This is a genomic window from Streptomyces sp. NRRL S-31, assembly GCF_000718775.1.
In the GTDB taxonomy this organism is placed as follows: domain Bacteria; phylum Actinomycetota; class Actinomycetes; order Streptomycetales; family Streptomycetaceae; genus Streptomyces.
This window is the reverse complement of sequence record NZ_JOCB01000077.1, coordinates 1-57,507: the sequence shown is the minus strand read 5'-3', so window position 1 is coordinate 57,507 and position 57,507 is coordinate 1. Positions and strand designations below refer to the sequence as shown.

The following is a 57,507-nucleotide window of genomic DNA, read 5'->3' as shown; positions in this document are numbered from 1 at the left end:
CATGCTGGGCTTCTCGGTGAACGCGACCACCCTGCTGGCGTCCGTGGTGAGCACGCCGAAGTCGATGTGCACCTTGCGGGCATAGGTGGCGATGGTGAGCGGGGCGCCCGACGCGGTGTGCCGGCGCAGCACGTCGGCGTAGTCGAGGTCGGTGAGGATGTCGCCGTTCATCACCAGGAACCTCTCGGGCAGCCGGTCCCGCAGGCCCAGCAGCGGTCCCATGGTGCCGAGCGGGCTGTCCTCGGTGGCGTAGTCGATGCTCATGCCCCACTGGGAGCCGTCGCCGACGTAGGCGCGGATGATCTCGCCGAGGTGGCCTATCGCGAGGGTGCAGCGGGTGAAGCCCGCGGTCGACAGCTGGCGCAGCACGATCTCCAGGATGGCGTGCTGGTCGCCGATCGGCACGAGCGGCTTGGGCAGCGCGGTGGTGTAGGGCCGCAGCCGGACGCCCTTGCCTCCCGCCAGGATCACTGCGTGCATGGGGCTCCTCCTTCGTTGGGTGGGGGCCGTGCCGGACGGGTCAGATGTTGTAGATGCCGGTCTTGTAGCGGGCCAGGTTGGCCGGGTCGCGGAAGAACTCCGCGGTGTGGGCGAGGCCCTGTTCGAGGGTGTGGGCGGGCCGCCAGCCGGTGGCCGCGGTGAGCCGGCCCGCGTCGGCGACGAGCCGCATCACCTCGGAGTCGGCGGGCCGGATGCGCGCGGCGTCCTCCCGGACGTCGAGGGCGGTGTCCATCACCTTGCCGATCAGCGCGACGAGGTCGCCAACGGAGATCTCGCCGCCCGTGCCGGCGTTGAAGGTGCGGCCGACCACCCGCTCGGCGGGGGCGGAGCCGACGGCGAGGAACGCCCGCGCGGTGTCCCTGACGAAGGTGAAGTCCCGGGTGGGCCTGAGGTCGCCGAGGGTGATGGTGCGCTCCCCCGCCGCGACCTGGCCGATCACGGTCGGGATGACCGCGCGCATCGACTGGCGCGGCCCGAAGGTGTTGAACGGCCGCAGGGTGACCACCGGGGTGCCGAAGCTGGCGTGGTAGCTGTCGGCGAGCCGGTCGCCGCCGGCCTTCGAGGCGGCGTACGGGGACTGGGTGTTGATCGGGTGGTCCTCGGTGATGGGCACGGTCCGCGCGGTGCCGTAGGTCTCGCTGGTGGAGGTGTGCACCAGCCGGGGCGTGCCGAGCGCGCGGACCGCCTCCAGGACGTTGAGGGTGCCGGTGACGTTGGTCTCCACGTAACTGTGCGGTGCCTGGTAGGAGTACGGGATCGCGATCAGGGCGGCCAGGTGGTAGGCGACGTCGGCGCCGTCGAGCAGGCCGCGGACCGAGCCGGGGTCGCGGACGTCGCCGAGGACGATCTCCACGTGCTCCAGGACGTCGGGGGCGAGGGTCTCCAGCCAGCCGTAGGAGGAGAAGGAGTTGTACTGGGCCATGGCTCTGACCCGGTGTCCGGAGGCGACCAGGGCCTCGGTGAGGTGGGAGCCGATGAAGCCGTCGGCTCCGGTGACGGCGGCGAGCGGTACGGAGGTCAACTCGGCGGTCCTTCCGGTGGGTCGGTGGTTTCGGGTGGTGCGGGGACGGCGTCAGACGTGCCGGGCGGGCCGGCCGAGCAGCAGCAGCGCGTACGCCACGAGGCCCAGGACGGCGACGCCGCAACACAGCGGCAGGGCGGCCGGGCCGGGCGGCAGGCCGAGCGCTCCCGCGCCGGCCGCCGCGGCGGCGGCCAGACAGATGACGGCCGGCGGCCATGCGGTGCCGAACGCCTGGAGCAGCAGCGCGGTCCACAGGGTGGCCGCGAGGAGCAGCAGGGTGGCCGGTGCGGCGCCGGTGAGGCAGGCGGCGGGCAGCAGCGGCAGCAGGTAGGCGCACAGGCAGCCGCCGAGGACCGCGGCGGAGCGGAGCAGGAAACCGGCGGGCGTGGCGGTGGCGCGCAGCGCGGCCACCGACAGGCCCCGGTAGCGGTACAGCAGCCATTCGGCGGGGCCCATGCTGAGCGTCAGCGCGATCACCGCGTACGGTGCGCGCCGCCCTTCCAGCAGCACCAGCACCCCGGCGGCCAGTCCGAACAGCCCGTACGGCAGGGACCACAGCGGCCGGGGCCGGCTGCCGCCGGACGCGGCCGGGACGGCGAGGGCCCCGCGCAGCGCATGGCCGGTGGCGGCGAGGGTGGCCAGCAGGGCGAGCAGCGGCAGCCCGGTGCGCAGCGGGGTGCCGGGTTCCCACCAGGGCAGGACGGCGGCGCCCGCGACGAGCGGGGTGAGCGCGGCGAGCAGCAGCCGTTCCCGGGCCAGCACCAGCAGGACGCCGGCCGCCGCCAGGTACAGCGACTGCGCCGCCGCCGCGAGGAGCACCGCCCGGCCGCCGGCGAGCGGGGCCGCGGCGGCCGTGGCCAGGGCCGCGCCCAGCGGGGCGCCGGTCAGCAGGGTGCGGGCGGCCTCCCGGCGGCCGGTCGCCATTCGCAGGTGGGCGCGGTGGCCGAGCGCCTGGCCCCACGCCCAGGAGACCAGTCCGGCGACGATGGGCGCGGCGGCGTGCCGGCCGGGGTGCCAGACGGGCGCGGTGAGCAGGTAGGCGAGGCCCGGCAGGGCGAACAGCACCCCGCGCAGCAGACAGCGGACGGTGTCCGGGCGCCAGGGGTCGGCCGCCGGTGCGGGCTCCGGGAAGGTCCGGGGCACCTGTTCGTAGAGCGCGGTGGCGAGGGAGAACAGGTTGGGGTGGCCGTAGCGCTGCTTGATCTGCTCGGCGGTCAGCCCTTCGGCCTCCAGCAGCGCGGCCACCTCGTAGGGGTGGACGGCGGGGCCGATCCGGTCGGCGAGGGCGGCGGCCAGCCGGCTCACCGCCTCGGGGTCGGGCAGGGAGCCGGGCAGCCGGAGCGCGAGGGTGCGGTCGTCCCCGCGGGCGGGCGTCCCGGCGAGCCGCAGTGCGAGGGTGTCCTGTTCGGCGCCGCCCGGTTCCAGCGCCATGGGCCCGCTCATCCGGCCAGGCTCCCGGCGGCGATCCGCGGCCGGTGCTCCCGGGTGGCCGCCGGTGTGAGCGGGCTAGCGTGGTACGGGAGTTCGAGGTAGATGGCGCGGAAGGTGTCGATGGTCTGGCGCAGGGTGAACCGTTCGATGACGCGCAGCCGGGCCGCCTCCCCCATGGCCCGGCGCCGCCCGGCGTCGCCGAGCAGTTCCAGGGCCGCCGCCGCCATCCGGGCCGGGTCGCGCGGCGGGACGACCAGGCCGGTGTCGCCGACGGCCTCCCGGACGCCGCCCACGTCGGTGGAGACGGTGGCCCGGCCGCAGGACATGGCTTCGATGAGGGTGAACGGGAACCCCTCGCTGATGCTGGAGAGCATCACGACGTTCCCGGCGGCGTAGGCGTCCTTGATGTCGTCGACCCGGCCCTCGAAGGTGACGGCGCCGGCGTGGCCCAGGTCGGCGGCGAGGGCCTCGCAGCGTTCCCGGTAGGCCTCCCCGCCGCGCGGTGTGCCGCCGAAGAGCCGCAGCCGGGCCTCGGGTATGTCCGCGCGGACCAGGGCGAAGGCGCGGATCAGGGTCTCCAGGTCCTTGATGGGGTCGACGCGGCCGGCCCAGCTGAGCGTGGGCGCGTCCGGTTCGGGTCCGGCGGGCGGGAAGGCGGCCGGGTCCACGCCGTTGTAGACGGTGCGGATGGACCGCGGGTCGGCGCCGCCCTGTTCCTCCCACAGCCGGTTGTAGCGGTTGCCGGGGGTGATCAGGGCGGCCCGGCGGTAGCTCTCCTCGGCCAGCAGCCGGAAGAAGCCGAGGACGACGGCCTTCACCGGCCAGCGGTAGGGGGCGGTGCGATAGCCGAGGTAACGTTCCCTCAGGTAGACGCCATGCTCGGTGAGCAGCAGCGGGACCTCGTAGCGCTCCAGTCCGGCGAGGCCGGGCAGTACGGCCACCCCGCCGCTGACCGCGTGGGCCACGCCGTGCCGGGGCGGGGGTGCGGCGAGCGGGCGCAGGGCGTGTTCCAGCAGGGCGGTGGCGGTGACCGCGTCGTGCAGGGTGGGCCGGGCCTCGCGGACGGGCAGGCCGCGGCGGTTCCACACCCCGGCGAGGATGGTGACGGCCCGGTCGCCGCGCAGGAACGGGCTCAGCGCGCCGTCGGCGGCGGCCCGGGCCAGCGTGTACAGCGCGGCCGGGAACTCGTCCTCGGCACGTGGGTCGAGCGTCGCGGTCAGGAGGCGTTCGTAGGCGCCGGCGAGCCGGCCCAGGGCCCGGCCCCGGGGCGGGCGGCCCTCGGGCGGGGCTCCCCACATGGGCACGGAGAGCACGTCGCGGACGTGGCCGGGCAGGTCCCAGACGACGGGTTCGCGTCCGGTGCCGGTGACGGCGATGACGTCGAAGTCGAGGTCGGGCATGCCCTGGACGAGTTGGTCGCACCAGACGCTCACGCCGCCATGGCTGTGCGGGTAGGTGCCTTCGGTGAGCAGGGTGACGTGCGCGGCGCCGGGGCGGCGCACGCCGTGCTGAACGTGCATCGATGGGGCTCCACGGCCGAGGTGTGGGGTGGTCGTGCGGGTCCGGGTCCGGGCCGCCGGTCGGGCGGCGGGGACCCGGGGCCGTCCGGCCGGCTCCCGTGCGCGGGGTGCGCGGGAGCAGCCGGACCGGCCCCGGTCGGTGCGCCGGTCAGCTGTCCGGGGTGTACGGAACCCGTTCGGTCACGCCCGCCGGGACCCTGGTGCGCGGGGCCGGGGAGGGTGCGGCGGCGGTGCCGTCCGCGCTCGCGGCGTGCGCGGTGGCGGTGGACGGCAGGGTGAAGGTGAGCGCGCTGCCCGAGGAGGCGGTCCAGCCGGAGACCGCGCCCGCGTACGCGGTGCCGAAGGCGGCGCCGCCGAGGGTGGTGCCGGTGGGCAGGGTCGCCGGGACGGCGGTGCCGTTCGGCCCCTGCACGGTGACCGTGCCGCCGACGCGGTAGGCGGTGACCTGGCCGGCGTTGACGGCGGTCTTCCAGGCGGCGCGGCGCTGGAGTTCGGCGCCGATGGCCTTCATCCGCAGGTTGACCACCGGGGTGTTGTCCGCGAACAGGGCGTCGTAGCCGTCCAGTACGCCGCTCAGGACCGGGTAGGCGATGCGGTCCTCGGCCAGGTTGGACTGGTGGATGAAGTGCGGCTTGGGGTCGTTGGACAGGACGTGTCCGAGGGCGATGCGGGTCTCCAGCGGCACGATGTAGTCGCCGAACCCGGTGCCGGTGTCCAGCGGGGCCGGCAGGCAGGTGGTCGTGGCCGGGTTGTCCTCGCAGATGCCGCTGCCGCCCTGGGCCCGGCTGGTGTAGAGCCAGTTGTACTCGTCGACCTGCTCGGCCGCCCGGCCCGCGTTGTAGAAGACGTTCATCGGGTAGCGGGAGACCGTGGTGGCCGGGCCGACCTGGCGCTGCTGGGGGTCGCGGGAGTTGTCGGAGGCGAGCCACTTGACGCCGTCGTCGGCGAGGGCGAGGGCGAGGTTGGGGTTGTCCTGCGGCTGCTGCGGCAGGATCTTCAGCCCGGAGTGCTCGCCGGTGACCAGTTCGTCGGTCTCCAGCGGGAGTCCGGCGGCCTGGCCCCAGACCCGGTTGGTGGCGATCTCGTAGCCGATCGTGGCGCGGCTGACCCACCTGGTGCCGCCGCCCGGGTTGGTGGCGCAGGTCCACGGCACGACGGTGACGTTCTGCTCGCAGCCGAGGAAGGCGTGCGTGTAGGTGTGGTTGACCCAGCGGAACCGGCCACGGTCGGCGATCAGCTTGTCGGCGAGCTGGTCGACGCCGTCGTTGTCCTCGCGCTGGTCGACGCTGCCGGCCCCGTTGTAGACCAGGTCGAGGGTGAGGCCGTGGCTGTTCTGCCAGGCGGTGGCGTAGTCGACGTCCGCCGGGGTCATCCGGATCGGGTGGGGCGTGCCCGCGCCGCCCGCGCAGTCGACGTCGCCGGGCGTGCAGTTGAGCTGGGTGTCCCAGCGGTCGTCGGCGGCGAACACGTCGTCCACGTGGACGGCGAAGTAGTTGCGGGAGGCGCCGAGGTGCACCCCGCCGGTCATCCACTCCACGATGCCGCGAGCCAGCAGCCGGAACTGCTGCTGGTACTGGTTGTAGACGAAGGTGACGACCAGTTCGCGCCGCCCGTCGTGCCGGTACTCGCCGACCAGGGAGCCCTGCCGGGTGGTGCCCGGGACGGTCGCCTGCACGTACGGGGTGAAGTCGGCCCCGGCGGCGGGCGCCGACAGGTAGGCGTAACTCTCGTCGGCGGTGGGCGAGTTGTCCTCGAACGGCACCGCGCCGTCGAGGTAGCCGAAGGGCCCGGCCCGGCCGGCCGCGGTGACCTGGGCCCGGACGCCGTCGACGCTGCCCGAGTAGCCGCCCGAGGTGGGGACTTGCAGGCCGACCTGGGGCCGGGCGTAGGTGTAGGCGTCCACCTGCGGGATCGCGTACGTCTGCTCGTAGGCGGCGAGCGCGCTCATCTCGGCGCTGCCGGCCGCGAACGGGTTGTCGTTGGGCAGGACGACGGCCTGGAACCTGGCGCGCGGCCGGCCGTCGACGGTGTCGGCGAGGAAGCCGGCGTCGATGGTGGGCCGGTCGGCGCGCGTGAGGTCGACCTTCGTGTACGGCGTTCCGGCGGTGTCGAGTTCGGCGGCGATGGCGTCGGTGGCCGGACCACCGTCGCTCACCACCAGGACTCTGAGATCGATGCGCGGCGCGGTGGCGTCCGCCTGTGCCGGGCCGGCCGGCAGGCCGAGCGCGGCGATCAGCGCGCCCACCGTCAGCGCGGCGGTGCGTATGGTCCGCTTCATGCGGTGAAGTCCCCTCCCCGGGCAGGGGTGAGCACGGCTCTCATGGAGCGGACGCACCCCCTTGCGCGACGCCGGCGTCCCCCTCAGAAGCCGGTCGTCACGCATCACATGGTGATGTGTCTGTGTAGCTTTTGTGGTCGAGTTACGAAACCTGACGGAAAAGTGCGGCTGTCCATCGCCGTCCCGAGGCAACCCGACAGGCCGTTTTGCCGTCGTTGCCACGTGGGGGTCGCGGCGGCGGGACGGCTCCGGGCAGGCCGGACCGGCCGTCCCGCGACGCACCGGCGGACCGAGGCGGTCCACCGGGCGACGTGTCGTGGTCCGTTCCGCCGGGGCGCGCCCGCGACCCGAGGCCGATTCCGGCCGCCCGGGCCGCGGGACCGGGGGTGCGTCAGGCGCAGAGCACCCGGGTGTCGGGCGTGTAGACGGGGCCGCCGTTGGTGTTGGTGCTGTCGCTGAACTCGGCGTAGTAGTACGAGTAGAAGCCGATGTTGCCGTTGCAGCCGGAGTCGGCGGCGATCTGGAGCGTCAGCGTGACGGTGCGGCTCTGACCGGGCGGGATGGTGGAACCGTAGTTGCCGCCGAGGTTGTTCGGACCGGTTCCGGAGCAGGGGGTGCTGCCGCTCGCCGTGGCCAGGCTGCACCCGGTGAAGCTGTACTTCAGGTCCGGGCGCTGGGTGGTCAGCCAGGTCGGGTCGATGGTCTGGTAGACGAACCAGATGTCGTACGTCCGGTTGTTGGTGATCGTCATCGACAGCTTCACCGTGCCGCCGGGGGTGGTGGTGGCGGAGTCGGTGGCGAAGGTCAGGGCGGCCGGCGCGGGGTCGGCGCTCGCGCTCGGGGCGAGGCCGAAGACGGCCAGGAGGAAGGCGAGGACGGCGGTGAGACCGAGGCGTCTCGGCAGAGGTGATCGCATGACCCGGGAGGCTAGGCAGGCGTCCGGCGCGGCGTCTGTACCCGTGCGTGGGGCCGGACCCGGAACGGCTGAAAGTGATCACCTTGTGAAGAACCTGCGGGGATGTCGTGACGATGAGCAACACCTCGTGTACGCGCACGCCGGGGGTGCTTGACAGGAGGGGGTGGCGGGGCGGGGCGGACCGGTGGCGCCCGGGACGGTATTGGCGCGGACGAGACGTCCGTTCCGCCGCGGAAGGGGGAACCCCGGTTGTGACGGGGACCATTCCCGGCCAAAGAGCGCTTTCCGGCCGCATACGGAGCCGTGCGGCGGGTCATCGGGCGGTGCGACGGGTCCGTCGAGACGGGCGACGGGGCATCGGGGCGGGCGACGCCCGGGGACCTTGCGACGATCCCTCGGAGGGGGCGGCCGGAGCAGCGCCCGAACCAGGGGACAGCGGGCGCCGGGCGCGGGGCGCGGACGCGGGACACCGGGCGCAGAACGCGGGCGCCGGGCGCGGAGCACCGGGCGCGGGACGCGGGCGCCGGGCCCGGCCGACTCTCCGTCACCGGGCGGGGGCCGGCCCCCGCCCGCCGGGCGGACGTTCCCGGCGGTGCGGGGGCAGATGGACGGCCGATGCCGCGGCGGGCGGGGTCAGCGGGCGTGGGCTCGCTCGAAGACGGCGAAGGCGGCCTCCTGCTGCCATTCGAGTCGGGCCTTGGCGCTCTGCGCGAGCAGATGCCGGCAGGCGGCGCCGCGCGCCGGCAGGCCGGGGCGCTCGGCACGGCAGGCCGGCACCGTGCGGTAGCCGGCCGCGGTCGGATTGCCCTGCCACAGGCTCGCGCCGGGCAGGAAGCCGTACTCCAGCGAGGCGCGGGCCAGGTCCTTCAGCTCGGGGTAGCGCAGGCCGTAGGTGGCGGCGGCGTACTGGTACTCGTGGGCGATGTCGATCCGGGACACCCCCGGGTCGTCGGTGGCGAGGACGACCGGGACGCCGTAGCGGCGGTAGGTGGTGAACGGATGGTCCGCGCCCTTGACGCCGAGGATCTGGGCGTTGCTGGAGAAGGGCACCTCGACGGCCACCTCGCGCTCGGCCATGGTGCGGGCGGTGCGCTGCCAGTCGTCCTCGTGGACGAGGTCGACGCCGTGTCCGACGCGCTCGGCGCGGGCGACGCCGACGGCCTCCCGGATGTGGGACTTCAGGTCCTCCGGCTTGACCAGCCCGGGCCACAGCTCGCCCGCGTGCAGGGTGACATGGGCCTTCGGGTACTGCGTGCGCAGATAGCCGACCATGCGCATCTGGAGGGAGTAGTCGCGCAGGGCGATGTCCGCGTCCTCGGGCTGGACGAGGTTGACCGCGACGAACCGCGGGTCGGCCTCGGCCAGCCGCATGCCGAGGGCGAGCTGGGTGAAGACGCGCTCCGGGGCGCTCCCCCGGGACGCCTGGGAGATCCAGCGGACGAGGAGGCCGCAGGCGGGCCGGGCCCGCGGGGTGCCGCAGCGTTCGGCGTCACGGAACTCGGCGTCACCCGCGTCGGCCTCCGCGCGGGCCTCGGCGACCAGCCGGTCCAGCCCGCCGCCGGCGACCAGCCTGCGGTGCAGGGCGGCGAGGTCGTCGTCCCAGCCCACCTCGGCGGCGAGCTTCTTCGCGCCGTCGGAGGCCGGGGTGACCATCGTCTCCAGGTAGAACTGGTTGTCACGGACGGCGGTGTCGGCGACATCGGCGAGCAGCTTGCCCCGGTGCCGCCAGGTGACCTCGCCGAACTTGCCGAAGGTGTCGAAGAAGTGGTCGTGCCCGTTCCGGCCGGGCGGGAAGTCCTGCATGGACCAGGCGCGGATCAGCGCCTGCCGGAAGGCGGGGTCGGTGCGCGCGTCGGCGGCGGGGCGGGTGCCGGCACCGCAGGGCGGGACGACGGCGGTCAGCGTCGCGGTGTCGACGCACAGCCCGTCCCGGGCGGCCAGTTCGATCAGGTACTCCGTGGACACCGCGCCGGAGAGGTGGTTGTGCAGGTCCCCGCCCTTGGGCAGCGCCCGGAAGAAGTCGCGCAGGGCCGCGGGCCGGTCGCGCAGGGAACGCAGTTGGGCGTCCGTGCGCGCCTCCGCCGCCGTGACCTGCCTGGGCGGCGGCGCCGCGGGCCGGGCCTCCGGGCGCGCCGGCTGGGCGGCGGCGGGCAGGGCGGACAGCAGGGAGAGGACACTGAGGGTGCCGAGCACGGCCGGAACGACCCGGCGGCTCCTGGCACTTCGTCGTTGCGGAGTCACAGGGGCATGATCACGGAAGGACCGCGGCGCCGGGCCCCGATCCGGCGGACGGCGCCCGGAGTACACCCGACCGGGTGAATCCCGGGTGATCAGCGTGTCGGGCCGCCCGGGCATGTACGTCACCCGCGCGGGTATGCGGGCTGCGAATTCACCGGTCGGTGACCCTCCAGGGAGGCGGAACGCATGCTCATGGCACACCCCGCGGTATTGCAGGACCTCATCACGCAGTACGAGGCCCCGACCCTGCTCGGGGCGGAGGAGAGCACCCCCCAGGCCCGGCAGCGGCTCGTGGACGTCTCCTACACCCTGTGCGTCGCCACCGGCACCCGGGACGTCGACATGGCCCTGATCGCCGCCCGCCACCGCCTCTCCGGGGCCCGGCCGGAGGACGACTCCCTGCTCCAGGCGGCCGCCCCGGCGGAGCGGGTGTCCGGCGTGTGAACCGCCCGCCCCGGCGGGCCCGTTCCCCGCGCCCTCCCTCTCCCTGAACTCGTCGTCGCCCCCTGAACTCGTCGTCTCACCCCGGACTCGTCACCTTGCCGAACCGGTCGCCTCCCGCTTCTGGTCGGCGCGACCCGCCGGACGGTATACAGGGCCCTTCGAGAGCACGGGGGCCGCTGTCCGGAGCCGCCCCGCGCGCCGCGGCGGTCTTCAGGGGGAGGATCCATGGCGAACGACACGCGTCCCGCGGGCGGCGCGCGCGGCCGGCGGCGGGCCGCCGTACTCGGGGCGGTGCTGGCCGGCACCGCCCTCGTCGCCGCCGGCCCGGTACCGGCCGCGGCACACCCCGCCGCGCACGGCCGCGGGACCGCCTACGTGGCGCTCGGCGACTCCTACACCTCGGGCCCCGGCATACCGCGGCAGGTGGACCCCGGCTGCGCGCGTTCGGACCACAACTACCCGTCAATGCTGGCCGCCGAGCGGCAGGCAGCCGCCTTCACGGACGTGAGCTGCGGCGGGGCCACGACCGCCGAGATGTGGCAGGCGCAGGGCGGCAACCCGCCCCAGCTCGACGCCCTGGACCGGCACACGGACCTGGTGACCCTCCAGATCGGCGGCAACGACGTGGGGTTCGGCTCCGTCATCGCCACCTGCGCCCGCCTCGCCGCCGAGGACCCGGCGGGCAACCCCTGCGAGCGCTCGTACCGCTCCGCCGGACACGACGCGCTGGCCCTCGCCGTCGTACGGACCGCGCCGAAGGCCGACCGGGTGCTGCGCGCGGTGCGCGCCCGGGCGCCGCACGCCCGGGTGCTCGTGGTCGGCTACCCGGACCTGCTGCCCGACGACGGCGGCGGCTGCTTCCCGCAGGTGCCGTTCGCCCGGCGGGACTTCCCCTATCTGCGGGACACCGAGAAGCGGCTGAACCTGATGCTGCGGCTGGTGGCCGGCGTGAACGGGGCCGAGTACGTCGACACCTACGGCCCCACCGTCGGCCACGACATGTGCGAGGCGCCCGCCGACCGCTGGATCGAGCCGCTGCGGCCTGAGGCGCCCGCCGCCCCGGCCCATCCCAACGCCCGGGGCGAGGAGTCCATGGCGCGGGCCGTGCCGGCCCGGCTGGACCGGGGGCACGGGCGGCGCCGAACCGGCGGGGCGGCCCGTGGCGCGGGCCGCCCCGCGCTCCGGTCAGCCGCCGAGCGCGCCCAGCACCACGGCCTGGGCCTCCTCCTGCACCCGGGCCAGGTGGTCGGCGCCGAGGAAGGACTCGGCGTACACCTTGTAGACGTCCTCGGTGCCGGAGGGCCGGGCGGCGAACCAGGCGTTCTCGGTGGTGACCTTGATGCCGCCGATCGAGGCGCCGTTGCCGGGCGCCTCGGTGAGGACCGCCGTGACCGCCTCCCCGGCCAGCGTGTCCGCGGTCACCTGGGCCGGTGACAACTTGGCGAGCAGCGCCTTCTGTTCGCGGGTGGCGGGCGCGTCGGTGCGGGCGTAGGCGGGGGCGCCGAAGCGGGCGGTCAGGTCGGTGTAGTGCTTCGAGGGGGTCTTGCCGGTGACGGCGGTGATCTCGGAGGCGAGCAGGGCCAGCAGGATGCCGTCCTTGTCGGTGGTCCACACCGAGCCGTCCCGGCGCAGGAAGGAGGCGCCGGCCGACTCCTCGCCGCCGAACCCGATCTCGCCGGCGGCCAGTCCGTCCACGAACCACTTGAACCCGACCGGCACCTCGACCAGCCGGCGGCCGAGGTCGGCGGCGACCCGGTCGATCATGGTGGAGGAGACGAGGGTCTTGCCGATGCCCGCGGCGTCCGGCCACTGCTCGCGGTGGCGGTAGAGGTAGGAGATGGCGACGGCGAGGTAGTGGTTGGGGTTCATCAGGCCCGCGTCCGGGGTGACGATGCCGTGCCGGTCGGCGTCGGCGTCGTTGCCGGTGGCGATGCGGAAGCGGTCGCGCTGCTCGATGAGGGAGGCCATCGCGTACGGCGAGGAGCAGTCCATGCGGATCTGGCCGTCCCAGTCCAGCGTCATGAACCGCCAGGTGGGGTCGGTGTGCGGGTTGACCACCGTCAGGTCGATGCCGTGCTGTTCGGCGATCCGGCCCCAGTAGGCGACGGAGGCGCCGCCCAGCGGGTCGGCGCCGATGCGCAGGCCGGCCGAGCGGATCGCGTCCAGGTCCAGCACGCCGGGCAGGTCGGTGACGTAGGTGCCGAGGAAGTCGTACCGCCGGGTGGTGTCCGCGGCCAGCGCGCGGGCGTAGGGCAGCCGGCGCACGTCCTTCAGGCCGCCCGTGATGATCTGGTTGGCGCGGTCCTGGATCCACGAGGTGGCGTCGGAGGCGGCGGGGCCGCCGCTCGGCGGGTTGTACTTGAAGCCGCCGTCGGCGGGCGGGTTGTGCGACGGGGTGACCACCACGCCGTCGGCGAGGCCGGAGGCACGGCCCCGGTTGTGCGTCAGGATGGCGTGCGAGACGGCGGGCGTGGGCGTGTAGCCGTCCGCGCTGTCGACGAGCACGGTCACCCCGTTGGCGGCGAAGACCTCCAGGGCGGTGGCCTTCGCCGGTTCGGACAGGGCGTGGGTGTCGGCGCCGAGGAAGAGCGGGCCGTCCGTGCCCCGGGCGGCGCGGTACTCGCAGATGGCCTGGCTGGTGGCGGCGATGTGGTCCTCGTTGAAGGCGGTCGCCAGGGACGAACCCCGGTGCCCCGAGGTGCCGAACGCCACCCGCTGGGCCGGGTCGGCCGGGTCGGGGTGCAGCGTGTAGTACGCCGTGACCAGCCGGGCGACGTCGACGAGGTCCTCGGGACCGGCCGGCCGGCCGGCGCGCTCGTGCGGCATGAGTTCCGTTCCTCCGCGGTGATGGGGTCGATCGCTCACCGCTCATCTTTCCTCGTCGGGGCGGCACCATGCGAGTGCGCCCCACCGTGCCGGGGCGCACCGCGCGGCGGCGGGTCAGCCGAGGTGGTAGCCGTCCCCGTACACCTTCCAGTCGAGCGGGGTGTTCAGGTCGAGGTTGCCGTTCCTCAGGAAGACCCGCTGCTCGGTGTCGACGCGGCTGGTGTCGCTGTGCGCCTCCTCCTGCCGCATGGCCCACACCCGGGCGTCCAGGAAGGCGTTCAGGTACGTCGTCTCGTTGCCGCCCTGGGCCGGGGGCTTGGCGCTGCCCAGGGCGCGCCTGCGGATGTTGCGGAAGCTGGTGGGGTCGTCGCCATCGCCGTGCATGACGAGGGCGTCGTAGTAGACGAACTGGCCGAGGGCGCGCAGCCCGTCGGTCTTGCCCTGGGCGACCGCGGGGTTGAAGTAGACGCGGTCGCGTTCGTCGTTCTGGGCCTGCTGGAACGCGGTGTCCTGGGCGGCCCGGCGCCAGTCCGCGGGGTAGTCGGGGTCGAGTCCGCTGTGCGAGGCGGTGCCGTTCACCCTGCGCAGGGCGGGCAGGTATTTCGCGAGGACGTTGCCGGGCTTGCGGTCGGCGTAGAGCTGGACGAGGTCGAGCATGTCGCCCGTGCCGGAGCAGAAGCCGATGATGCCGGCGGTGTAGCCGCGGCCGTCGCGGATGTCCTCGATGTACTTGTACTGGGCCTTCCAGTCGAGCGAGGAGTTCTCCGCGCTCGACACCAGCTTCATGGCGATCTCCTTCTTCGCGGGGTCGTCCAGGCCCGGCGCGGCGGCCGAGGCGGTGCCGGGCCGCGCCACGCCGAGCAGGGCGCCGGAGGCGACGGCGCCCAGCGCGGCCACGACGGTGCGGCGGGAGAGGCGGGCGAGGGGCGGCGTTGAGCGTTCTGCGTGCACCACGGGAACTCCAGGGGAGAGTGGGGGTGGTGAGTTGGCCCGTACCGGTACTGGTAGGAAAGTTTCCTATCAAACACTGGGAAGGCCGGTAACCCGGTGCGTGAGAAGTTCGTACGTTCGCACGACACCGCCTCCGTGCCGCGACTCCCCCGGACCCCGCCCCCGGCGGCTCAGCCGTGCCGCGCCCCGGCGCGCTCCCGCTCCTCGGTGTAGGCGTACAGCTCCTTGGACGTGGTGATGAGCGCGCGCCGCTCCTCCCGCGAACCCACCATCGGCTGCGAACCCTTGAGCGGCACCTGGGCGCTCTCCGGCAGGAACGCCACCGTGAGCAGGCCGACGGCGCCGGCCAGCATCAGGTAGTAGGCGGGCATCAGGTCGTCGCCGCCGAGGCCGACCAGTGCGGCGGTGACCAGCGGGGTGGTGCCGCCGAACGCGGCGACCGCGACGTTGAAGCCGATGCCCATGGCCGCGTAGCGCACCGCCGTCGGGAACAGCGCGGGCAGGGTGGCCGCGCTGGGCGCGGCGAAGCAGGCCAGCAGGGTGGACAGGATCAGCACACCGAGGATCGGCGGCCAGGTGCCGTCCGCCTTGATCAGCAGGAACGACGGGACGGCGAGCACGATCAGCGCCGCGGCGCCGACGGCGTAGAGCGGGCGCCGGCCCATCCGGTCGCTGAGCCGGCCGAGGAAGGTGATCAGCACGACGATCCACACCATGCCGACGAGGACCAGGAGGTCCGCGGAGCCGCTGGAGCGGTGCAGCGTCTCGGTCTGGTAGGTGGGCAGGTAGCCGGTCACCATGTAGTTGGTGACGTTGTAGAGAAGCACCAGGCCCATGCAGACCAGCAGGGGCCGCCAGTGGTTCCGGACGATGTCCCTGAACTCGCTGCCCGCCGACTCCTGCGCCAGGGCCTTCTCGTGGTCGTCGAGCTGCTGCCGGAAGGCCGGGGACTCCTCCAGCCTCAGCCGCATGTAGAGGCCGATCACGCCGAGCGGTCCGGCGATCAGGAACGGCACACGCCAGCCCCAGGAGAGCATCTGGCCGTCGGACAGGACCAGGTTCAGCGCGGTGACCAGGGCGGAACCGAGGGCGTAGCCGGTGAAGGTGCCGAAGTCGAGCCAGCTGGAGAGGAAGCCGCGCCGGCGGTCCGGCGAGTACTCCGCGACGAAGGTGGTGGCGCCGCCGTACTCGCCGCCGGTGGAGAAGCCCTGGACCATGCGGGCCAGCAGGAGCAGCACGGGCGCGGCGATGCCGATGGTGGCGTACCCGGGGATGACGCCGATGGCGAAGGTGCCCACCGCCATCATGATCATGGTGGTGGCGAGCACCTTCTGCCGTCCGATCCGGTCGCCGAGCGGCCCGAAGACCAGCCCGCCCAGGGGCCGGACGACGAAGGCGGCGGCGAAGGTCGCGAACGAGGAGATGACCTGGGCGGCCGGGGAGGCGCCCGGGAAGAACACCTTGCCGATGGTGGCGGCGAGGTAGCTGTAGACCCCGAAGTCGAACCACTCCATGCAGTTGCCGAGCGCGGAGGCGCCGACGGCGCGCCGGAGCAGCGGGGGTTCGACGACCTGGACGTCGTCCGTGCGGAAGGCGCCCCGGTTGCGGCGGAGCCTGCGGGTCAGTTCCTCGCGCACCTGGCGCGGCAGCCGCGCCACGGCCGCCGGGACCCGTGGCCCGCCGTGGCCGCGGCGCTCACCACCCGATGCCGCTCCCCCGCCGGACCTCGCGTCCCCGCCGGACACCGTGCCGTTCACGGGTACCTCCTCCCTCTTCGTCGCCTTGATCACCGCCTGCCCTTCCCGCGGATTCAGAAACGGAGCCACTCGATCCGCTCCGGGGTGCATGTGACCCACATCACAGACACAAGGGAAAAGTAGGACATAATGGAGGTCGACCGGGACAGCGTTGTCAGATTCCCCTCGCCCACCCCCGCGACGTCGAAGGAGCCGCTCACCGTATGGCGTACGGAGCCCACCGCAGCCCTCTTCTGCCGCCCCGCCCCGATCTCGGCCTCGCCCGCGGCTGCGAGTCGTGCCTCGGCTGGGGAACCGTCGTGACCCGCGACGGGGAGCACGAACTGTGCCACGCGTGCCAGCCCGGCCCCGGCGACGGCGAGGGCTCCGCCACCCCCCGCCCCTAGCGCCCCCCTGCCCCACCGCGAGGCCCCCTGCCAGGACCGATCATGGCACGGTTAAGCTTCAGGTAATGGTTTCATCAAGGAACCTTCAAACCCGGCAGGGGGGCAGCCATGAGCACCGCACGCACCAGCAGGACACCGTTGCCGGGCATCGGCGTCCGGTACGACCTGACGACCCGCGAGAGCGGCCACCTCTCGGTGGTGGCCCACCGGGACGGCACACGCACTCTCAGCGCCTACCGGCGCGACGATCCCGATGACTGCGGACTGTCGGTCCGCCTCACCGGACAGGAGGCGGAGGCCCTGGTGGACGCCCTGAAGCCGACCCACCACAGCCCCACCCTGCTGTCCACCACGGAGCTGGGCCTGGTGGCCGAGCGGATCGAGCTGTCCGGCACCTCGCACTGGAACGGGCGGCTGCTCGGCGACACCCGGATGCGCACCGAGACCGGCGTGTCGATCGTGGCCGTGCTGCGCCGCGCCGAGGCGATCCCCTCCCCCGGCCCCGGCTTCCGGCTGGCCGGCGGGGACACGCTGATCGTCATCGGCACCCGCGAGGGCGTCGACGCCGCCGCCGCGATACTCGGTCGGGAGTGATCCGCGTGCACTCCTCCGCGGTCTTCCTGATCGAGTTCGGCGCGATCATCCTGGGCCTGGGACTGCTGGGCCGGCTCGCCGCCCGCCTGCGGTTCTCGCCCATCCCGCTCTATCTGCTGGCCGGCCTGGCCTTCGGCGAGGGCGGGCTGCTGCCGCTCGGCGCGAGCGAGGAGTTCGTGGCCATCGGCGCCGAGATCGGCGTGGTCCTGCTGCTGCTCCTGCTGGGCCTGGAGTACACGGCCGGCGACCTCGTCTCCAACCTGAAGACCCAGTACCCGGCCGGTCTGGTGGACGCGGCCCTCAACGCGCTGCCCGGCGCGGCGATGGCCCTGCTGCTCGGCTGGGGCCCGATCGCCGCCTTCGTCCTGGCCGGTATCACCTGGATCTCCTCCTCCGGCGTCATCGCCAAGGTCCTCGGCGACCTGGGCCGGATCGGCAACCGGGAGACGCCGGTCATCCTCAGCATCCTGGTGCTGGAGGACCTGTCCATGGCGGTCTACCTGCCCGTCGTGACGGCCCTGCTGGCCGGGACCGGGTTCGCGGCGGGCAGCCTGACGCTGGCCATCGCGCTCGGGGTGGCCGGCCTGGTGCTGGTGGTGGCGGTGCGCTACGGCCGGCACATCTCCCGGTTCGTCTCCACCGACGACCCGGAGAAGCTGCTGCTGGTGGTGCTCGGACTGACCCTGCTGGTGGCCGGGGTCGCCCAACAGTTGCAGGTCTCGGCGGCGGTCGGCGCGTTCCTGGTGGGCATCGCCCTGTCCGGGGAGGTCGCCGAGGGCGCGCACAACCTCCTGGCGCCGCTGCGGGACCTGTTCGCGGCGGTGTTCTTCGTCTTCTTCGGCCTGCACACCGACCCGGCGAGCATCCCGCCCGTGCTGCTGCCCGCGCTCGCCCTGGCCGTCGTCACCACCCTCACGAAGATCGCCACCGGATACTGGGCGGCGCGCCGGGCCGGGATATCGGCCAAGGGCCGGTGGCGGGCCGGCGGCACCCTGGTGGCCCGCGGCGAGTTCTCCATCGTCATCGCCGGGCTCGCCGTCACCTCCGGCATCGACTCCGACCTCGGCCCGCTGGCCACCGCCTACGTGCTGATCCTGGTCGTCCTCGGACCGCTGACCGCCCGCTACACCGAGCCGCTCGCCCGCCGGCTGACCGGCCGCCGCCGGCCCGCCGCACCGGCCGGGCCCGGACCGGAGGCGGTCCCCGCGGAGGAACAGGCGCCGGCCACCCGCTCGTGACGCGGGGGCGGGGGCCCGGGGGCCGACCGCACGGACGTACGGTGGAGGCATGCCCCCTCCCCTCCCGGGACCGCTGGACCACCTGGCGCCGCTACTCGACCACTACGGCTACCTGGCGGTGGGAGCCGTCGTCCTCGTGGAGGACTTCGGTGTCCCCGCGCCCGGCGAGACGATCCTGCTCGCGGCCGGGGTGTACGCGGGCGCGGGGCGGCTGAACATCGTCGCCGTGGCCGTCATCGCGTTCGCCGCGGCCGTGGCCGGGGACAACATCGGCTATCTGATCGGACGGTCCGGCGGGCGGGCCTTCGTGCACCGCTGGGGCCGGTACGTCCTGCTGACGCCGAAGCGGTTCGAGGCCGCCGAGGCGTTCTTCACCCGGCACGGCGGCAAAATCGTGACGGTGGCCCGGTTCGTGGAGGGCCTGCGCCAGGCCAACGGGATCATCGCGGGCACGACCGGTATGCGCTGGCGCCGCTTCCTCGCCTTCAACGCCCTGGGCGCGGCCCTGTGGGTCGGCCTCTGGACCACCCTGGCCTATCTGACGGGCAGCCACATCACCGCGGTCTACGACGAGATCCGGCGCTACGAACCGTACGTCCTGACCGCCGCCGCCCTGGTGGTCGCGGGGTTCGCCGTACGGCACCTGGTGCGGCGGCGCCGCGAGCGCTGAGGCCCCCGGCCCCCGGCTCAGCCGCCCGACGACCCGTGGGCGTGCAGGTACTCCAGCGCGTCCTGCACCACGGTGCGCCGGTACCACGAGCGCCACGCGGCCAGATCCCGGGCCAGGGCGTCGAGGGCGGCCGTCTGGCCCTCGGTGAGCCAGACGCCCGGGTCCGCCCGGTGCACGCACACCACTCCGCCGCACCCCCCGGCCGCCGTGACCATCGGGGTGGCGTACAGGGCGCGGCTGCCCGCCGCGAGGACCGCCCGGCCGACGGGGTGGCCGGCCAGGGCCGGATCGGCCGCCACGTCGGGCACCGTCACCGGCCGTCCAGCCGCCTGCGCCCGCGCGCAGACCGCGGGCGGTCCGGCGACCAGGGCGAGACAGTCGCGGTAGGCCGCGTCCAGGCCGTGGTGGGCCTCCAGGACGAGCGCCTCGTCCTGGCCGGCGTCGGTCAGGTGGATCTCGGCCGCGTCGGCGTCCGCGAGCGTCACCGCGGCGTACACGGCGGCCGTCAGCATCTGCCGCCGGTCGCGCGGGTTCACCGCCTCGACGTCCTGCGGGCCGACGGGGGGCGGCGGGGTGTGCAGGCGTCCCGGGAACCACTCCCGTGCGGTGCGCGGCGGCGGAGCGGTCACCACCGCCGAGGCCAGGACCCGCAGCGGCACGTTGTGGTGCTGCGAGCCCGCGCGCAGCAGCGCGAAGGCGGCGGCGGGGTCCGGCAGGCCGTACCGGGCCATCAGGATGCCCTGGGCGATGCCGATGATCCCGCTGGTACGGGCCTTGGCCCGCAGTCCGAGGACCTCCCCGGACGTCTCCCCGACCGTGTCCCGCGCCTCCCCTGCCACCGGTGGCTCCGGGCTCTCGGGGGTCCGCGGACGCTCCGGTGCGGCCGGTGCCGGTGCGGGGCCGCCCGCACACACCGTGGCCAGCGCGCCCTCCAGGGTGGGGTAGAGCCGGATGCCCGGCAGGTGCGTCGTGGTCAGCACACCGCGGACCTGCGGCGTGGCGCCCGTGACCAGGACGGGGCCGGCGGTGCGGTGCCGGGTGTGGGCGTCCAGCGTGTCGACCGCCGTACTGCTCAGCCGGCGCACCCCGGACATGTCCAGGACCAGCCGCTGGCCGCGTTCGTCGGCCCGCCGCAGCCGCGGCCCCAGCTCGCGCCCGAGTTCGCCGGCGCCGCGCACGTCGATGCTGCCCGACAGCCGGAGCACCACCGCCTGCTCGGCCACGGGCTGCACGGTCACCCTGGCACCTCGTTCCACGCTCCCACCTTGTTCCCCGGCACCGGCGGAACGCAAGCAGCGGCATCGGCGGGTTGGCGGGCGGAGGCAAGGTCGGCATATTCGCATCCGCACCGGCTGCGGCGGCTTTCCGGGAATTCCGTGATCAGTTCCGGCTCGTTCTTCGACGCGGTCCGATACGGAATTCTGGTTTGGGCGGCGCCGGAATGGCTATCCGAAGGTCGACCACTGAACGCGTCTACGTTGGGATGTGACACGCGATGGCCGGCAACCAGAAGGCGAAGGCCAAGAAGGAGCAGGTCAAGGGCAAGGCCAAGGAGGCCGCCGGCCGCACCGTCGGCAACGAGCGCATGGAGGCGGAGGGCCGGATGGAGGGTGCGCGCGGCGACGCCCGGGAGGCCAAGGAGAAGGCCAAGGACACCTTCAAGCACTGAGGCCGGTGCCGATTCGGCTGCGTGCACGGGCCCGGGAAATCCGCTTGCGTGGATTTCCCGGGCCCGTTCCGTGTGCGCCGCGTCCCGGTGTCCGCCCGGCCGGCACCGGCGTCCGGCCCCCTCCCCCGGCAGGAGGTCGTGCGCATCCGGAGGATTCCGCCCGGACGTCCCCTTGACCGGCGGTCCAGCGGGTAGCCGGGCAGGGACGGCATGACCCCCCTGTGCACAGGAAGGGACCCTGACCCCGGAGGAAAAGGGCAACGAGGTATGGACATCCCGCTCAGGACCCACGCGACGACGCAGGACCACCATCCGGGACCCCTGCGCTACAGCCGCACCTGGGACACCGGCGTATCCGGCATCGCCGAGGCGAGAGACGCCGTCGCCGCCCTGCTCGCCCGGGTGCGGCCGGCCCCCGGGCGGCGCCCGGTGCAGGATGCCCAGCTCGTCGTGAGCGAACTCGTCACCAACACGGCCAAGCACGCGCCCGGCCCGTGCGCGCTGCGCCTGGAGCTGCCGCCCGGCGCGGACGCGCTGCGCATCACCGTCACCGACACCTCGGCGGACCCGCCGCGGCGGCGGCCCGCCGACCCCCGGCGGGTCGGCGGTCACGGCCTGCACCTCGTGGCGGTGCTCGCCGGCGAACTGGAGGTGACCCGGCTGTCCCACGGCAAACGGGTCACCGCGACCGTGCCGCTCGCCTCGTGAGGCGGGCGGGCGGCCGGCCCGGCGGACGGCGGCGAAGCCGCCGGCCGGGCCGTCGGGCCGGGGCGCTCAGCCGACCCTGATGCCCACGATGCAGGTGTCGTCGTCGGTGTCCGACCTGCTGTAGGTGAGCAGCCGGTCCAGTTGCTTGTCCAGGGTGCCGGACGCCGCCCGTGCCGTGTCCAGCAGATGGGTGAGCGACTCCTCCACCGACCGGTCGCGGCGCTCGATCAGACCGTCGGTGTACATCAGCAGGGTGTCGCCCGCGGCCAGTTGCACCTCCGTCTCCTCGTATCGCGCCTCCGGCACGGCGCCCAGCAGCAGCCCCTTCACCGGGGGCAGCGCGTCGGCGTCCGACTCCCGCACCAGCACCGGCGGCAGGTGGCCCGCCCGCGCCCAGCGCAGGATGCGCCGCTCGCCGTCGTACAGGCCGCACACGGCGGTCGCGGTGACGGCGCCGGTCAGGTGGTGGGCGACGATGTTCAGCCAGGACAGCAGCTGGGCCGGGCCGGCTCCGGTCACCGCGAGTCCGCGCAGCGCGTTGCGCAGGACGACCATGCTGGTCGCGGCCTCGATGCCGTGTCCGGCGACGTCCCCGACGCACAGCAGCACCAGCCCGGAGGGGAGTACGACGGCGTCGTACCAGTCGCCGCCGACCAGGTTCTCGGTCTCGGCCGGCCGGTAGCGCACCGCCACCTGGAGGCCGGGCACCCGCAGCGGGGCCTGCGCCGGGGGCATGATGGCGTGCTGGAGCTGGAGGGCCAGCCGGTTGCGCTCCAGTGCCTGCTGCTCGGTGTGCGCCAGTTGGTCGCGGGTGGCGGCGAGCGCGACCTCGGTCCAGTGCTGGGCGGAGATGTCCTGGTAGGCGCCGCGCACGCCGAACAGCTGGTCGTCGGTGTCGAGGACGGGCTCGGCGACCACTCGGATGTGCCGGGTCACCCCGTCCGGGCGCAGCAGCCGGAACGCGGCGGAGGCGGGCCTGCGGTGGTGCACCAGGGTGCGCAGGAAGCGGCCGAGGACGACGGCGTCGTCGGGGTGGGCGTGCGCCGGCAGGTCCTGGAGGGCGACCGGGGGGCTGGTGGCGGGGCGGCCGTAGAGGCCGAACAGCTGGCCGTTCCAGGTGATCTCGCCGGTGAGCAGGTTCTCCTCGAAGCCGCCGATCCGGCCGAGCCGCTGGGCGTGCTGGAGCAGACTGGCCAGCCGGGCCGCCTCGTCCTCGATGCGCCAGATCAGCAGCACGCTCGTGCCGTGCCGGCTGATGCTGATGTCGGCGACGGCGGACAGCGGCACCTGGTCGACCAGGGCGGTCAGCCGCATCCGGCTGGCCCGGAACGGCTCGCCGGTGGCGTACACCCGTTCCACGCGCTGGAACAGCTCGCTGCCGCCCGCTGCCATCGGGTACGCCTCCAGCAGCAGGGCGCCGCCCACGACGGCCCGCGGCCGGCCCGCGGGGTCGAGGAAGCGGCTGTTGACGTGCTGGATGCGGAAGTCGACCAGCCGTCCGGCGTCGTCCAGGTGCGGCACGAGCACCAGGGCCGGGTCGTGCAGTCCGTCGGCCAGGTCCATCAGTTCGACCACGTCGGGCAGGAGCGCGGGTTCCGGGTCGGCGCCGGAGGGCGGCGCGGAGGTCTCCAGGGTGTGCGCGCACAGCTCGGCGAGGGCCTCCACCTGCCGGACGACCGGGCGCGGCAGCGGGCCCTCCGGTTTGGGCCAGGCGATCTCCAGCACGCCGTGGATGCGGCCGCCCGTCCCGGACGGTACGGCGATCCGGGCGCCGTCGGCGTACTCGCGCCGGCCGATGGTGGGCAGCCCGGACTCGGCGAGCGAGGGCAGCCACTGCCCGTCGGGTTCGGTCAGGCCGCGCCGGGCCACCGTCACCACGTCGGGCGGGACGTAGCGCCAGCGGGCCGCCTCGCCCGGCGGGAAACCGGCGCTGCCCGCGAGGGTCAGCGAGCCGTCCGGGCCGGCCGACCAGATGGCCACGGCGACCGCGCCCAGCGGGCGCAGCGCGTGGTCGAGCAGCGAGTCGGCCATCGCCTGGGCGTCGTGCGCGGCGAGGACGCCGCTCTCGGCGGCGCGCAGCCGCACGGCGGCGGACTCCGCGACCGGCCCGGCCGGGTCCGCGGCCACGGACAGGAACGCCTCGGTGACCTCCGCAACCCGGTCCCGGGCCGCCTGGTTGATGACGTCCACCGCGAACTCCAGCGGTGTCAGCTGGGCCTGCTCGGTCAGCTCGGCGAGCTGGCGGGCGGCCTGGGCGGGGCCGCAGCCGAGGCGTTCGACCAGGATGCCCTTGGCCAGCTCGACCAGTGCCCGGCCCTCCGCCTCGGCCTGCGCGGCCCGCACCTCCCGGCGCAGCCGCTCCACGGTGGCCGCGAGCCGGCCCACCGAGGAGGTGGGGGACGCCTGCGGCACCACCGCGTCCGCGGCGGGCGGTGGGGCGGACGCGCCGGCCGGCGCGTCCGCTTCATGGGTGTTCACCGGGTCCGCGCTCCTGGGGCCGAGGACGGTCGGACGGGCCGTGCCGAGCTCACGCGGGGAGCCAGCGTCGGACACAGGAGATGAGGTCATGGGTGTCCACCGGTTTCGTGACGTAGTCGCTGGCCCCGGACGCGATGCTCTTCTCCCGGTCGCCCTGCATGGCCTTGGCGGTCACGGCGATGACCGGCAGGCCGGCGTACCGGGGCATCTTGCGGATCTCTGCCGTGGCCGTGTAGCCGTCCATCTCGGGCATCATCACGTCCATCAGGACGAGTTCGACGTCCGGGTTGTTCATCAGCGTCTCGATGCCCTTGCGGCCGTTCTCGGCGTGCAGGACGCGGAAGCCGTGCAGTTCGAGGATGCCGCTGAGCGCGAACAGGTTCCGGGCGTCGTCGTCGACGACGAGGACGGTACGGCCGCGGGTCTCCTCGTCGATCGGATGGGGCGCGGTGCGCGGGAGTTCGTCCCCGCGGACCAGGGTGAGCACCTCGCCGGGCTCCTCGGCCGACAGGTGCAGCGCGATCCGCTCGCGCAGCTCGTCCAGGCTGTACAGGTACTCCAGTGAACCGCCCGCGGTGTCCTCGGTGAGCGGCTCGGTGCGCTGCGAGGCGTGCACCAGGACCGGGACGCTGGTCAGCGCCGAGTCGCCGCGCAGGGCCTGGAGGAAGCGCGCCGACTCCCCGTCGGGCATGCCGAGTTCCACGACCACGCAGTGGCAGGGTTCGGCGGCCAGGGCGCCGGCCGCCTCCTGGGCGCCGACCGCGGTGATGATGTCGACGGGGGTGCCGCCGCCGTCGGCGCGCGCGTGGTCCAGGTCCCGGACCACGCTCTCGGCGACCAGGGTCAGCAGCCCGCGCGGGCGTTCCTCCACGACGAGCAGGCGGCGCGGGCGCTCCCGCCGGGCGGTGGCCGGGGGCAGTTCCTGTGGCAGGCCGTGCCCGGGCAGGCCCTGCGTCCGGTCCTGTTCGGCCTTCGGGGCGGGGCGGCCCCCGCGCACGTGGTCCTCGAAGTCCGGCCGGGCGACGGGCAGGTAGAGGGTGAAGGTGCTGCCCTTGCCGGGAGTGCTGTCCACGGTGACGGCGCCGCCGAGCAGGTGGGCGATCTCCCGGGTGATGGACAGGCCGAGCCCGGTACCGCCGTACTTGCGGCTCGTGGTGCCGTCCGCCTGCTGGAACGCGCCGAAGATGGTCTCCAGTTGCTGCTCGGGGATGCCGATGCCGGTGTCCTTCACCCGGAACGCGACGATCGCTCCGCCGCGCACGACACCCGCGGGCACGTCGTCGTCGGCGGCGGGCTCCACCCGCAGCTCGACGCCGCCCTGCTCGGTGAACTTCACCGCGTTGGAGAGCAGGTTGCGCAGGATCTGGCGGAGCCGGGAGTCGTCGGTGAGCAGGTCGGCGGGGGCGCCGGGCGCCGTGGCGACGGTGAACTCCAGGCTCTTCTGCGAGGTCATGGGCCGGAAGGTGGCCTCGACGTACTCGATCAGCTGCCGCAGCGGCACCCGTTCCGGCGTCACGTCCATCTTGCCGGCCTCGACCTTGGACAGGTCCAGGATGTCGTTGATCAGCTGGAGCAGGTCGGAGCCGGCCGAGTGGATGATGCCCGCGTACTCGACCTGCTTCGGGGTGAGGTTGCGGGAGGGGTTCTGCGCGAGCAACTGGGCGAGGATGAGCAGGCTGTTGAGCGGCGTGCGCAGCTCGTGGCTCATGTTGGCGAGGAACTCGGACTTGTACTTGGAGGCGAGCGAGAGCTGCTGGGCCCGCGCCTCCAGTTCCTGCCGGGCCTGTTCGATCTGGAGGTTCTTCGCCTCGATGTCCCGGTTCTGGTCGGCCAGCAGCGACGCCTTCTCCTCCAGTTCCGCGTTGGACTGCTGGAGTTCCTCCTGGCGGGCCTGCAACTCGGCGGAGCGGGACTGGAGTTCGCTGGTCAGCCGCTGCGACTCCTGAAGCAGTTCGTCGGTGCGCGCGTTGGCGACGATGGTGTTGACGTTGACCCCGATGGTGTCCACCAGCTGCTGGAGGAAGTCCCGCTGGACGGGGGTGAACGGGGTGACGGAGGCCAGCTCGATGACGCCGAGGACCTGCTCCTCGAAGACGATGGGGAGCAGCAGCAGCGCGGTCGGTTCGATCCGTCCGAGCCCGGAGGAGATGGTGACGTATCCGGCCGGAAGCTGCTCCACGGCGATGGTGCGGCGGCTGCGCGCGGCCTGTCCGACCAGGGAGCGGCCGAACGGGATGCGGACGGGCCGGGTGTCCTCCTCGGGCCGGCCGTAGGAGCCGACGAGCCGCAGTTCGGGCCCCTTGTCGGCCTCGTCGGCGAGGTAGAAGGCGCCGTACTGGGCGGACACCTGCGGCACCAGCTCGTCCATGATGAGCTCGGCGACGACGGGCAGGTCGCGGTGGCCCTGCATCAGGCCGGAGATCCGGGCCAGGTTGGTCTTGAGCCAGTCCTGTTCCTGGTTGGCCAGCGTGGTCTCGCGCAGGGACTCCACCATGGAGTTGATGTTGTCCTTGAGGTCGGCGACCTCGCCGGAGGCGTCGACGGTGATGGACCGGGTCAGGTCGCCCTCGGCGACGGCGCTGGCGACGTCGGCGATGGCGCGGACCTGCCGGGTGAGGTTCCCGGCGAGTTCGTTGACGTTCTCGGTGAGCCGCTTCCAGGTGCCGGAGACGCCCTCGACCTCGGCCTGGCCGCCGAGCCGTCCCTCGGTGCCGACCTCGCGGGCGACCCGGGTGACCTCGTCGGCGAAGGCGGAGAGCTGGTCGACCATCGTGTTGATGGTCGTCTTCAGTTCAAGGATCTCGCCGCGGGCGTCGACGTCGATCTTCTTCGACAGGTCGCCCTTGGCCACGGCCGTCGTCACCAGCGCGATGTTGCGGACCTGGCCGGTGAGGTTGTTGGCCATGGAGTTGACGTTGTCGGTGAGGTCCTTCCAGGTGCCGGCCACGTTGGGTACGTGCGCCTGGCCGCCGAGCCGGCCCTCGGTGCCCACCTCGCGGGCCACCCGGGTGACCTCGTCGGCGAACGCGGACAGGGTGTCGACCATGGTGTTGATGACGTCGGCGAGGGCGGCGACCTCGCCCTTGGCCTCGACGGTGATCTTCTGCGAGAGGTCGCCCTTGGCGACGGCGGTGGCCACCTGGGCGATGGAGCGGACCTGGCCGGTGAGGTTGGAGGCCATCACGTTGACGTTGTCGGTGAGGTCCTTCCAGGTGCCTGCGACCCCGCGGACCTGCGCCTGCCCGCCGAGCCGGCCCTCGGTGCCCACCTCGCGGGCCACCCGGGTGACCTCGTCGGCGAACGCGGAGAGCTGGTCCACCATCGTGTTGATGGTGTTCTTCAGCTCCAGGATCTCGCCGCGCGCGTCCACCGTGATCTTCTGCGACAGATCACCCTGCGCCACCGCGGTGGCCACCTGGGCGACGTTGCGCACCTGGGCCGTCAGGTTCCCGGCCATGAAGTTCACCGAGTCCGTCAGGTCCCGCCAGGTGCCCTTGACACCCTTGACGTCCGCCTGCCCGCCGAGCCGGCCCTCGGTGCCCACCTCGCGGGCCACCCGGGTGACCTCGTCGGCGAACGCGGACAGCTGATCGACCATCGTGTTGATGGTGCTCTTCAGCTCCAGGATCTCGCCGCGCGCGTCCACCGTGATCTTCTGCGACAGATCACCCTGCGCCACCGCGGTCGTCACCTGGGCGACGTTGCGCACCTGGGCCGTCAGGTTCCCGGCCATGAAGTTCACCGAGTCCGTCAGGTCCCGCCAGACACCGGCGACCCCGGGCACCTGCGCCTGACCCCCCAGCCGGCCCTCGGTACCGACCTCCCGCGCGACCCGGGTGACCTCGTCGGCGAACGCGGACAGCTGGTCCACCATCGTGTTGACGGTTTCCTTCAGCTGGAGGATCTCGCCGCGCGCGGGCACGTCGATCTTCTGCGACAGGTCGCCCTTGGCCACGGCGGTGGCGACCTGCGCGATGTCGCGGACCTGGGTGGTGAGGTTGCCCGCCATCGCGTTGACCGAGTCGGTCAGGTCGGCCCAGGTGCCGGAGACCCCCGGCACCTGCGCCTGTCCGCCGAGGGTGCCCTCCGTGCCCACCTCGCGGGCCACCCGGGTGACCTCGGAGGTGAACACGGACAACTGGTCGACCATGCCGTTGAAGACGGTGGCGATGTCGCCCATGAGTCCGGTGGAGTCGTCCGGCAGCCGGGTGCCGAAATCCCCGTCCCGCACCGCGGTGAGTCCCGCGAGCAGTCTTCTCAGTTCGTGGTCACCCGGGACAGCCTCGGTCGCCCCGGTAGCCTTGCCGGCCATGCGCACCCTCGATCCACTCCCCAAGAGCCCTTCGCCGGGCTCGGAACCGCGTCCGGGAGCGGACTGCCACCCGGCCGTTGGTGTGTGCATTTCCGCAGTTCACGGATTTGCATGATGAGAAAAATACGCCGCAGGTTAACCCACTTTCGCGGGCCCGGACAAAGCGACCGGTCGCTCTCCGCGGACCTTGGAATTCCCGCGTTCCGGCAGGTGTGAGGGCGCGTCAGCCGGGTACCCGCACGAGTTTGGCCAAGGGCGCGGAAGGGCGGCCGGGCGGGAGGTCCCGGCGCCGTCGGCCGCGCCCACGCCGACCGCCCAGTCCGGCGGGATTTCGCCGTCCACCACGAATTCCGGCAGCACCGGTCCGCGCCCGGCCGGCACGTCGGCCCAGACGGAGGCGACGTGCCGGGGCCGGTCGCAGCGGACGGCGGGCAGCCCGGCCAGGCCCGCCCACTCGGCGTACGGCAGGGCGGGGACCTCGGCGGAGGGCGGGATCAGCGGGTCGCCGGCGGCGACCCGGACGCTGCCAGGTGAGCCGGTTCGGATCGCCGTTGCCGAAGACGCAGAAGACCAGCAGGTGCGGCCCGGCCAGCCGGTCCGGACGGCGGCGGACGGTGATCAGTTCCGGCGTGCCGTCCGCCGGGCCGTTCCTGGCGGGCGGAGTGCGGGGAGTCGTGCCAGGCTCGAGGGAGCACCGAGAGTGACGGACCCGGCACCGGGTGGAAGGCGAGCGCGCAGTGGCGGTCTCACGGGAGCGGCGGCCGGCCCGGGGCAAGGGGCGCGGCGAGCGGTGGGGCACGGCGCTGGACCAGCGGTCGCCGGTGGCCTCGGCCGGCAAGGAGTTCCTGCGCAAGGCGTTCCCGGACCACTGGTCGTTCCTGCCGGGCGTGGCGCTGTACAGCCTGCTGGTGCTGACCGGCGTCTTCCTGACCTTCCTCTTCCACCCCGGCATGACCGAACGGCCGTACACCGGCCCGTACCTGCCGCCGCGGGGCACGATCACCACCGCGGCGTACGCGTCGGTGCTGCACATCGGCTTCGACGTACGCGGCGGGCTCTTGATGCGGCAGGTCCACCACTGGGCGGCGCTGGTGTTCGTCGCCGCGATCGGAGCGCACCTGCTGCGGATCCTCCTCACCGGGGCGTTCCGGCGGCCCGGTGAGGACCTTCGGGCCGTACCGGACGGACCACGTCTCCCTGGACGCCCAGCCCGACTGGTACGTGGGCTATCCGGAGGGCGCCCTGCGGCTGATGCCGGGCTGGGAGACCGACGTCGCCGGCCACACGATCGCCTGGGACGTGCCGCTGCCGGGCGCCGTGCTGCCCGCCGCGCTCTTCGCCGTCCTGTACGGCTGTCCGTTCCTGGAGCGGTGGCTCACCGGGCCGCGGCCCGAACGGCACCTGTGCGACCGGCCGCGCGACCGGCCCACCCGCACCGCGCTGGGGGCGGCGGCGGTCTCGGCGTACGGCGTGCTGCTGCTGGCGGGCGGCCAGGACGTGCTCGCCCACCGGTTCAGCCTGGACGTGAACCTGCTGACGCGGACACTGCGCACGGCGCTGTTCGTGGTGCCGTTCCTGACGTACCACGCCACCAGACGGGGGTGCCTCGGCCTCCAGGCGGCCGATCGCCGCCGGCTGCTGGACGGGGAGACCACCGGGGTGGTATAGCGCACGGCGAACGGGGGGGTACGAGGAGGCGCACACGCTGCTCTCCCGCGAGCGGGCGTACCGCGTCCTCGTCCGCGACACGCCCCGGCCGCGCGCCGAGGGCACGGAGGCATGGCGCTGGTTCCGCCGGCACCGGCCGCGCAACGCCCTCAGCCGCCGGTACTTGGGCGATCGCGTGGAGATGCCGGCCACGGACCGGGAGAAACGGCGGGTGGAGGCCGTGCGGGCCGCGCCCGGCGAGGTACCCGAGGGGACGGACGAGTCATGAGCGAGGAGGTACGGCATGAGCGAGGGTGCTGAGCGCCACGGGAACCTGCTGTACGGGCCGCAGCCGGACGTCGCCGGCGCGGCCGGCTATCCGGACGCGCCGCCGCGGATGGGTTTCTTCACCGACACCTCCGTGTGCATCGGCTGCAAGGCGTGCGAGGTGGCCTGCAAGGAGTGGAACGCGATCCCCGAGGACGGCCTCGTGCTGACCGGCATGTCCTACGACAACACCCAGGGCCTCGGCGCCGACACCTGGCGGCACGTGGCCTTCATCGAGCAGCGCAAGCCGTTCGGCGGGCAGGAGCCCGGGGTCGCGCACGACGACGTCGACGTGTTCGCCGCCGCCTCGCGGCTCGGCACGGACGCCGCGTCCCCCGGCCCGGGTGCCACCGCTCCCCCGCCGGGCGGGGCTCCCCCGGGCGCCCCCGCCGGGGAGATCTCCCCCGTCTCGCCCGACGGCCGCACCGAGCTGCGCTGGCTCATGGCCTCCGACGTGTGCAAGCACTGCACGCACGCGGCGTGCCTGGACGTGTGCCCCACCGGTTCGCTGTTCCGCACGGAGTTCGGCACGGTCGTGGTCCAGGAGGACATCTGCAACGGCTGCGGCTACTGCGTGCCGGCCTGCCCGTACGGCGTGATCGACCAGCGCCGGGACGACGGCCGGGTGTGGAAGTGCACGCTCTGCTACGACCGGCTGGGCGTGGGCATGGAGCCCGCGTGCGCCAAGTCCTGCCCGACGGACTCCATCCAGTTCGGCCCGCTGGACGAGCTGCGGGAGCGGGCCCGGACGAGGGTCGCCCAGCTGCACGCGGCCGGCGTGGACGACGCGCGCCTGTACGGCGAGAGCCCGGACGACGGGGTCGGCGGCGACGGCGCGTTCTTCCTGCTGCTGGACGAGCCGGAGGTCTACGGCCTGCCGCCGGACCCGGTGGTCACCACCCGGGACCTGCCCGACATGTGGCGGCACGCCGCGCTGGCCGCCGTCTCGCTGGCAGCCCTCGCCCTCGGGAGTTTCGCCAGGAGGACGCGATGAGCGGGTCCGACGTCACCCGGGACGGCGTCCGCCGCGCGCGCTCCGACCGGGACGCGGTGACGGGTGCGCACGCCGGGCGCCGCCGGCGCCGCCGCGGACGGGGCGAGCAGCCGATGGTGCCCGAGGCCACGTTCTCCTCGTACTACGGCAGACCCGTCCTGAACAAGCCGACGTGGAAGCCCCTGGACATCGCCGGGTACCTGTACCTGGGCGGTCTGGCCGGCGCGTCCTCGCTGCTGGCGGCCGGGGCCGGGGCGACCGGGCGGCCGGGGCTGGGCCGGCCGGCGAAGCTGGGGGCGGCCGGGGCCGTCTCGCTGTCGCTGGCGGCGCTCGTGCACGACCTGGGGCGGCCCGGGCGTTTCCTCCACATGCTGCGGGTGTTCAAGCCGACCTCGCCGATGAGCGTGGGCTCGTGGCTGCTGAGCGGTTACGCGCCGCTGGCCCTGACCGCGGCGGCCACCGACGTGACGGGCCGTCTACGGAGGGCGGGCTCGGCCGCCACGGCGGGCGCCGCCGTCCTCGGCCCGGCCGTCGCCACGTACACGGCCGTGCTGCTCTCGGACACGGCGGTGCCGTCCTGGCACGACGGCTACCGGCAGCTGCCGTACGTCTTCGCGGGGTCCGCGGCCACCGCCGCCTCCGGGCTCGCGCTGGTCGCGGCGCCCACCGCGCAGGCCGGGCCCGCCCGCCGGCTGGCGGTGCTCGGGACGGCGCTCGAACTGGGCGCCTTCCAGGTCATGAAGCGGCGCATGGGCCTGGTCGCCGAGCCCTTCGAACAGGGCCGGGCCCATCGGCTGCTGCGCGCCTCGGAGGCGCTGACGGCGGGCGGGGCGGCGCTGGCGGCGCTCTCCGGCCGGTTCCGGGACCGGCGTCCGGCCGTGGCGGCGGGGGCGGCCCTCCTGGCCGGCTCGGCGGCCCTGCGGTTCGGGGTCTTCCACGCCGGTGTGGCCTCCGCGGAGGACCCCAAGTACACGATCCTGCCGCAGCGGGAGCGTCTGACGCGCCGCCGGACCGATTGATCTCCGCGCCGCAGCAGCCGGACGACCGCCGGGACCTCGTCCGCTCCGCCCGCAGACACACCGCAGCGGCGCGGCGGCGGTTTGACCGGCGGAGGCGGGGGTACTCCGGTCGGCCTGCGGCGGCGCGAAGGAGGCGGGGCCGGATGCCCAGCAGGAGCGAGGTGCTGCGGCTGCTCGACGCGGGGCTCGACTACGCGGAGGCCGGGCGGCGGCTGGGCGTGCCCGCGGGACAGGCGTTCCTGATCGCGACCGGTCTGCCGGCCGACGGCGGGGGCGCGCTGACCGCCGAGGAGCGGCGCCGCCCGGGGATGCGCGAGGGCTCCACCCAGCACCTGTCGAACCCGCCGGCCCGGAGCCCCGCGGGCCGGGAGCACGTCCGCGTGTGGCTGCGCGAACGGGCCGGCCGGGACGGGCCGCTGCGCCGGGCCGCCGAAGCGCGGGACGTCCGCCCCGAGGGCGACCGCGCGCCGGAGGACGTCCGCGAGCTGACCGGCCTGCTGACCCGCGACCACGACCGGGTCACCTCCCTGGTCAAACAGCTGAACGCGGTCCCGGGCGGGACGAAGGGCGGTTCCGCGGCCCGGGCGGCCCGCCGGGAGACGCTGGTAGGCCTGATCGCCGAGGCGCTGGCGAGCCATGAACCGGCCGAGCGGCAGCATCTGTGGCCGGCCGTGCGAAACGCTCTGGAAGACGGCGACCGGCTCGCGGACCAGGCCCTTGAGCAGGAGAGCGGGGCCGCCCGCACGCTGGCCCGGCTGGAGCGCACGGCCCCGGACACCGAGGAGTCCGACCACCTGGCCCAGCGGCTCACGGAGGAGCTGCGTCGGCACGTCGCGTTCGAAGATGCCGTCTTCGCCCGGTTGCGGAAGACTCTGTCCGAGGAGGAACGGGAACGGCTCGGCGCGAAGGTGGCCCGGGCCTGGACGACCGCGCCGGACCGTGCGCCGGACGCGAGGGGCGCACGCCCCGCGGACCGCCGGGGAACCGAACGGGAGGAGTGAACACCATGGGCGTACGCACCTGGATCGCCTCCTGGCCGGTCTACCGGCAGCTCACCGGCACGGACCCGCTGGGCAGGGGCGCCGCCGCCAGGAGCGGGCCGAGCGAGCGGCTCGGACCCCGGGTGGCCACCGCCGACCGGGTGGTGAAGTCGGTCTGCCCGTACTGCGCGGTCGGCTGCGGCCAGAACGTGTACGTCCAGGACGAGAAGGTCGTCCAGATCGAGGGCGACCCGGACTCCCCCGTCTCCCGCGGCCGGCTCTGCCCCAAGGGCGCGGCCAGCCTCCAGCTGACGACCGGTGACGCCCGCGAGCACCACGTCCTCTACCGGCGCCCGCACGGCACCGAGTGGGAGCGCCTCGACCTCGGCACGGCGATGGACATGATCGCCGACCGGGTGATCGCGGCCCGGCGCGCGGGCTGGCAGTGGGAGGTCGACGAGACCCGCACCCGGCGCACGCTGGGCATCGCGAGCCTCGGCGGAGCCACCCTCGACAACGAGGAGAACTACCTCCTCAAGAAGCTGTTCACCGCGCTCGGGGCGATCCAGATCGAGAACCAGGCGCGCGTTTGACACTCCTCCACCGTTCCCAGTCTGGGAACCTCGTTCGGCCGCGGCGGCGCGACCACCTTCCAGCAGGACCTCCAGAACGCGGACTGCATCGTCATCGAGGGCTCGAACATGGCCGAGTGCCATCCGGTCGGGTTCCAGTGGGTGATGGAGGCCAAGGCGCGGGGCGCGAAGGTGGTCCACGTCGACCCGCGGTTCACCCGGACCAGCGCGCTCGCCGACGTGCACGTGCCCCTGCGCGCGGGCACGGACATCGCCTTCCTCGGCGGGATCATCAACTACGTGCTGGCGGAGGAGAAGTACTTCCGCGACTACATCGTGGCGTACAGCAACGCGCCGATGATCGTGCGGGAGGACTTCCGGGACACCGAGGACCTGGCGGGCGTCTTCTCCGGACTCGACACCGACAGCCGCTCCTACGACAACGTCAGCTGGCAGTACGAGGGGACGGAGGTGCAGGCCGCCTCGGGCGAGCGCGACCAGGATTACGAGGAGCGCACCAGGGGCGGCAGCACGGTCTCCGAGGCCGCGCGCGGTGAGGCGCACGGCTCCGGCGGTGCCGCGATCGGCGCGGGCGAGCCGGAGCGGGACGAGTCCCTCACCCATCCGCGCTGCGTCTTCCAGGTGCTCAAGCGGCACTACGCCCGCTACACCCCGGAGATGGTCGAGCAGGTCTGCGGCGTGCCGCGGGACCTGTTCCGCCAGGTCTGCGAGCTGGTGACGGAGAACTCGGGCCGCGAGCGGACGACGGCCTTCGCCTACGCGGTCGGCTGGACGCAGCACACGGTCGGTGTGCAGTACATCCGCGCGGCCGCCGTGCTCCAGACCCTGCTCGGCAACATCGGCCGGCCCGGCGGCGGCATCCTCGCCCTGCGCGGACACGCCTCCATCCAGGGGTCGACCGACATCCCGACCCTGTTCAACCTGCTGCCCGGCTATCTGCCCATGCCGCACGCGCACCAGCGGGAGGACCTGGACTCCTACATCCGGGGCGAGGGGGCGCGGAAGGGCTACTGGGGCAACATGCGGGCGTACATGGTGAGCCTGCTGAAGGCGTACTGGGGCGAGGCGGCCACCCCGGAGAACGACTTCTGCTTCGACTACCTGCCGCGGCTGACGGGCTCGCACTCGACGTACGAGACGACCATGGCCCAGCTGGAGGGCGTCTGCAAGGGGTACTTCCTGATCGGTGAGAACCCTGCCGTCGGCAACGCCAACGCCAAGCTGATGCGGCTCGGCATGTCCCACCTGGACTGGCTGGTGGTACGGGACTTCTCCCTGATCGAGTCGGCGACCTGGTGGAAGGACGGCCCCGAGATCGAGACCGGGGAGCTGCGCACCGAGGACATCGGCACCGAGGTGTTCTTCCTGCCCGCCGCCGCGCACACCGAGAAGGACGGCAGCTTCACCAACACCCAGCGGCTGCTCCAGTGGCACCACCAGGCGGTGGAGCCGCCCGGCGAGACGCGCAGCGACCTGTGGTTCGCCTTCCACCTGGGGCGGATCATCCGGCGGAAGCTGGCGGGCTCCACCGACGAGGCGGACCGCCCGGTGCTCGACCTCACCTGGGACTACCCGACCAGGGGCCCGCTGGCGGAACCCGAGGCGGAGGCCGTCCTGGCGGAGATCAACGGCTACGACGCCGAGGGCCGCCCGCTCGCGTCCTACGAGCAGCTCAACGCCGACGGCTCCACGGCCTGCGGCTGCTGGATCTACTGCGGTGTCTACGCCGACGGCGTCAACCAGGCCGCCCGCCGCAAGCCGGGCCGGGAGCAGAACTGGGTGGCGAACGAGTGGGCGTGGGCGTGGCCGGCCAACCGCCGCATCCTGTACAACCGGGCGTCGGCGGACCCCGACGGCAAGCCGTGGAGCGAGCGCAAGGCGCTGGTCTGGTGGGACGAGGAGCAGGCCAAGTGGGTCGGCCATGACATCCCCGACTTCCCCGAGGACAAGTCGCCGTCCCACCGGCCGCCGCCGGGCGCGACGGCCGACAAGGCCCTGTCCGGCACGGACGCGTTCATCATGCAGGCCGACGGCAAGGCCTGGCTGTACGTGCCGTCCGGGCTCACCGACGGGCCGCTGCCGGCGCACTACGAGCCGCAGGACTCGCCCTTCCCGAACCTGCTGTACGACCAGCAGCGCAACCCGGTGCGGCAGTTGCTGCGCCCGCACCCGGACAACCGCTACCAGCCGAGCGGCGACGAACCCGGCGCGCGGGTCTTCCCGTACGTGGCGACGACCTACCGGCTCACCGAGCACCACACGGCGGGCGGGATGTCCCGCTGGCAGCCGTACCTGGCGGAGCTCCAGCCGGAGTTCTTCTGCGAGGTGTCGCCGGAGCTGGCCGCCGAGCGGAGCCTGGCGCACACCGGGTGGGCGACGATCGTCAGCGCCCGGGGCGTGATCGAGGCGCGGGTGCTGGTCACCGACCGGATGGCGCCGCTGACCGTGCACGGGCGCCGGCTCCACCAGGTGGGCCTGCCGTACCACTGGGGTCCGAACGGCTACAGCACCGGGGACGCCGCCAACGAGCTGCTGCACCTGTCCCTGGACCCGAACACGCACATCCAGGAGACGAAGGCGTTCGCCGTCGACATCCGTCCGGGCCGGCGCCCGCGCGGTCCGGCCGCCCTGGCGATGGTGCGGGCGTACCGGATCCGGGCGGGCATCGACGAACGGACCGGGACGGAGCCGTGACCGGTCGCGGCACGGAGCACGGCCGGGCGCGAGCGCGCCGCTACCGGAGCACGACCGAGCTGGTGCCGCGCGGCACCAGCTCGCCGACCACCGGCGCGCCGGGCACCTCCCCGGCGACGAGCAGCCCGCCGGAGGTCTGCGCGTCGGCGAGCAGCAGCCGGGTGTCCTCGTCCGTGCCGCCGAAGTCGGTGTGCGGCGCGACCCACTCCAGATTGCGCCGGGTGCCGCCGCTGACGTACCCGTCGCGCACTGCTTCCCGGGCGCCCTCCAGACAGGGGACGGCGGCGGTGTCGACGACGGCGGTCACCCCGGAGGCGCGCGCCAGTTTGTGCAGGTGGCCGAGGAAGCCGAACCCGGTGACGTCGGTGGCGCACTCGGCCCCGGCGTCCAGCGCCGCCTGCGCCGCCTCCCGGTTGAGGGCCGCCATGGTCGCGACGGCCTGCTCGAACCGCTCGCCGGTGGCCTTGTGCCGGTTGTTCAGCACACCGGTTCCCAGCGGTTTGGTCAGGGAGAGCGGCAGTCCGGGCCGGCCGGCGTCGTTGCGCAGCAGCCGTCCGGGATCGGCGATGCCGGTGACGGCCATGCCGTACTTGGGCTCCGGGTCGTCCACGCTGTGCCCGCCGCCGACGTGGCAGCCCGCCTGCGTGGCGATGTCGAGTCCGCCGCGCAGCACCTCGCGGGCGAGGTCGAACGGGAGCCGGTCGCGCGGCCAGGCGAGCAGGTTGACGGCGAGCACCGGCCGGCCGCCCATCGCGTACACGTCGGACAGGGCGTTGGCGGCGGCGATCCGGCCCCAGTCGTAGGGGTCGTCCACGACCGGGGTGAAGAAGTCGGCGGTGCACACCACGGCGGTGCCCCGGTACCCGACCACGGCCGCGTCGTCCCCGGTGGCGAGGCCGACGATCAGCGGGGTGTCACCGCCGGCGAGCGGCTGCGCGGTCAGCCCCGCGACCACCTCCTCCAGCTCACCGGGCGGGATCTTGCAGGCGCAGCCGCCACCGTGGGCGAACTGCGTGAGCCGTACGGACGCCGGCCGGGTCGGTGTCGTTGTCATGTCGGTGGTCTCCCGGGGCAGTAGCCTGGCGAGCGGTGGAGGCGTGTGGGTGCCTGGTGGCCCTCCCGGTCTTCAAAACCGAGGGGCCCGAGGATCTCGGGCCGGCGGGTTCGATTCCCGTCCGCCTCCGATCTCCCCTTCCCCTTCTCCGTTCCCCCCTTGGGTGCGGCAGCGGCGGTGCTGGGCGTCGACGCGCTCCGTGTACCCCTGGGCGTCGAGGTGTTCCAGCAGGGGCACGGCCACCCGGCGGGTGGTGTCGAGCGCCCGCCGGGCCTCGCTGAGCGTGAACGGCTGGGGCAGGGCGCGCAGGACTGCGGCGGCGTCGGCGTCCGCGCCGGGCAGCAGGACGATCCCGTCGGCGATGCGCAGCAGGGCGCCCGCGGCCACGGCGGCGGCCAGCGCCTTGCGGGTGAGGCCGAGTCCGGTGAGCCGGTCGGCCTCCGGTGCGCGGAACGGCGTACGGGCGAGGTCGCGGCGCACGGTGTCCACGGCGCTCCGGAGGGGCGGGGGCAGGGCGGGCCGCTGGGCGGTCGCGTCGTACAGCCGGCCCTCGCGGCCGTGCAGCCGGGGCGCGGTGCGGGCGAGCGCGGTCACCAGGGTGCGGTCGGGCAGGCCCAGCAGACGGCGGGCCGCCTCGTCGGGCAGGCCGGGCTCCAGCGGGTGGGCGCGGGCGTGCCGGGTGACCTCCGCGGCCAGCCGGTCGCGCAGGGCCGTCCAGTGCGCCGGGTCGGCGAGCCAGTCCCCGGCGACGGGCTCGGCCGGGGGCGGGGCGCCCATCGCGAGCAGGTCGGTACGGCGGATCAGCTTCCGGCGGCGCAGTTCGGCGGCGCCGTCGGGGCGGCCGGTCATCCCGGCCAGTTCGGCGGCGCGGGCCCGGCCGGCGCCGCGCCGGGCGAGCCGGGGCGGCGCCACGTCGAGCACGGTGATCCCGCGGGGCGTCCGGCCGCCGCCGGGTTCGCGCAGTACCGCGCGGTCGCCGATGCGCAGGGGCAGCGCCCGGTGCAGGGTGAGCCGCGCGGTGTCCTCGCCCAGCGGGCGGACGGTCACCGGGACGGCAGCCGTGCCGAGGTGCAGGGTGAGCGAGCGGGGCAGGCCGGTGACCGGTTCGCCGGCGACCCGGACGTCGGCCACGTCGGTGAGCAGCCAGCGGTCCGGGGTCAGCAGGACCGTCCCGCGCCGCAGTCCGTCCGCCGCGCCGTGCGCGTTGACGGCCACCCGGGCCACCGCGCCGACCTCCGTCCGGTCCTCGTGCAGGCACTGGAGGCCGCGCACCCGCAGCGCCGCCCCGTCCCCGGTGACCAGCCGGTCGCCGACGCGCAGGGTGCCCGTGCCGAGGGTGCCGGTGACCACGGTGCCGTGGCCGCGCACGGTGAACGCCCGGTCGAGCCAGAGACGTACGTCGGCGTCGGTGTCGGGGGCGGGCAGCCGGCGCGCGAGCCGGGTCAGTGCGGCGCGCAGCTCGTCCAGTCCGGCGCCGGTGACCGCGCTCACCGCGACGGAGGGCACCGTGCCGAGCGAGGTGGCCGCCAGGCGCCGCACGGCGTCGGCGCGCACCGGTCCGGGGTCGGCGAGGTCGCTGCGGGTCACCGCGAGGACGGCGTGCCGTACGCCGAGCGCGTCGAGGATCGCGAGGTGTTCCTCCGACTGGGGCTGCCAGCCCTGGTCGGCGGCGACCACGAAGAGCACGGCGGGGACGGGGCCGACACCGGCCAGCATGGTGGCGACGAACCGTTCGTGCCCGGGTACGTCCACGAAGGCGAGGGGTTCGGCGTCCGGCGCGGTCGCGGTCCATACGAAGCCGAGGTCGAGGGTGAGGCCCCGGCGGCGTTCCTCCTCGTACCGGTCGGGCTCCATGCCGGTGAGCGCCCGGACCAGCGCGGACTTGCCGTGGTCGACATGGCCGGCGGTGGCGAGGACCCGCACGCCGTCACCTCCCCGTGGCCGGGCGGGCGGCGCGTACGGCCTCGGCCAGCCGCTCGTCGTCCTCGGGCGGCACCGACCTCAGGTCCAGCAGGCAGCGTCCCGCCTCCAGGCGGCCGACGACCGGGACGCGGCCGGTGCGCAGGGCGGCGGCGTACGGCTCGGGCAGGGACAGGGCCGTGCTGGGCAGGGTCACCCCGGGTGCTCCCCCGCCGCCGACCGTGGCGCCGCTCGCGACGGGGGGGGGGGGGGGGGGGGGGGGGGCGGGCGGGGGGGGGGGGGGAGCCGGTCCGGGTCGGCGGTGAGGGCCAGGGTGGTGGGGGTGGGCGGGCCGGTGAGGGTGGCCTCCAGCGCGGCGAGGGTCAGCTTGTCGACGCGCAGGGCGCGGGCGAGCGGGTGCCGGGCCAGGGCGCGGACCAGGTCCTCCCGGCCGAGCAGGAGGCCGCACTGGGGGCCGCCGAGCAGTTTGTCGCCGCTGGCGGTGACAAGCGCGGCACCGGCCCGCAGCTGGCTGTCGGCGTCGGGTTCCCCGGGCAGGGCGGGGTGCGGGGCGAGCAGCCCGGAGCCGATGTCGACGACGACGGGGACGCCGAGACCGGACAGTTCGCCCGCCCCGGCGGACCGGGTGAAGCCGGTGATGCGGAAGTTGGACGGGTGGACCTTCAGGACGAACCCGGTGTCCGGCCCGATCACGGCCGCGTAGTCGGCGGCGGACGTGCGGTTGGTGGTGCCGACCTCGCGGAGCCGGGCGCCGGTCGAGACGAGCAGGTCGGGCAGCCGGAAGCCGTCGCCGATCTCCACCATCTCGCCCCGGCTGACCACGATCTCCCTGCCGGCCGCGAGGGCGGTGGCGGCCAGGACGAGCGCGGCGGCGCCGTTGTTCACGACGTGCGCGGCGCCGGCCGCCGGGACGCGTTCGTGCAGCGCGGCGAGGGCGGAGCGGCCCCGGCGGGCCCGTACCCCGGCGGTCAGGTCGAGTTCGACGTCGGTGGGGCCGGCCGCCTCCTGGACCGCCTGCCGGGCGGCGGCGGACAGCGGGGCCCGGCCGAGGTTGGTGTGCAGCAGCACCCCGGTGGCGTTGATCACCGGGCGCAGACCGCTCGCGGTGCCGGGCAGCAGGCGCAGCGCGGTCTGCGGGACCTGTTCCGGCGGGATGCCGCCCGCGCGGGCCCGCTCCTGTGCCTGCCGTACGGCGGCCTTCACCCGGTGCGGGCCGAGCCGGTCCACGGCGGCGGCCAGCCGGGGGTCGCGCAGCAGCGCGTCGGTGCGCGGGATGCGGCGGCGGGCGTCCCCGTCCGGCCGCCGGGGCGGCTCCGCGTGGTCCGCCGCGCTCCCGGTGCCGTCCCCGCCTGTCCGGCCTGGTGCCGGCCGCTGCTCCATCGCGCCCCGTCCCTCCGGTCCGGCCTTGTTCCCGTGCGGGTCCGGCCCATCGTCTCCCAGTGCCCCCGGCGCGCCGTCCGACACGCCGGAACCCGTGTTGCCGGGGGCCACCGCCCGGGTACCCGCCGTCACATGGAGGATCAGCACCAGGAGCACGAGCGCGAGCAGTCCGGTGGGCGGGCGGCGCGGCGGGAGTGCGCCGCCGGGGGGCCGTTCGACCACCCGCCGTTCGACCACCCGTCCCCGTACCCGGAGCGCGGCCACGGGGGCCGGGCCCGGCACCGCCCCGGCGGGGCGCAGGCCGCCGCGGACACCCCGCCGGGCGTCGTCCCCGGCGGCTACGGCACGACCGGCGGCGGTCGGCCCGGCGCCGGTGACCCCGGTGCCGTCCACCCGCCGTACCCGGGGCACCGCCCCCGCTCGGCAGACGCGCCGGACGGCGACGACGAGGGCCCGGGAAGCCGGCCGGCCCCCTGACGCCGCCGCGCGGGACCGCCGCGACCGTCCACCGGCTCGGGCCGGTCACGGGGCGCCGGTCGGCCGGGGGCGGTCGTCCGCGCCGTCGGTGGTCGCGTGCGGCCGGGGTGGCGGGGACGGCGGGGGTTCGCCGGCGGTGAGGTGTTCCAGGACCTCGGCCAGTTCCCGGCAGGCCCGCTCCACCGAACGCCGGGTGTCGCGCTGCTCGATGATCACGGCGGACAGCAGCAGCGCGGTCAGGGCCATGGCGCCGTTGAACGCCTGGAGTTTCAGCATCACCTCGATCCGGCTCAGCCCGGCGAACCCGCCGGCGCCGGCCGTGGCGGCGACGGTGGCCACCACGGAGGTCACCAGCGCGCACAGCACGCTCCCCACGAGCTGGAAGCGCAGCGCCGCCCAGATGATGAGCGGGTAGACGAGGAAGTTCAGGCTGAGGGTGCTGTAGGCGGCCAGCGGTACCAGCAGGCAGACGGCGACGGCCAGCGCGGTCGCCTCCTTCCAGCGACCCAGTGGCAGCGGCCGGCTCGCCCGGTGCAGCGACAGCAGCAGCGGCGTGACGATCAGCACGCCCATCGCGTCCCCCACCCACCAGGCGAGCCAGACGGGCCAGAAACCGTGGGCGGGCAGGCCGTCCGTGAGGACGAGGAGCCCGACGCCGGCGGTGGCGCTGATCAGCATCGCGCCCAGCGCGGCCAGGAACACCAGGGCGAGGCCGTCGCGCAGCCGGCCGAGGTCGGTGCGGAACCCGGCCCGGCGCAGCAGGAGTGCCGCGCACAGGGGTGCCGCGGTGTTGCCGCAGAGGATGCCGAGCGTCTCGATGCCGGGCGCGGTGAGGGAGAGGACGGAGAAGAAGGCGCCGAGTGTGATGCCGGGCCAGCACCACGGGCCGAGGACGAGCAGCGCGGCGACGGCGACGCCGGTGGGCGGCCAGATGGGGGTGACGACGGCTCCCTCGACCGTCAGCTCGCGCAGCAGGCCGAGCCGGGCCGCCGCGTAGTAGCAGGCGGCGACGGCCAGTACCCGCACGGCACGGGCGCCGGACCGGCGCAGCTCCTCGACAGCCACCACAGCAGCCATCTCACACCGGTGGCCGCGGCTCGGCGAGGCGGGGCACGCCGTCGTCCGGCCCGCCGGCCGGGCCCCGGGCCGCCGCGGACGACCGCGCCCGGGTGGCCCGGACCAAGTCGCCGGGGTCGTCCAGGCCCACGACCAGGACGGCGGCGTCGTCGTCGTGGCCGACGCTCTCCGCCCCCTTGATCACGGCCGCCGCGAGCGCGTGCGCCTCCAGACCGGCGACGGCGGCGATGCCCGCGAGCCGTACCACCTGGTCCAGGCCGTCCTCGATGTTCAGCGACGGTCCTTCCACCACTCCGTCGGTGAGCAGGACGAAGACCCCGCCGGTGGTGAGCCGGTGCCGGGTGACCGGGAACTCGATGCCCGGTTCGATGCCGAGAGGTGGTCCGCCCTCGTCGTCGACCACGCCGGATTTCCCGTCCGCCGTGGCCCACACGAACGGTATGTGGCCGGCGCGGGCGCTCTCCAGGACCCCGGTGGCCGGGTCGAGCCGCATGAAGGTGCAGGTGGCGAACAGCTCGCTGCCCAGGGCCAGCAGCAGGTCGTTGGTGCGGGCCAGGAGTTCGCCGGGCTCGCCAGTGACCGAGGCGAGCGCCCGCAGGCCGGCCCGGACCTGGCCCATGAAGGCCGCGGCCTCGATGTTGTGGCCCTGTACGTCACCGATGGTCAGCCCGATCCGGCCGTCCGGCATGGTGAAGGCGTCATACCAGTCGCCGCCGACGTTCAGACCGAGGTTGGCGGGTGTGTAGCGCACCGCGACGTGCAGTCCGGGGGCGGAGGGCAGGTCCCGCGGGAGCATGCCGCGCTGGAGGGCGATGGCCAGCTCGACCTGGCTGCGCTGGACCTCCGCCCGCTGGCGCGCCTGGGCGGTGAGCGAGCCGAGCCGGGCGAGCAGCTCGTCGCCTCGGTCGGTGGAGCGCTTGCGGGGCATCGATCACTTCCGGCGGGGCGGCGGCTCCGGTGGGCCGGCCGCCTATGAAATCGTGCAAACGCCTTGATTTTACCTAAATCGGATGATCGTGCCCCAGGGGCGCTCGGTCGCCGTCAGCGGATCTCGGAGTCGATGCCCGTGATCACCGCGGGTCCGATCGGTGCGCTCCGCTCGTCCAGTCCCGCGCCCCGCAGCGCGGAGTCCGCGAGCCTGCGGGCCTCCTCCTCGGCGTGCGGGCCGGTGTCCGCGTCGACGGTCAGACGGAGGGTGAAGGTGTTGTCCTCGTTGACGCTGAGCACGTCCAGGTCCTCCGCGCTGCCCATGCGGGTGCCGTGCGGATCGGCGGGCCGCAGCGCCCGGGCCAGCCGGGTACGGGTGTCGGCCTCGATCCCGGTGGTGAAGGTGCCGGGGACGCTGATCACATAGGTCGTCATGAGACGGGTCCTTTCCTCGGGCGTCCCCTCGTCTACCCCGAATCCGGGGCTTCGCACAGCGGACCGCCCACGGCGGCCGGCGCGCCCCCTCCCTCGCCGGACGACGGACGGGCCGGTGCGCCCCCTCCCCCGCCGGACGGCGGACGCCGGCGCTCCCGCGCCGCACCGGGCGGATGCGCGGACGCTCACAGCGGGGAGTGGGCCACCGCGGTCACATAGGTGCCGAACAGCAGCGAGGTGAGGGCGAGGGCACCGTAGACGACCACCGCCCGGCTCCGCCCCCGCCACCAGGTCCGGGTCAGCGCGTGGGCCATCGGGATGAGCAGCGGGAAGGCCGGCAGCAGGAACCGCGGCTTGGAGGAGAAGGACCCGGAGCCGCCGATCACGAGCAGGACCAGGACGCCGGCGAAGAGCACCAGCGGCAGCGGGGCGCGGTCCAGGCACAGCAGCGCGAACAGCAGCAGGGCCGCCGCGACGATCAGCAGGGCCGCCGGATAGACGACGCCGCCGCCGTACAGCAGCAGGACCCTGAGGAAGCGCAGCGAGCCGGCGCCGAAGTCGAAGCGCGACTCCCAGGCGCTCTGGACCGCGAAGTAGCCGCCGAGGACGTCCCCCGTCCGTCCGCCCACCCACAGCACGTAGCCGAGCCAGCCGAGGGGGGCCACGGCCGCGCCGGCCCACAGCCGCGCCGGGACCCGGCCGCGCCGCCGCAGCACCTGGTGCCCGGCGGTGAGACAGACGGCGAACGCCACCGCGAATCCGCTGGGCCGGGCCAGGCCCGCCGCCGCGGCCAGGGAGCCGGCCCACAGCCAGCGGCCCTTGAGCACGCAGTACAGCGACCAGGCGGCGAGCGCGGCGAACAGCGACTCGGTGTAGGCGATGGTCAGTTCGACCGCCTGCGGCAGGGCGGCCCACAGGGCGACCAGCGCGGTGGCGACGGCCCGCCCGTACAGGTGGCGGCCGATGAGGTGGATGCCGTACGCGGCCACGCCCGCGGCCGTCCAGGCGATGAGCAGGGCGGCCCGGCCGGGGGTCAGCGGCGAGGCGGTGACCAGCGCCCTGACGAGCAGCGGATAGAGGGGGAAGAACGCCCAGTCGGTCTGCACGGTGCCCTGCGGGGTGATCCAGATGAGGTGGCCGTAGCCGTGCGTGGCGATGTGCAGGTACCAGCGCGAGTCCCAGGAGTGGGCGAGGTTCCGCACCAGCGGCCGCCCCGCGAGGGCGTTGGTGAGGATCACCGCGAGGATGCCGGCGAGCCGGACGGCCGCGAACAGGGCGAGCGCCGGCAGCGGCCCCCGTGCCGCGCCGGACCAGTCCGGCCGGGGCGGCCGGGGGCGGCGCGGGGGTCCGGAGGGGGCCGCCCGCGGGGGCCGGGCGGCGGAGGAGGTGCGCACGCTCCCGACCTTGGGCACGCCCGTGCCGACCGCGCAATCGGCGACCCGGGTTTCCCCCGGACTTCCACCCTGATTCAGGAACGCGGGGCCGTGTCCGAGCCCTCGAGGGGGCCGCGAACCGGCCAGAAGGGTGTGGTTATCATATGAGCGCTGCCTAGCTCGAAAGATGGATCCGTGACTGTCAACGACGACTCGTTCACCAACTGGAAGATCCGCGAAGAGATCGCGGAGTCGATGATCCCGCTCATCGGGAAGCTGCACCGCGAGCGGGACGTGACCGTCCTGCTGCACAGCCGCTCCCTGGTGAACAAGTCGGTGGTCAGCATCCTGAAGACCCACCGCTTCGCCCGGCAGATCGCCGGTGCCGAGCTGTCGGTCACCGAGACCATGCCGTTCCTCCAAGCCCTGACCACCCTCGACCTCGGGCCGTCGCAGATCGACCTCGGCATGCTGGCCACCCTGTACAAGGCCGACGGCCGGGGCCTGGGCGTGGCGGAGTTCACCGCCGAGGCGGTCGCCGGTGCCACCGGTGCCGACAAGATCGAGCGCCGCGAGCCCCGCGACGTCGTCCTCTACGGCTTCGGCCGCATCGGCCGGCTCGTCGCCCGTCTGCTGATCGAGAAGGCCGGTTCCGGCAACGGCCTCCGGCTGCGCGCCATCGTCGTGCGCGGCGGCGGCGGCCGGGCCGCCGAGGATCTCGTCAAGCGCGCCTCGCTGCTGCGCCGCGACTCCATCCACGGCCAGTTCCAGGGCACGATCACCGTGGACGAGGACAGCAGCACGATCGTCGCCAACGGCAACGCGATCAAGGTGATCTACGCCGACGACCCGACGTCCGTGGACTACACCGAGTACGGCATCCGGGACGCCATCCTCATCGACAACACCGGCAAGTGGCGCGACCGCGAGGGCCTGTCGAAGCACCTGCGCCCCGGCATCGAGAAGGTCGTCCTGACCGCGCCGGGCAAGGGCGACGTCCCCAACATCGTGCACGGCGTCAACCACGACACCATCAAGCCGGACGAGCAGATCCTGTCCTGCGCCTCCTGCACGACCAACGCGATCGTCCCGCCGCTGAAGGCGATGGACGACGAGTACGGCGTGCTGCGCGGCCACGTGGAGACGGTGCACTCCTTCACCAACGACCAGAACCTGCTGGACAATTACCACAAGTCCGAGCGCCGTGGCCGCTCCGCGCCGCTGAACATGGTCATCACCGAGACGGGCGCCGCCTCCGCCGTCGCCAAGGCGCTGCCCGACCTCAAGGCGAAGATCAGCGGCAGCTCGATCCGCGTCCCGGTGCCGGACGTCTCGATCGCGATCCTCAACCTCCAGCTGGCCCGCGAGACCACCCGCGAGGAGGTGCACGACTACCTGCGCGAGGTGTCGCTGACCTCGCCGCTGAAGCGCCAGATCGACTTCACCACGGCGCCCGACGCGGTCTCCAGCGACTTCATCGGCTCCCGCCACGCCTCGATCGTGGACGCCGGCGCCCTCAAGGTCGACGGCGACAACGCCATCCTCTACCTCTGGTACGACAACGAGTTCGGCTACTCCTGCCAGGTGGTCCGTGTCGTCCAGCACGTGTCGGGCGTGGAGTACCCGACGTACCCGGCGCCGGCGGTCTGATCGCCGCGCGGACGCGTACGGCCGCCGACCGGGTCCCGGTCGGCGGCCGTTCCACCCGGGCGCGGCTGCTCGTCACCCCCGCCGTCGTGCCGGCGGCTCCGCCGGGGCGCGCACCCGCGCCCCGGCACGGTCACCGCCGCCCGCCGCCTACCGGCGCCACGGGCCCGTCACCGCGAACGTGGTACCGGGTGTGTAGCAGTTGACGAACATGGTCTTCCCGTCGGGAGAGAAGGTGACCCCGGCGAACTCCCCCCACTCGGGTTCCGTCGCCGTCCCGATGTTCTGGCGGCCGCGGGCCATCGCGTGCACCTCGCCCTCGCGGGTCAGGCCGAAGACGTGCTGCGCGCCGTTGCCGTCCTCGCAGACCATCAGGCCGCCGCTGGGGGCGAGGCAGATGTTGTCCGGGGACTCGCCGGGCAGTCGGACGTCGGTGTCCGGGCCGAACACGACCACCAGGGTCAGCCGGCGGCGCGCCGGGTCGTAGCGCCAGACCTGGCCGTAGTGGTCGGCGGCGGAACCGTCGGCGCTGCGCGCGAAGGACGACACGAAGTACACGCGGTCGCCGCCCCAGTAGCAGCCTTCCAGCTTCTGCGCGTGGGTGATGCCGCCGCGTCCGTAGTCCTGGAACCGGGTCGGCGTGGCGGCGGCCGACGGGTCGGGGACGTCGACCCACTCGATGCCGTCGAAGTGCGCGCCGGTCGTCCGGATCGTCGACAGGTCCGCGACGCCGGGCACCCGCATGGCCTGGAGCCGCCCGCCCGCGCGCAGCGAACCGACGCCGCCCAGCGGCTTGTCCGGCAGGAAGCGGTAGAAGAGGCCGAACGGCTTCTCGAAGGCGTCCTCCGTCTCGTAGACGACACCGTTCCGCGGGTCGACCGCGATCGCCTCGTGCTGGAAGCGGCCCATCGCGGTGAGCGGGACCGCGCCGGTGCGGTGGGGGTCGGTGGGGTGGACCTCGAAGATGAAGCCGTGGTCCTTGGTGTAGCCGTTGGTGCCCGCTCTGTCCTCGGTCTCCTCGCAGGTCAGCCAGGTGCCCCAAGGGGTCCGGCCGCCCGCGCAGTTGACGGCGGTACCGGCGATGGCGACCCGCTCGGAGAGCACGCGGTGGTGCGCGTCGACCGTCAGCGCCGTACAGCCGCCCTTGCCCTCCGGGTCGTATGTGAGGCCGCTGACGGCCGGGACCGGGATGTCCGCGGTCACACGGTTCTCATGGTTGCGGACGAGGTGGGTACGGCCCCCCGCGCCGGCGAAGGCGGCCATGCCGTCGTGATGGGAGGGCACCCGGCCCTCCCCCGAGCGGAGCCGGTCGCCCTCGCGGGAGAGCACGGTGTAGCGGAAACCTTTCGGCAGGTCGAGCAGGCCGTTCGGGTCGGGGACGAGCGGGCCGTAACCCGCGCGGCCCAGGTGGTCCTGCGCGGCCGCGGTGCCCGCGAAGACCTCGGTCAGGGCCCCGGTGAAGGCGATGCCCGCTCCCAGGGCACTCGCCGCGGACAGGATCTGACGGCGTGTTGCAGACATGCGGTGACCTTCCTGCTGGCGGACAGGACTGTGACCCGCCGTGTCTATCACCTGGTGCGCGTCGCCGGAACCACGCGCGACGCACGTGTCACTCCCCGGCGGCGCGCGCCGGCCGGCGGGGTCCCTACGCCCCGGTGACGCTCCAGGTCCGCGAGGCCCAGGTGCGCAGGTGCGGGGCCTGGGCGACGAGGTCGCGGTAGGCGTCCATGGCCGACCGGACCACCGTGTCCACGAGGTCGTCGGTGACGGTGTCCGGCCGCCACGCCAGCACGTAGCGGCACCACAGCGGGGAGCCCACCAGCGGCTTGACCTGGACGTGCGGGATCGGCCGCAGCGTCGGCTGCACCAGGGACACCCCGAGACCGTCGGCGATCATGCTCTGGAGCTGGGTCTGGTCGCCGAGCCACTCGTGCACGGTGCGCGGCGTGAACCCGGCCGCCGCGCACGCGTCGTAGAACACCCCCGGCCACCCGGCCCCGTCGTCCGGGGTCACGAACCAGGCGTCCTCGGCCAGATCGGCGAGGTGCACCTGCGGGCTCTGCCGCAGCCGGTGCCGGGCCGGGAGCGCGACGAACGTGGGCTCGGTGACGATCCCGCGGTGCCGTACGGCGGTGGAGTGCCGCAGTTCCAGGCCCGGGTAGTCGGCGGCGATGGCGGCGTCCACCGCGCCCTCCTCCAGCAGCTCCACGATCCGCGAGGAGGCGTAGACGCTGGTGACCGCGAGGGTCAGTTCCGGCAGCCGGGCGCGGATCCGGGAGACCGTGCCGGACAGCACGGGCGAGTTGGTGGCGGCGACCCGCAGCGTGCCGCGGGGGCGGCCGGCGGCCGGGCGGTGCCCGATCGCGGCGGCCCGCGCGAGGACGTCGCGGGCCTGCTCGACGACCTCGGCGCCGTACCGGGTCGGCCGGACGCCGCTCGGCCCGCGAGCGAAGAGCGGCTCGCCCAGATGGCGCTCGATGCGCCGGAGCTGGGTGCTCACGGCCGGCTGCGAGTAGCCCAGCTGGGCGGCGGCTCGGCCCACGGAGCCCGCGTCGGCGATCGCGCACAGCACCCGCAGGTGCCGCAGCTCCAGCTCCATCGGTCCACTCCCCGTTCGCTCCCACGGCCGGCCCGGCACCTGGTCCGCGCCCCGTCCGGAGCCGGTGCCCGCCGCCCGCGCCGGACGTGGCCGCGACCGGCGGACCGAAGCGTTCCACGGCACCGCCGCCGACACAAGTCGCAGGTCCGCCGGGGTACGGAGGCGTCGGGTACGGAGGCGTCGGGTCCGCCGGGGTGCGGGGGCTTCGGGCTCGGTCGTCGCACCCCGGGCACCTTCGGGACTCGGACACGGCGACGACATGGGCCGTCGTGGCGGCGGCCGAGGTGGTGGGGTACGGGAAGGCGGCCTCCGGGTAGCCGCCGCCCACCGCGCGGTGTCGGCGGTCACCCCCGACCTGGCAATCCAAGCCGTTTGCCTAAAGCTTTTAGGAAGCTGCATAATCGCTTACGGCAGACGGGAGGAAGAACCATGGGACGGGTGGGCCTGACCACCGAACGACTGGTCCGAGCCGGGGCGGAACTGGCCGACGAGGTGGGCTTCGACCAGGTGACGGCCTCCGCGCTGGCCCGGCGGTTCGACGTCAAGGTCGCGAGCCTGTACTCGCACCTGCGGAATTCCCAGGACCTGAAGACGCGGATCGCGCTGCTCGCGCTGGAGGAACTGGCCGACCGGGCCGCCGAGGCGCTGGCCGGCCGGTCCGGGGCGGACGCCCTGGCCGCGTTCGCGAACGTCTACCGGGACTACGCCCGGGCCCACCCCGGCCGCTACGCGGCGGCCCGCCACCCGCTGGACTGCGAGACCGCGGCGGGCAGCGCGGGCGTCCGGATCGCCCAGCTGACCCGGGCGATCCTGCGCGGCTACGACCTGTCCGAGCCGGACCAGACACACGCGGTCCGTCTCCTGGGCAGCGTCTTCCACGGCTACGTCAGCCTGGAGACGGCCGGCGGCTTCAGCCACAGCGCGCCCGACTCGCAGGAGTCGTGGACGCGCATCCTGGAGGCCCTGGACTCCCTGCTGCGCACCTGGCCCGACCGCCCCTGAGACCTTCCCGAGAGGCAGACGGACACACGATGCACGCCATCCCCCTCACCGCCGCCCTGATCCGCGGCGCCCTCGAACTGGAGCGCACCGCACAGGGGTTGCTGCCGCACCGGCTGCCCGCCCGGGCCCGCGCCCAGTGCGCCGACCCGCAGCTCGCCCTGGCGGAGTCCCAGCCCTCCGGCGTACGGCTGGCCTTCCGCACCCGCGCCACCACCGTCGAGCTGGACACCCTGCCGACCAAACGGGTCTACACCGGAGCGCCGCCCCGCCCGGACGGCGTCTACGACCTGCTCGTCGACGGCCGCCCGGCCGGCAGCGCCACCCTGGCCGCGGGCGACACGCTCACCATCGACCTGGCCACCGGCTCCGCCGAGCACCGCCCCGGGCCGGTCGGCACCGTCCGCTTCACCGGGCTGCCGGACACCGTCAAGGACGTGGAGATCTGGCTGCCGCACAACGAGACCACGGAACTCGTCGCGCTGCGCGCCGACGCCCCCGTCGAGCCCGTGCCGGACCGGGGCCGCAGGGTGTGGCTGCACCACGGCAGTTCGCTCAGTCACGGCTCCGACGCGGCCGGCCCGACCACCACCTGGCCTGCGCTCGCCGCCTCCCTGGGGGCGGTCGAGCTGATCAACCTCGGGCTGGGCGGCAGCGCGCTGCTCGACCCGTTCACCGCCCGCGCACTGCGCGACACGCCCGCCGACCTGGTCAGCGTCAAGCTCGGCATCAACCTCGTCAACGCCGACCTGATGCGGCTGCGCGCCTTCGGTCCCGCCGTGCACGGCTTCCTCGACACCATCCGCGAGGGCCACCCCGACACACCGCTGCTCGTGGTCTCCCCGGTGCTGTGCCCGATACACGAGGGCACGCCCGGGCCCACCGCCATGGACCTGGCCGCCCTGGGCGAGGGACGCCTGCGGTACCGGGCCACCGGGGATCCCGCCGAGCGGGCGGCCGGGAAGCTCACCCTCGCGGTCATCCGCGAGGAGCTGGCCCGGATCGTGCGCGAGCGGGCGGCCGGTGACCCGGCGCTGCACTACCTGGACGGCCGGGAGCTGTACGGCGAGGCCGACTTCGCCGAGCTGCCGCTGCCCGACGGCCTGCACCCGGACCCGGCCGGCCACCGCCGGATCGGCGAACGGTTCGCGGCGCTGGCGTTCGGCGCCGGCGGCCCCTTCGCGGGCACCGCCGGCTGAGGCCCCGCTCACTCCAGGTGGGCGAAGACGACCAGGTTGTCGGTGTAGTCCCGCACCGTCCGGTCGTAGTCCCCGGCACAGGTGATGAGCCGGACCTCGGGACGTGCGGCGTCCGCGTACACCCGGTCGCTGGGGAAGTCGTCCTTGGCGAAGGTCTCGGCGTCGTCCACCACGAAGTCCGCCGTGTGCCCGTCGGCCCGTTCCACGGAGAACCGGTCGCCGGGCTCCAGGTCGTCCAGGTTCGCGAAGACGGCCGCGGAGGTCACCGTGTCGACGTGCCCGGCGATGATCGCGGTGCCCTTCTCGCCGGGCGAGACCCCCTCGGCGTACCAGCCGACGAGATTGGTGTCGCCGGCGGGTGGCGGCTGGAGCTGACCCGAGGCGCCGACGGCCAGGGTGGTGAAGGGGGCGTCCACGGAGATCTTCGGGATGCGCAGACGGGTCGGCGCGGACCGGGGCAGCTCCCCGCCGTCGCCGCGCGGATTCGCGGACGCGCCGGCGCCCGAGGCCCGGGGGGTGCGCGGCTTGTCGTCCGGCTGGTGATGGCCGCCGAACACGCTGACGGCGAGGAAGACGACCGCCACGCCCCACAGCGGCAACCGCCCGCCGAAGCCGGAGCGCCGGTCGTCCGGTGCCGGTGCTGAGGAGGTCGCGGAGGGATCTGCTGCCATCGGACACCACCTCACTCGGACACGGCAGCACGGGGATCAGGGCAGGGAGAGCACGCGGATCGGAGCGGGGAGGGGACGGACGGAAGAGCACGGGGGAAGAGGCGGGCGGGCCGGAGGGGACGGCCAAGGGGCGGCTCGGGGAGCGCGGGCCGCCGGCACGGTCGGCGTGCCGGCGGCGTCCGCGGCCCCTGGGACGGCAACCCGTCAGGACGCCGGCCCGGCGACCTTCCTGCGGCGCAGCGCGTACGCGCCGGTGCCGGCTACGGCCAGCACGGCGATACCGCCCGCGGTGACACCGGGCGTGGCGAGCGCGCCGCCACCGGTGTGCATGCCGCCGCGCGGCTTGTCACGGCCCTCCTCCTCGCCCCACTCGCTCTTGCCGCCCTTGCCGCCCTTGCCGCCGCCCTTCTCGCCCCTCTCCTCGCCGCCGTCGTCCCCGCCCTTGTCGCGGGAGCCCTCGGAGTCGAACCTGCTGTCGTCCTCTGAACCCCAGTTGCCGCCGCGCACCGCGGCGAGCGCTCCGCCACCCGTGTGCATTCCGCCGCGCGGTCCGTTGTGTTCTCCTCGGTCCCCGCGCTTGTTGCCGTACTCCTTGTCCTGGCCGTTCCCCTCGTCCTGACCGTTCCCCTCGTCCTGACCGTTCCCCTCATCCTGGTTGTTCTGGTTGTTCCGGTTGTTCTGCTCTTCCTGGCCGTCCCGGCCGCTGTCGGATCCGTTGTCACGGTCGGAGTCGCTGTCGTTCTCCCTGCTGTACGAGGAGTCGTCACCACCGCCGTCGGCCGGAACGGCGAACGCGGCTCCGGGCGTCGCGAAGGCGAGGGCGGCCGTGGCGGCCGCCGTCGCCAGGAGCATGCGGGCAGAGCGCATAGTGATGTCCTTCCACCGTGACCGGGCAGCGGATACCTCATCAGCTGGATGGACCCGGCCTCGACATGAACCACCGTCAGCGAGGCCCCGGACTCCCACCATCCGGGCCGCCCAGCCGGGGCATCACGCCACCCGTCTGTCCCAGTGCGCCCGCTCCGCGGCCCCTCGTCCGGCCCAGTCGGCGACGCGGCCGGGGGACCGCCGGATCGGACGGATGGCGGCCCGCGGCACGGTCACCGGCTTCCCGGCCTCCGGTCCTGACGCCGGATGGGACCGGGCCCCTTGTTATGACGTCCGTCATAACGCACGCTGGTGCCGGCGGCACGACGGACCGGCGGCGGGGAGGACAGCGGTGACGGACACGGCGGCGCACACGGAGCCCGACACGAGGACGGACACGGGGGCGGACACACGGGCGCGGGAGCTGTGGGAGCGGTACGAGCCGGTGCACGATCTGGTGTACTTCGCACCGGAGGCGCACCGGGCGGCGGAGGACCTCGGACTGCGCGGTTACTGGATGGGCTACTTCGCGCTGCGCGCCGCCCCGCTCGGGGCGGCGCCCCCGTCCGTGGTGACGAGCTGCTTCTACGTCTTCCACCCGTCCCGGGTGGCCCGGGCGCTGCCGGACGCCTGGTCGTACGCCGCTCCGGCGGACGTGCTCGCGGCCCGCCTGGAGGCGATGGACACGGCGATGACACGCCTGTTCGGCGCGGACACCGTCGGTTCCGCCTCCTTCGCGCGGGCCGCGGACCTCGCCTGGGAGGCCGCCGCCGCGGCGGACACCACGGGCAGGGTGCTGGCCGCCGCCAACCAGGCGCTGCCGCGCCCCGAGAGACCGGCCGCCCGTCTCTGGCAGGCCCTGACGACCCTGCGCGAACACCGGGGCGACTCCCACGTGGCGGTGCTGGTCGGCCTGGGGCTCGGCCCCGTCGAGGCCATGGTGCTCAAGGCGGCGGCCGGCGAATCCGACGCGGCGTTCCTGCGCGAGACACGGAAGTGGAGCGAGGAGGACTGGGCGGCTGCCGTGGCGCGGCTGCGCGCGGACGGCAGGCTCACGGCGGACGGTTCGCTCACGCCCCCGGGGGCGGCCCTGCGTCGGCGGACCGAGGCGCTCACCGACGCGGCGGCCGGACGGCCGTGGTCCACGCTGGGCGCCGAGCGGACCGGGCGGCTGGCCGCGCTGCTGGAGCCGCTCGCCCAAACGGTCGGGGAGTCGGGTCTGCTGCCGCCCGGCAACCCGGTGGGGCTGACCCGGGGGCCGGGCCCCGCCGGCCGCTGAGGACGCCGGTGCCCCGCCCGGGTGCGGGGCCGGACGCGGCGGCCGTACGGCGCCGGCGGGGCTGCCCTCCGCCGGCTCACCGGCGGCGCGGTGACCGGCCGACGGACACGCACCGGCCGTACCGCACCACCGCGGGCGGCCCCCGGGCCGGTTCGGCGGAAATCCGTCGTACCGAGGAGTGAACCGCCCGGTGAGGCAAGCCCGTCACCGGCCGTACTCTGGGGCCGTGGGCAACCGTGAAGAGGAACCGGGACAGGTGGTGGCCCGGCTGACCGGGCGCCCGGTCGTGCGGACCGGGCGGGCGTCCGGGTCGCCCGTGGAAGTCCTGCTCGACGGCGGGACGCCGGTGATGGTCAAGCGGGGCGACGGCCCGCGCGCGGTGCGCGCCGAGGTGGCGGGACTGCGCTGGCTGGCCGCCGCGGACGCGGTCCGGGTGCCGCGGGTGCTGGGCCATGACGAGGACTGGATGGTGACCGAGCGGGTGCCCACCGGGTCCCCCTCCCCCGGGGCGGCGCTGCGTTTCGGCCGTGCGCTGGCCGCGCTGCACGGGGCGGGCGCCCCGCACTTCGGGGCGCCGCCGCCCGGCGGGCCCGAGGACGCCTGGATCGGCCGCGCTCCGCTGCGCAACGCGCCGGGCACCGACTGGCCCCGCTGGTACGCCGAGCACCGGGTCCTGCCGTACGTGCGCGGCGCGGTCGACCGCGGCACGCTCGGCGGCGATGAGGCGGCCGTGTTCGAGCGGGTCTGCGCGCGGCTGCCGGAGCTGGCGGGCCCGGCCGGGCCGCCCGCCCGGCTGCACGGCGACCTGTGGAACGGCAATGTGCTGTGGGGCGCCGACGGCGAGGTCCGGCTCATCGACCCGGCCGCGCACGGCGGGCACCGGGAGACCGATCTGGCGATGCTCCGGCTCTTCGGCTGTCCCCGTCTGGACGACGTCCTGACCGCCTACCAGGAGGCGGCACCCCTGGCCGACGGCTGGCGGGGCCGGGTCGGTCTGCACCAGCTCTTCCCGCTGCTGGTGCACGCGGTGCTGTTCGGCCGCGGGTACGCGGAACAGGCGCTGACGGCGGCGCGGGCGGCGCTCGCGGGGTGATCCGCGCGGCACCTCCTCCGGGCCGCGATCACCCAGCGTGAGGAAACCAATCACCCGTTCGACTCGTATAAGGACGTGAAAGCCTAATCAGGGAGAGGCCATGCAACCGTTCACGCTCGACTACGCGCGACCCGCTGTGCAGTTGGACGTCACCCCTCCGTACGCGTACGACTCCGGACTCCAGCTGAACGTCCTCCCGGACGGGCGGATCGCCGCCACCGACCACGCGACGCTGAGGGCACTCGGGACCACGGCCTCGACCGCCGGTTCCAAGACGCACTTCGACGACTGAACACGGGCTTCCACAGATGACCGTGCTCATCCTGACCAGTGAAGAGGACGTGACGGCGGACATGGTGGTGCTCCGGCTGCGCGAGGCCGGCGTGCCCGTGGTCCGGCTGGACCCCGCCGATCTGACCAACGGGGTGGCGCTGTCGGGCGAGTACGTGCGGGGCGTCCGCCGGGGGCGGCTGTCCGTCGGCGGGCGTCTGGTGGGCCTGGACGGACTGCGCTCCGTCTGGGTGCGAAGACCGGGGGCCCCGGCCGCCCGGGCCGCGCAGCCGTCCGCCTGGCTGACGGAGGAGTCCGCGCAGGCGTTGTACGGCCTGCTGCTGTGCGGCACCGCCCGCTGGATGAACCATCCGGACGCCGCCCGCCGTGCCCGGTACAAGCCCTGGCAGCTGGGCCTCGCCCAGCGCAGCGGCCTCGCCGTGCCGGCCACCCTCATCACGACGTTCCCGCAGGCGGCGCGGGAGTTCGCGCAGCGGTACCCGGACCTGGTGGTCAAGCCGGTGTCCGGGGCGCATCCGCAGGAGCCGCCGCGGGCCGTGCCGACCAGCCGGGTCGCGCCGGACACCGACTTCACCGCGGTGGCCTACGGCCCGACCCTGTTGCAACGGCGCATCGCCAAGCGGGCCGACATCCGGCTCACGGTCGTCGGCGGCACGCTGCTGGCCGCCCGCAAACCGGCGGACCCCGACGCCCACCCGGACGACGTGGACGTCCGTTACGCCCCCTCGGTCTCCCCCTGGCTGCCCGCGGACGTGCCGCCCCCTGTCGCCAAGGGCGTGCTGCGCTACATGGCGGGGGCGGAACTGGCCTACGGCGCCTTCGACTTCGCGGAGGACGCCGACGGCGTCTGGTGGTTCCTGGAGTGCAACCAGTCCGGTCAGTTCGGCTTCGTCGAGATGGACACCGGCCAGCCGATCGCCGCCGCCATCGCCGGCTGGCTCGCCGCGGGACCGGATCCGGGTACCGGGTGCACGCCGGCCGACCGGGGCACGGCATGGTGAGCACAACGGGGAACGGATCGGAGAAAGGAACGCGACATGCGCATCGGACTGCTGGGGACGGGCCCGTGGGCGCGGGCGGCGTACGCTCCCGCCCTCGCCGGACACACCGGCCTGGAGTTCGCCGGGGTGTGGGGGCGCCGGCCGGAGGCGGCCACCGGGCTGGCGGAGCGGTACGGCGTCCCCGCGTACACCGGTGTGGACGCGCTGCTGGCCGACGTGGACGCGGTGGCGGTGGCGCTGCCGCCGTCCGTGCAGGCCGAGATGGCGGTGCGGGCGGCCGACGCGGGCCGTCACCTGCTGCTGGACAAGCCGCTGGCGGTCTCGGTCGCCGAGGGCCGGGCCGTGGTGGAGGCGGTGGAGCGGGCCGGGGTGGCGTCGGTGGTCTTCTTCACCACGCGCTTCCAGAAGGAGCCGGAGTCCTGGATCGAGGAACAGGCCGGGGTGGCGGGCTGGTTCACGGCGCGGGCGCAGTGGCTCGGCACCTTGTTCACCGGTGACGGCCCGTTCACGGACTCGCCGTGGCGGCGGGAGAAGGGCGCGCTGTGGGACGTCGGCCCGCACGCCCTGTCGGTCCTGCTGCCGGTCCTCGGCGACGTACGGCACGTCGCGGCGGCGGCGCACGGCCCGGGCGACACCGTCCACCTGGTGCTCGACCACGCCACCGGCGCGTCGAGCACGCTCACGCTCAGCCTGACGGCTCCGCCGGCGGCGGCCGGGGCCGAAGTGGAGCTGCGGGGCGAGGCGGGCGTGTCGGCCATGCCCGGCAGCTCGGAGGGCGCGGTCCCCGCGCTCTCCCGGGCCGCCGACGCGCTGGTGCGGGCGGCCCGCGCGGGCCGCCCGCACCCCTGCGACGCGGCCTTCGGCCTCCGGGTGACCGAGATCCTGGCCGCGGCGGAGGCCCGGCTGGCGGACACCGGGGAGTAGGCGGCCGGCCCGGGGCGGAGGAACAGGGTCGGCGGGGGCGGGGCCGGAGACAGCGGGACCGTCGGGTCGGCGGGCCGGCCGGCCCGCCCCGCCGCCCCCGGT

General features: G+C 74.4%; 42 protein-coding genes, 1 tRNA gene and 4 pseudogenes (1 of these 47 only partly in view). 23 read left to right on the top strand and 24 right to left on the bottom strand.

The features are described from left to right. The 7 genes from IF37_RS0127200 to IF37_RS0127170 all read right to left on the bottom strand — a co-directional run. Window positions 1-480: the 5' portion of a sugar phosphate nucleotidyltransferase gene (locus tag IF37_RS0127200; protein ID WP_030747910.1), read on the bottom strand. 234 nt of this gene lie to the left of the window's left edge; only the first 480 of its 714 coding nucleotides appear in the window; it begins with the start codon at window positions 478-480; the stop codon falls past the left edge of the window. Between the two features lie 40 nt (window positions 481-520). Next, window positions 521-1,522, bottom strand: a complete 1,002-nt coding sequence (locus IF37_RS0127195) for a GDP-mannose 4,6-dehydratase (protein WP_030747909.1) — start codon at window positions 1,520-1,522, stop codon at window positions 521-523. Window positions 1,523-1,573: 51 nt separating this feature from the next. Then, window positions 1,574-2,965, bottom strand: coding sequence for a hypothetical protein (locus tag IF37_RS0127190; protein ID WP_030747907.1), 1,392 nt, complete (start codon window positions 2,963-2,965; stop codon window positions 1,574-1,576). Then, window positions 2,962-4,473 carry a GT4 family glycosyltransferase PelF gene (pelF, locus tag IF37_RS0127185; protein WP_052845390.1) on the bottom strand — a complete coding sequence of 504 codons (1,512 nt, stop codon included), beginning with the start codon at window positions 4,471-4,473 and terminating at the stop codon, window positions 2,962-2,964. Before pelF ends, IF37_RS0127190 begins: the two co-directional genes overlap by 4 nt. Before the next feature lie 148 nt (window positions 4,474-4,621). Continuing rightward, entirely contained in the window at window positions 4,622-6,751 is a 2,130-nt protein-coding gene (locus tag IF37_RS0127180; protein WP_030747898.1) for a hypothetical protein, read from the bottom strand. 391 nt (window positions 6,752-7,142) lie between these two features. Beyond that, the gene (locus IF37_RS0127175) at window positions 7,143-7,667 is read right to left on the bottom strand and encodes a hypothetical protein (protein WP_030747895.1); all 525 of its coding nucleotides are present in this window, start codon (window positions 7,665-7,667) and stop codon (window positions 7,143-7,145) included. Window positions 7,668-8,300: 633 nt separating this feature from the next. Next, window positions 8,301-9,908 (bottom strand): adenosine deaminase, encoded by a 1,608-nt coding sequence (locus IF37_RS0127170; RefSeq protein ID WP_030747892.1) that lies wholly within the window; start codon window positions 9,906-9,908, stop codon window positions 8,301-8,303. A 183-nt stretch (window positions 9,909-10,091) separates the two neighbouring features. Between IF37_RS0127170 and IF37_RS0127165 the strand changes: the two genes are divergently transcribed. Together IF37_RS0127165 and IF37_RS42575 are read left to right on the top strand one after the other, a co-directional pair. Then, window positions 10,092-10,349 carry a DUF5133 domain-containing protein gene (locus IF37_RS0127165; protein WP_030747889.1) on the top strand — a complete coding sequence of 86 codons (258 nt, stop codon included), beginning with the start codon at window positions 10,092-10,094 and terminating at the stop codon, window positions 10,347-10,349. Window positions 10,350-10,574: 225 nt separating this feature from the next. Next, window positions 10,575-11,474, top strand: a pseudogene (locus tag IF37_RS42575) (SGNH/GDSL hydrolase family protein); the annotation flags it as partial. A 60-nt stretch (window positions 11,475-11,534) separates the two neighbouring features. Here the strand turns inward: IF37_RS42575 and pgm are convergent. The 3 genes from pgm to IF37_RS0127145 form a co-directional block, all read right to left on the bottom strand. Further along, entirely contained in the window at window positions 11,535-13,175 is a 1,641-nt protein-coding gene (pgm, locus tag IF37_RS0127155) for a phosphoglucomutase (alpha-D-glucose-1,6-bisphosphate-dependent) (RefSeq protein ID WP_030747884.1), read from the bottom strand. Window positions 13,176-13,289: 114 nt separating this feature from the next. Then, entirely contained in the window at window positions 13,290-14,129 is an 840-nt protein-coding gene (locus IF37_RS0127150) for a chitosanase (RefSeq protein WP_030747882.1), read from the bottom strand. A 167-nt stretch (window positions 14,130-14,296) separates the two neighbouring features. Beyond that, a complete protein-coding gene (locus IF37_RS0127145; protein WP_253915863.1) occupies window positions 14,297-15,784 on the bottom strand; it encodes an MFS transporter in 1,488 nt (495 codons plus the stop codon). Window positions 15,785-16,086: 302 nt separating this feature from the next. On the opposite strand from IF37_RS0127145, the gene IF37_RS42570 reads away from it, so the two are divergent. The 4 genes from IF37_RS42570 (at window position 16,087) to IF37_RS0127125 (ending at window position 18,771) form a co-directional block, all read left to right on the top strand. Continuing rightward, a complete protein-coding gene (locus IF37_RS42570) occupies window positions 16,087-16,269 on the top strand; it encodes a hypothetical protein (protein WP_079165899.1) in 183 nt (60 codons plus the stop codon). 108 nt (window positions 16,270-16,377) lie between these two features. Beyond that, window positions 16,378-16,863 carry a cation:proton antiporter regulatory subunit gene (locus tag IF37_RS0127135; protein ID WP_030747876.1) on the top strand — a complete coding sequence of 162 codons (486 nt, stop codon included), beginning with the start codon at window positions 16,378-16,380 and terminating at the stop codon, window positions 16,861-16,863. A 5-nt stretch (window positions 16,864-16,868) separates the two neighbouring features. Continuing rightward, window positions 16,869-18,101 carry a cation:proton antiporter gene (locus IF37_RS0127130; RefSeq protein WP_030747874.1) on the top strand — a complete coding sequence of 411 codons (1,233 nt, stop codon included), beginning with the start codon at window positions 16,869-16,871 and terminating at the stop codon, window positions 18,099-18,101. 49 nt (window positions 18,102-18,150) lie between these two features. After that, window positions 18,151-18,771: a DedA family protein gene (locus IF37_RS0127125; RefSeq protein WP_030747872.1), complete on the top strand. Its 621-nt coding sequence runs from the start codon at window positions 18,151-18,153 to the stop codon at window positions 18,769-18,771. A 17-nt stretch (window positions 18,772-18,788) separates the two neighbouring features. Here the strand turns inward: IF37_RS0127125 and IF37_RS0127120 are convergent, their stop codons facing one another. Next, window positions 18,789-20,009, bottom strand: a complete 1,221-nt coding sequence (locus IF37_RS0127120; protein ID WP_030747870.1) for an ANTAR domain-containing protein — start codon at window positions 20,007-20,009, stop codon at window positions 18,789-18,791. 257 nt (window positions 20,010-20,266) lie between these two features. On the opposite strand from IF37_RS0127120, the gene IF37_RS42565 reads away from it, so the two are divergent. Together IF37_RS42565 and IF37_RS0127110 are read left to right on the top strand one after the other, a co-directional pair. Then, window positions 20,267-20,440 carry a CsbD family protein gene (locus IF37_RS42565; protein WP_079165898.1) on the top strand — a complete coding sequence of 58 codons (174 nt, stop codon included), beginning with the start codon at window positions 20,267-20,269 and terminating at the stop codon, window positions 20,438-20,440. Window positions 20,441-20,707: 267 nt separating this feature from the next. Then, complete coding sequence (locus tag IF37_RS0127110; protein WP_030747867.1) at window positions 20,708-21,148, top strand: ATP-binding protein; 441 nt, start codon at window positions 20,708-20,710, stop codon at window positions 21,146-21,148. Between the two features lie 66 nt (window positions 21,149-21,214). Here the strand turns inward: IF37_RS0127110 and IF37_RS0127105 are convergent, their stop codons facing one another. Both IF37_RS0127105 and IF37_RS0127100 read right to left on the bottom strand, forming a co-directional pair. Beyond that, complete coding sequence (locus IF37_RS0127105) at window positions 21,215-23,563, bottom strand: SpoIIE family protein phosphatase (protein ID WP_253915862.1); 2,349 nt, start codon at window positions 23,561-23,563, stop codon at window positions 21,215-21,217. Between the two features lie 112 nt (window positions 23,564-23,675). Next, window positions 23,676-27,938 (bottom strand): HAMP domain-containing protein, encoded by a 4,263-nt coding sequence (locus IF37_RS0127100; protein ID WP_030747864.1) that lies wholly within the window; start codon window positions 27,936-27,938, stop codon window positions 23,676-23,678. Between the two features lie 950 nt (window positions 27,939-28,888). Between IF37_RS0127100 and IF37_RS39745 the strand changes: the two are divergent. The 5 genes and pseudogenes from IF37_RS39745 (at window position 28,889) to fdh (ending at window position 36,192) form a co-directional block, all read left to right on the top strand. After that, window positions 28,889-29,874: pseudogene (locus IF37_RS39745) on the top strand (ubiquinol-cytochrome c reductase cytochrome subunit B). A gap of 15 nt (window positions 29,875-29,889) precedes the next feature. Beyond that, entirely contained in the window at window positions 29,890-30,906 is a 1,017-nt protein-coding gene (locus IF37_RS0127090; protein WP_030747863.1) for a 4Fe-4S dicluster domain-containing protein, read from the top strand. After that, window positions 30,903-31,925, top strand: coding sequence for an NrfD/PsrC family molybdoenzyme membrane anchor subunit (gene nrfD, locus IF37_RS0127085; RefSeq protein ID WP_030747862.1), 1,023 nt, complete (start codon window positions 30,903-30,905; stop codon window positions 31,923-31,925). Before IF37_RS0127090 ends, nrfD begins: the two co-directional genes overlap by 4 nt. Before the next feature lie 143 nt (window positions 31,926-32,068). Further along, a complete protein-coding gene (locus tag IF37_RS41255; protein ID WP_063886416.1) occupies window positions 32,069-32,926 on the top strand; it encodes a hemerythrin domain-containing protein in 858 nt (285 codons plus the stop codon). 5 nt (window positions 32,927-32,931) lie between these two features. Further along, window positions 32,932-36,192 (top strand): formate dehydrogenase, encoded by a 3,261-nt coding sequence (fdh, locus tag IF37_RS0127065; protein ID WP_173456995.1) that lies wholly within the window; start codon window positions 32,932-32,934, stop codon window positions 36,190-36,192. A 40-nt stretch (window positions 36,193-36,232) separates the two neighbouring features. On the opposite strand, the gene selD is transcribed toward fdh, so the two are convergent. Next, entirely contained in the window at window positions 36,233-37,246 is a 1,014-nt protein-coding gene (gene selD / locus IF37_RS0127060; protein WP_030747859.1) for a selenide, water dikinase SelD, read from the bottom strand. A 37-nt stretch (window positions 37,247-37,283) separates the two neighbouring features. Here selD and IF37_RS0127055 point away from each other — a divergent pair. Continuing rightward, window positions 37,284-37,377 (top strand) — tRNA-Sec (locus IF37_RS0127055). Between the two features lie 55 nt (window positions 37,378-37,432). Here the strand turns inward: IF37_RS0127055 and IF37_RS41250 are convergent. Together IF37_RS41250 and selA are read right to left on the bottom strand one after the other, a co-directional pair. After that, window positions 37,433-39,169: pseudogene (locus IF37_RS41250) on the bottom strand (SelB C-terminal domain-containing protein); the annotation flags it as partial. A gap of 4 nt (window positions 39,170-39,173) precedes the next feature. After that, window positions 39,174-40,546, bottom strand: a pseudogene (gene selA / locus IF37_RS39740) (L-seryl-tRNA(Sec) selenium transferase). 132 nt (window positions 40,547-40,678) lie between these two features. On the opposite strand from selA, the gene IF37_RS44610 reads away from it, so the two are divergent. Further along, window positions 40,679-41,023, top strand: coding sequence for a hypothetical protein (locus IF37_RS44610; protein WP_158727396.1), 345 nt, complete (start codon window positions 40,679-40,681; stop codon window positions 41,021-41,023). A gap of 45 nt (window positions 41,024-41,068) precedes the next feature. Here IF37_RS44610 and IF37_RS0127045 read toward each other — a convergent pair whose 3' ends face one another. The 4 genes from IF37_RS0127045 to IF37_RS0127030 form a co-directional block, all read right to left on the bottom strand. Further along, window positions 41,069-42,100 carry an MASE1 domain-containing protein gene (locus tag IF37_RS0127045; RefSeq protein WP_173456992.1) on the bottom strand — a complete coding sequence of 344 codons (1,032 nt, stop codon included), beginning with the start codon at window positions 42,098-42,100 and terminating at the stop codon, window positions 41,069-41,071. A gap of 1 nt (window position 42,101) precedes the next feature. Beyond that, window positions 42,102-43,028, bottom strand: coding sequence for a PP2C family protein-serine/threonine phosphatase (locus IF37_RS0127040; RefSeq protein ID WP_253915861.1), 927 nt, complete (start codon window positions 43,026-43,028; stop codon window positions 42,102-42,104). Between the two features lie 113 nt (window positions 43,029-43,141). After that, window positions 43,142-43,462, bottom strand: coding sequence for a hypothetical protein (locus tag IF37_RS0127035; protein WP_030747851.1), 321 nt, complete (start codon window positions 43,460-43,462; stop codon window positions 43,142-43,144). A gap of 185 nt (window positions 43,463-43,647) precedes the next feature. Next, entirely contained in the window at window positions 43,648-44,856 is a 1,209-nt protein-coding gene (locus IF37_RS0127030; RefSeq protein WP_253915860.1) for a hypothetical protein, read from the bottom strand. A gap of 174 nt (window positions 44,857-45,030) precedes the next feature. Between IF37_RS0127030 and IF37_RS0127025 the strand changes: the two genes are divergently transcribed. Then, a complete protein-coding gene (locus tag IF37_RS0127025; RefSeq protein WP_030747845.1) occupies window positions 45,031-46,485 on the top strand; it encodes a glyceraldehyde-3-phosphate dehydrogenase in 1,455 nt (484 codons plus the stop codon). Window positions 46,486-46,632: 147 nt separating this feature from the next. On the opposite strand, the gene IF37_RS0127020 is transcribed toward IF37_RS0127025, so the two are convergent. Together IF37_RS0127020 and IF37_RS0127015 are read right to left on the bottom strand one after the other, a co-directional pair. Further along, window positions 46,633-48,003, bottom strand: a complete 1,371-nt coding sequence (locus tag IF37_RS0127020; protein ID WP_030747842.1) for an alkaline phosphatase PhoX — start codon at window positions 48,001-48,003, stop codon at window positions 46,633-46,635. A gap of 124 nt (window positions 48,004-48,127) precedes the next feature. Then, the gene (locus IF37_RS0127015; protein WP_030747839.1) at window positions 48,128-49,081 is read right to left on the bottom strand and encodes a LysR family transcriptional regulator; all 954 of its coding nucleotides are present in this window, start codon (window positions 49,079-49,081) and stop codon (window positions 48,128-48,130) included. A 429-nt stretch (window positions 49,082-49,510) separates the two neighbouring features. Here IF37_RS0127015 and IF37_RS0127010 point away from each other — a divergent pair, with 429 nt between their 5' ends. Together IF37_RS0127010 and IF37_RS0127005 are read left to right on the top strand one after the other, a co-directional pair. Then, on the top strand, window positions 49,511-50,083 hold the full coding sequence (locus IF37_RS0127010) for a TetR/AcrR family transcriptional regulator (RefSeq protein WP_030747836.1): 573 nt from the start codon (window positions 49,511-49,513) through the stop codon (window positions 50,081-50,083). Between the two features lie 29 nt (window positions 50,084-50,112). Then, window positions 50,113-51,279 carry a GDSL-type esterase/lipase family protein gene (locus tag IF37_RS0127005; protein WP_030747833.1) on the top strand — a complete coding sequence of 389 codons (1,167 nt, stop codon included), beginning with the start codon at window positions 50,113-50,115 and terminating at the stop codon, window positions 51,277-51,279. Window positions 51,280-51,287: 8 nt separating this feature from the next. Here the strand turns inward: IF37_RS0127005 and IF37_RS0127000 are convergent, their stop codons facing one another. After that, window positions 51,288-51,950: a class F sortase gene (locus tag IF37_RS0127000; protein WP_030747829.1), complete on the bottom strand. Its 663-nt coding sequence runs from the start codon at window positions 51,948-51,950 to the stop codon at window positions 51,288-51,290. A gap of 204 nt (window positions 51,951-52,154) precedes the next feature. Next, a complete protein-coding gene (locus IF37_RS0126995; protein ID WP_030747826.1) occupies window positions 52,155-52,817 on the bottom strand; it encodes a hypothetical protein in 663 nt (220 codons plus the stop codon). A gap of 352 nt (window positions 52,818-53,169) precedes the next feature. On the opposite strand from IF37_RS0126995, the gene IF37_RS0126990 reads away from it, so the two are divergent. The 5 genes from IF37_RS0126990 (at window position 53,170) to IF37_RS0126970 (ending at window position 57,405) form a co-directional block, all read left to right on the top strand. Then, window positions 53,170-54,096, top strand: coding sequence for a hypothetical protein (locus IF37_RS0126990; RefSeq protein ID WP_063886415.1), 927 nt, complete (start codon window positions 53,170-53,172; stop codon window positions 54,094-54,096). Window positions 54,097-54,352: 256 nt separating this feature from the next. Next, window positions 54,353-55,189 (top strand): fructosamine kinase family protein, encoded by an 837-nt coding sequence (locus IF37_RS0126985; protein WP_030747820.1) that lies wholly within the window; start codon window positions 54,353-54,355, stop codon window positions 55,187-55,189. 100 nt (window positions 55,190-55,289) lie between these two features. Next, complete coding sequence (gene tgmA, locus IF37_RS0126980) at window positions 55,290-55,481, top strand: putative ATP-grasp-modified RiPP (RefSeq protein ID WP_030747817.1); 192 nt, start codon at window positions 55,290-55,292, stop codon at window positions 55,479-55,481. Between the two features lie 16 nt (window positions 55,482-55,497). After that, window positions 55,498-56,481 carry an ATP-grasp ribosomal peptide maturase gene (tgmB, locus tag IF37_RS0126975; protein WP_030747815.1) on the top strand — a complete coding sequence of 328 codons (984 nt, stop codon included), beginning with the start codon at window positions 55,498-55,500 and terminating at the stop codon, window positions 56,479-56,481. A gap of 36 nt (window positions 56,482-56,517) precedes the next feature. Further along, window positions 56,518-57,405: a Gfo/Idh/MocA family protein gene (locus IF37_RS0126970; RefSeq protein WP_030747812.1), complete on the top strand. Its 888-nt coding sequence runs from the start codon at window positions 56,518-56,520 to the stop codon at window positions 57,403-57,405. Window positions 57,406-57,507: the final 102 nt, after the last annotated feature.

Bases quoted from the DNA above. Each gene is read 5' to 3' on its own strand.
- IF37_RS0127190 (WP_030747907.1), bottom strand. From the start codon at position 2,965: ATGAGCGGGCCCATGGCGCTGGAACCGGGCGGCGCCGAACAGGACACC.
- pelF (WP_052845390.1), bottom strand. From the start codon at position 4,473: ATGCACGTTCAGCACGGCGTGCGCCGCCCCGGCGCCGCGCACGTCACC.
- IF37_RS0127180 (WP_030747898.1), bottom strand. From the start codon at position 6,751: ATGAAGCGGACCATACGCACCGCCGCGCTGACGGTGGGCGCGCTGATC.
- IF37_RS0127175 (WP_030747895.1), bottom strand. From the start codon at position 7,667: ATGCGATCACCTCTGCCGAGACGCCTCGGTCTCACCGCCGTCCTCGCC.
- IF37_RS0127165 (WP_030747889.1), top strand. From the start codon at position 10,092: ATGCTCATGGCACACCCCGCGGTATTGCAGGACCTCATCACGCAGTAC.
- pgm (WP_030747884.1), bottom strand. From the start codon at position 13,175: ATGCCGCACGAGCGCGCCGGCCGGCCGGCCGGTCCCGAGGACCTCGTC.
- IF37_RS42570 (WP_079165899.1), top strand. From the start codon at position 16,087: ATGGCGTACGGAGCCCACCGCAGCCCTCTTCTGCCGCCCCGCCCCGAT.
- IF37_RS0127135 (WP_030747876.1), top strand. From the start codon at position 16,378: ATGAGCACCGCACGCACCAGCAGGACACCGTTGCCGGGCATCGGCGTC.
- IF37_RS0127125 (WP_030747872.1), top strand. From the start codon at position 18,151: ATGCCCCCTCCCCTCCCGGGACCGCTGGACCACCTGGCGCCGCTACTC.
- IF37_RS42565 (WP_079165898.1), top strand. From the start codon at position 20,267: ATGGCCGGCAACCAGAAGGCGAAGGCCAAGAAGGAGCAGGTCAAGGGC.
- IF37_RS0127110 (WP_030747867.1), top strand. From the start codon at position 20,708: ATGGACATCCCGCTCAGGACCCACGCGACGACGCAGGACCACCATCCG.
- IF37_RS0127100 (WP_030747864.1), bottom strand. From the start codon at position 27,938: ATGGCCGGCAAGGCTACCGGGGCGACCGAGGCTGTCCCGGGTGACCAC.
- IF37_RS0127090 (WP_030747863.1), top strand. From the start codon at position 29,890: ATGAGCGAGGGTGCTGAGCGCCACGGGAACCTGCTGTACGGGCCGCAG.
- nrfD (WP_030747862.1), top strand. From the start codon at position 30,903: ATGAGCGGGTCCGACGTCACCCGGGACGGCGTCCGCCGCGCGCGCTCC.
- IF37_RS41255 (WP_063886416.1), top strand. From the start codon at position 32,069: ATGCCCAGCAGGAGCGAGGTGCTGCGGCTGCTCGACGCGGGGCTCGAC.
- selD (WP_030747859.1), bottom strand. From the start codon at position 37,246: ATGACAACGACACCGACCCGGCCGGCGTCCGTACGGCTCACGCAGTTC.
- IF37_RS44610 (WP_158727396.1), top strand. From the start codon at position 40,679: ATGGAGGATCAGCACCAGGAGCACGAGCGCGAGCAGTCCGGTGGGCGG.
- IF37_RS0127045 (WP_173456992.1), bottom strand. From the start codon at position 42,100: ATGGCTGCTGTGGTGGCTGTCGAGGAGCTGCGCCGGTCCGGCGCCCGT.
- IF37_RS0127040 (WP_253915861.1), bottom strand. From the start codon at position 43,028: ATGCCCCGCAAGCGCTCCACCGACCGAGGCGACGAGCTGCTCGCCCGG.
- IF37_RS0127035 (WP_030747851.1), bottom strand. From the start codon at position 43,462: ATGACGACCTATGTGATCAGCGTCCCCGGCACCTTCACCACCGGGATC.
- IF37_RS0127020 (WP_030747842.1), bottom strand. From the start codon at position 48,003: ATGTCTGCAACACGCCGTCAGATCCTGTCCGCGGCGAGTGCCCTGGGA.
- IF37_RS0127015 (WP_030747839.1), bottom strand. From the start codon at position 49,081: ATGGAGCTGGAGCTGCGGCACCTGCGGGTGCTGTGCGCGATCGCCGAC.
- IF37_RS0127010 (WP_030747836.1), top strand. From the start codon at position 49,511: ATGGGACGGGTGGGCCTGACCACCGAACGACTGGTCCGAGCCGGGGCG.
- IF37_RS0127005 (WP_030747833.1), top strand. From the start codon at position 50,113: ATGCACGCCATCCCCCTCACCGCCGCCCTGATCCGCGGCGCCCTCGAA.
- IF37_RS0127000 (WP_030747829.1), bottom strand. From the start codon at position 51,950: ATGGCAGCAGATCCCTCCGCGACCTCCTCAGCACCGGCACCGGACGAC.
- IF37_RS0126995 (WP_030747826.1), bottom strand. From the start codon at position 52,817: ATGCGCTCTGCCCGCATGCTCCTGGCGACGGCGGCCGCCACGGCCGCC.
- tgmA (WP_030747817.1), top strand. From the start codon at position 55,290: ATGCAACCGTTCACGCTCGACTACGCGCGACCCGCTGTGCAGTTGGAC.
- tgmB (WP_030747815.1), top strand. From the start codon at position 55,498: ATGACCGTGCTCATCCTGACCAGTGAAGAGGACGTGACGGCGGACATG.
- IF37_RS0126970 (WP_030747812.1), top strand. From the start codon at position 56,518: ATGCGCATCGGACTGCTGGGGACGGGCCCGTGGGCGCGGGCGGCGTAC.